The organism is Burkholderia sp. MSMB1588 (assembly GCF_001546925.1).
Lineage (GTDB): Bacteria > Pseudomonadota > Gammaproteobacteria > Burkholderiales > Burkholderiaceae > Burkholderia > Burkholderia humptydooensis.
Map to the genome: position 1 here is coordinate 1261385 of NZ_CM003770.1, position 57671 is coordinate 1319055.

42 protein-coding genes and 2 pseudogenes (1 of these 44 cut by a window edge) are annotated in these 57671 nt (G+C 67.5%); 25 read left to right on the top strand and 19 right to left on the bottom strand.

The features are described 5' to 3' along the window. Positions 1 to 405: 405 nt before the first annotated feature. From polX to WS92_RS05255, 3 genes and pseudogenes are all read left to right on the top strand, one after another. Positions 406 to 2256 carry a DNA polymerase/3'-5' exonuclease PolX gene (gene polX / locus WS92_RS05250; RefSeq protein ID WP_059934819.1) on the top strand — a complete coding sequence of 617 codons (1851 nt, stop codon included), beginning with the start codon at positions 406 to 408 and terminating at the stop codon, positions 2254 to 2256. Between the two features lie 53 nt (positions 2257 to 2309). After that, positions 2310 to 2465, top strand: a pseudogene (locus tag WS92_RS34275) (copper resistance protein CopD); the annotation flags it as partial. 302 nt (positions 2466 to 2767) lie between these two features. Then, a complete protein-coding gene (locus WS92_RS05255; protein ID WP_015603278.1) occupies positions 2768 to 4543 on the top strand; it encodes a methyl-accepting chemotaxis protein in 1776 nt (591 codons plus the stop codon). 87 nt (positions 4544 to 4630) lie between these two features. Here the strand turns inward: WS92_RS05255 and WS92_RS05260 are convergent, their stop codons facing one another. The 12 genes and pseudogenes from WS92_RS05260 to WS92_RS37110 all read right to left on the bottom strand — a co-directional run. Then, positions 4631 to 5923: an NAD(P)/FAD-dependent oxidoreductase gene (locus WS92_RS05260; RefSeq protein WP_059934818.1), complete on the bottom strand. Its 1293-nt coding sequence runs from the start codon at positions 5921 to 5923 to the stop codon at positions 4631 to 4633. 65 nt (positions 5924 to 5988) lie between these two features. Continuing rightward, positions 5989 to 7293: an NAD(P)/FAD-dependent oxidoreductase gene (locus WS92_RS05265; protein WP_059934817.1), complete on the bottom strand. Its 1305-nt coding sequence runs from the start codon at positions 7291 to 7293 to the stop codon at positions 5989 to 5991. Between the two features lie 114 nt (positions 7294 to 7407). Further along, complete coding sequence (locus WS92_RS05270; RefSeq protein ID WP_015603040.1) at positions 7408 to 8988, bottom strand: DUF3138 family protein; 1581 nt, start codon at positions 8986 to 8988, stop codon at positions 7408 to 7410. Between the two features lie 68 nt (positions 8989 to 9056). Beyond that, a complete protein-coding gene (locus WS92_RS05275; protein ID WP_015604027.1) occupies positions 9057 to 9986 on the bottom strand; it encodes an ABC transporter permease subunit in 930 nt (309 codons plus the stop codon). Next, entirely contained in the window at positions 9983 to 10963 is a 981-nt protein-coding gene (locus tag WS92_RS05280; RefSeq protein WP_015603585.1) for an ABC transporter permease subunit, read from the bottom strand. Before WS92_RS05280 ends, WS92_RS05275 begins: the two co-directional genes overlap by 4 nt. Further along, positions 10960 to 12114, bottom strand: coding sequence for an ABC transporter ATP-binding protein (gene potA / locus WS92_RS05285; RefSeq protein ID WP_006028525.1), 1155 nt, complete (start codon positions 12112 to 12114; stop codon positions 10960 to 10962). Before potA ends, WS92_RS05280 begins: the two co-directional genes overlap by 4 nt. A gap of 202 nt (positions 12115 to 12316) precedes the next feature. Continuing rightward, positions 12317 to 13438 (bottom strand): polyamine ABC transporter substrate-binding protein, encoded by a 1122-nt coding sequence (locus WS92_RS05290; protein WP_015603280.1) that lies wholly within the window; start codon positions 13436 to 13438, stop codon positions 12317 to 12319. 67 nt (positions 13439 to 13505) lie between these two features. After that, on the bottom strand, positions 13506 to 14945 hold the full coding sequence (locus WS92_RS05295; protein WP_061083811.1) for an aspartate aminotransferase family protein: 1440 nt from the start codon (positions 14943 to 14945) through the stop codon (positions 13506 to 13508). Between the two features lie 34 nt (positions 14946 to 14979). Continuing rightward, complete coding sequence (locus WS92_RS05300) at positions 14980 to 16314, bottom strand: glutamine synthetase family protein (protein ID WP_059931426.1); 1335 nt, start codon at positions 16312 to 16314, stop codon at positions 14980 to 14982. Positions 16315 to 16340: 26 nt separating this feature from the next. After that, on the bottom strand, positions 16341 to 17138 hold the full coding sequence (locus tag WS92_RS05305) for a gamma-glutamyl-gamma-aminobutyrate hydrolase family protein (protein ID WP_045554698.1): 798 nt from the start codon (positions 17136 to 17138) through the stop codon (positions 16341 to 16343). 306 nt (positions 17139 to 17444) lie between these two features. Continuing rightward, positions 17445 to 17648, bottom strand: coding sequence for a hypothetical protein (locus tag WS92_RS36370; RefSeq protein ID WP_230479360.1), 204 nt, complete (start codon positions 17646 to 17648; stop codon positions 17445 to 17447). A gap of 299 nt (positions 17649 to 17947) precedes the next feature. Further along, positions 17948 to 18031, bottom strand: a pseudogene (locus tag WS92_RS37110) (chemotaxis protein); the annotation flags it as partial. A gap of 48 nt (positions 18032 to 18079) precedes the next feature. Between WS92_RS37110 and WS92_RS05315 the strand changes: the two are divergent. The 11 genes from WS92_RS05315 to WS92_RS05365 all read left to right on the top strand — a co-directional run bounded on the left by WS92_RS05315 (position 18080) and on the right by WS92_RS05365 (position 29385). Next, a complete protein-coding gene (locus WS92_RS05315) occupies positions 18080 to 18631 on the top strand; it encodes a cupin domain-containing protein (protein WP_015603327.1) in 552 nt (183 codons plus the stop codon). Positions 18632 to 18745: 114 nt separating this feature from the next. Beyond that, a complete protein-coding gene (locus WS92_RS05320) occupies positions 18746 to 20236 on the top strand; it encodes an aldehyde dehydrogenase (RefSeq protein WP_059931424.1) in 1491 nt (496 codons plus the stop codon). A 133-nt stretch (positions 20237 to 20369) separates the two neighbouring features. Beyond that, positions 20370 to 21332 (top strand): agmatinase, encoded by a 963-nt coding sequence (speB, locus tag WS92_RS05325; protein ID WP_059931422.1) that lies wholly within the window; start codon positions 20370 to 20372, stop codon positions 21330 to 21332. A 212-nt stretch (positions 21333 to 21544) separates the two neighbouring features. Then, positions 21545 to 21835, top strand: coding sequence for a co-chaperone GroES (groES, locus tag WS92_RS05330; RefSeq protein ID WP_004525505.1), 291 nt, complete (start codon positions 21545 to 21547; stop codon positions 21833 to 21835). Positions 21836 to 21867: 32 nt separating this feature from the next. Beyond that, positions 21868 to 23508, top strand: a complete 1641-nt coding sequence (gene groL, locus WS92_RS05335) for a chaperonin GroEL (RefSeq protein WP_006028534.1) — start codon at positions 21868 to 21870, stop codon at positions 23506 to 23508. Between the two features lie 226 nt (positions 23509 to 23734). Further along, positions 23735 to 24724 (top strand): AraC family transcriptional regulator, encoded by a 990-nt coding sequence (locus tag WS92_RS05340; protein ID WP_059931421.1) that lies wholly within the window; start codon positions 23735 to 23737, stop codon positions 24722 to 24724. Positions 24725 to 24846: 122 nt separating this feature from the next. Next, positions 24847 to 25413 carry a carboxymuconolactone decarboxylase family protein gene (locus tag WS92_RS05345; RefSeq protein WP_015603753.1) on the top strand — a complete coding sequence of 189 codons (567 nt, stop codon included), beginning with the start codon at positions 24847 to 24849 and terminating at the stop codon, positions 25411 to 25413. Next, a complete protein-coding gene (locus WS92_RS05350; protein ID WP_059931419.1) occupies positions 25386 to 26501 on the top strand; it encodes an acyl-CoA dehydrogenase family protein in 1116 nt (371 codons plus the stop codon). Before WS92_RS05345 ends, WS92_RS05350 begins: the two co-directional genes overlap by 28 nt. Continuing rightward, on the top strand, positions 26498 to 27298 hold the full coding sequence (locus WS92_RS05355) for an ABC transporter ATP-binding protein (RefSeq protein ID WP_015603431.1): 801 nt from the start codon (positions 26498 to 26500) through the stop codon (positions 27296 to 27298). Before WS92_RS05350 ends, WS92_RS05355 begins: the two co-directional genes overlap by 4 nt. A 28-nt stretch (positions 27299 to 27326) precedes the next feature. Then, entirely contained in the window at positions 27327 to 28517 is a 1191-nt protein-coding gene (locus tag WS92_RS05360; protein WP_059931417.1) for an ABC transporter substrate-binding protein, read from the top strand. Beyond that, positions 28510 to 29385 (top strand): ABC transporter permease, encoded by an 876-nt coding sequence (locus WS92_RS05365; RefSeq protein ID WP_059931415.1) that lies wholly within the window; start codon positions 28510 to 28512, stop codon positions 29383 to 29385. The genes WS92_RS05360 and WS92_RS05365 overlap by 8 nt, the downstream gene beginning before the upstream one ends. A 168-nt stretch (positions 29386 to 29553) precedes the next feature. On the opposite strand, the gene WS92_RS05370 is transcribed toward WS92_RS05365, so the two are convergent. Continuing rightward, a complete protein-coding gene (locus WS92_RS05370; RefSeq protein WP_015603745.1) occupies positions 29554 to 30000 on the bottom strand; it encodes a PACE efflux transporter in 447 nt (148 codons plus the stop codon). A 418-nt stretch (positions 30001 to 30418) separates the two neighbouring features. On the opposite strand from WS92_RS05370, the gene WS92_RS05375 reads away from it, so the two are divergent. The 9 genes from WS92_RS05375 (at position 30419) to WS92_RS05415 (ending at position 46002) form a co-directional block, all read left to right on the top strand. Next, positions 30419 to 32950 (top strand): adenosylcobalamin-dependent ribonucleoside-diphosphate reductase, encoded by a 2532-nt coding sequence (locus WS92_RS05375; protein WP_059931413.1) that lies wholly within the window; start codon positions 30419 to 30421, stop codon positions 32948 to 32950. A 745-nt stretch (positions 32951 to 33695) separates the two neighbouring features. Next, positions 33696 to 35327: an AMP-binding protein gene (locus WS92_RS05380; protein WP_059931411.1), complete on the top strand. Its 1632-nt coding sequence runs from the start codon at positions 33696 to 33698 to the stop codon at positions 35325 to 35327. Positions 35328 to 35361: 34 nt separating this feature from the next. Continuing rightward, positions 35362 to 36243 carry a beta-ketoacyl-[acyl-carrier-protein] synthase family protein gene (locus WS92_RS05385; RefSeq protein WP_059931409.1) on the top strand — a complete coding sequence of 294 codons (882 nt, stop codon included), beginning with the start codon at positions 35362 to 35364 and terminating at the stop codon, positions 36241 to 36243. Next, positions 36243 to 37349 carry a 3-oxoacyl-ACP synthase III family protein gene (locus tag WS92_RS05390; RefSeq protein WP_015603120.1) on the top strand — a complete coding sequence of 369 codons (1107 nt, stop codon included), beginning with the start codon at positions 36243 to 36245 and terminating at the stop codon, positions 37347 to 37349. Before WS92_RS05385 ends, WS92_RS05390 begins: the two co-directional genes overlap by 1 nt. Continuing rightward, entirely contained in the window at positions 37339 to 38337 is a 999-nt protein-coding gene (locus tag WS92_RS05395) for a ketoacyl-ACP synthase III (protein ID WP_059931407.1), read from the top strand. Before WS92_RS05390 ends, WS92_RS05395 begins: the two co-directional genes overlap by 11 nt. Positions 38338 to 38351: 14 nt before the next feature. After that, complete coding sequence (locus tag WS92_RS05400; protein WP_059931431.1) at positions 38352 to 39248, top strand: MBL fold metallo-hydrolase; 897 nt, start codon at positions 38352 to 38354, stop codon at positions 39246 to 39248. A gap of 127 nt (positions 39249 to 39375) precedes the next feature. Then, a complete protein-coding gene (locus WS92_RS05405; protein WP_059931406.1) occupies positions 39376 to 43230 on the top strand; it encodes an AMP-binding protein in 3855 nt (1284 codons plus the stop codon). Between the two features lie 13 nt (positions 43231 to 43243). Further along, positions 43244 to 45379, top strand: coding sequence for an AprA-related methyltransferase (locus tag WS92_RS05410; RefSeq protein ID WP_059931404.1), 2136 nt, complete (start codon positions 43244 to 43246; stop codon positions 45377 to 45379). Between the two features lie 251 nt (positions 45380 to 45630). Beyond that, positions 45631 to 46002, top strand: a complete 372-nt coding sequence (locus tag WS92_RS05415; RefSeq protein WP_059931401.1) for an MAPEG family protein — start codon at positions 45631 to 45633, stop codon at positions 46000 to 46002. A gap of 51 nt (positions 46003 to 46053) precedes the next feature. Here WS92_RS05415 and WS92_RS05420 read toward each other — a convergent pair whose 3' ends face one another. The 6 genes from WS92_RS05420 to WS92_RS35565 all read right to left on the bottom strand — a co-directional run bounded on the left by WS92_RS05420 (position 46054) and on the right by WS92_RS35565 (position 53654). Continuing rightward, positions 46054 to 46503, bottom strand: a complete 450-nt coding sequence (locus tag WS92_RS05420) for a helix-turn-helix domain-containing protein (protein ID WP_231755917.1) — start codon at positions 46501 to 46503, stop codon at positions 46054 to 46056. A gap of 241 nt (positions 46504 to 46744) precedes the next feature. Beyond that, on the bottom strand, positions 46745 to 48352 hold the full coding sequence (ahpF, locus tag WS92_RS05425; RefSeq protein WP_059931400.1) for an alkyl hydroperoxide reductase subunit F: 1608 nt from the start codon (positions 48350 to 48352) through the stop codon (positions 46745 to 46747). 140 nt (positions 48353 to 48492) lie between these two features. After that, the gene (gene ahpC, locus WS92_RS05430) at positions 48493 to 49056 is read right to left on the bottom strand and encodes an alkyl hydroperoxide reductase subunit C (protein WP_006028553.1); all 564 of its coding nucleotides are present in this window, start codon (positions 49054 to 49056) and stop codon (positions 48493 to 48495) included. Positions 49057 to 49490: 434 nt separating this feature from the next. After that, on the bottom strand, positions 49491 to 50306 hold the full coding sequence (locus WS92_RS05435) for a helix-turn-helix transcriptional regulator (protein WP_059931428.1): 816 nt from the start codon (positions 50304 to 50306) through the stop codon (positions 49491 to 49493). A 1288-nt stretch (positions 50307 to 51594) separates the two neighbouring features. Then, positions 51595 to 52412, bottom strand: a protein-coding gene (locus tag WS92_RS31120) for an IS5 family transposase (protein WP_096746671.1) whose coding sequence is annotated in 2 segments (ribosomal slippage) — positions 51595 to 52064 and positions 52064 to 52412 — 819 coding nt in all. Because the reading frame shifts where the segments join, the coding sequence is not laid out codon by codon here. Between the two features lie 177 nt (positions 52413 to 52589). Next, a complete protein-coding gene (locus WS92_RS35565) occupies positions 52590 to 53654 on the bottom strand; it encodes a hypothetical protein (RefSeq protein ID WP_156442999.1) in 1065 nt (354 codons plus the stop codon). 170 nt (positions 53655 to 53824) lie between these two features. On the opposite strand from WS92_RS35565, the gene WS92_RS34295 reads away from it, so the two are divergent. Next, positions 53825 to 54139 (top strand): hypothetical protein, encoded by a 315-nt coding sequence (locus WS92_RS34295; RefSeq protein WP_141667966.1) that lies wholly within the window; start codon positions 53825 to 53827, stop codon positions 54137 to 54139. Between the two features lie 218 nt (positions 54140 to 54357). Further along, positions 54358 to 57671, top strand: partial view of an SDR family NAD(P)-dependent oxidoreductase gene (locus WS92_RS05440; RefSeq protein WP_059931878.1) — the beginning only. The gene runs 11638 nt beyond the window's last position; 3314 of the gene's 14952 nt are visible here — the first part of the coding sequence; it begins with the start codon at positions 54358 to 54360; the stop codon falls past the right edge of the window.

Consider the following 57671-nt stretch of genomic DNA (forward strand, 5'->3'; position numbering starts at 1 on the left):
TTTGAAACGATCGTTTTGCATTCCTGTCGGATGAGGAAATTCACGCCGCGGGAAGGTCGCGCGACGAAGCGCGCCGCGCCCCTGGCGCACTTCGTTCTGGAATCGATCCCGCCCGGCAGCCGGGATTCCCGCACCGTTTTCCCGGTCCTGTTTCCGATGCGCGCGTCGGCTGCGCGCGCACGAAATATGCGAGACGATGCCGATTGATCCAACGCAATGGCGGGTGCCGCGCGCGGCCTATGCTGGGCTTGTCGTGCCGGGCGTCGAGCGAGCGCAGCGCGATGCCGGGAGCCGGCGTGCGCGGCCGCCGGCGTCCGCGCACGGCCCAAGATGAAAGCGCGCGATGCACGCGCGGCCGCGCATCGCGCCGGTCCGCGCCGCCGTCCATGTGACGGGAGGTCGACCATGCCGATCCACAATGCCGATTTCGCGGCGGTCTTCGCGGAGATCGCCGACTTGCTCGAGATACAGGGCGCCAATCCGTTTCGCGTGCGCGCGTACCGCAACGCGTCGCGCACGGTCGGCGGGCTCGGCCGCGACATCGGCGCGATGATCGCCGACGGCAGGAGCCTCGACGACATCCCGACGATCGGCTCCGATCTCGCCAACAAGCTGCGCGAGATCGCGACGACCGGCACCTGCGAGCTGCAGCAGCAACTGCGCCGGGCGCTTTCGCCCGCGATCGTCGAACTGCTCGGCGTGCCTGGGCTCGGCGCGAAGCGCGTGCGCGCGCTGCACGACGCGCTGCATGTCGAGACGCTCGAGCAATTGAAGGACGCGGCCGAGAACGGCAAGATCCGCGGGCTGCCCGGCTTCGGCGAGAAAACCGAGGCGCACATCGCGGAGGCGATCGGCGCGCGGCTGCGGCGCAAGTCGCAGCGGTTCCTGCTGTCGTTCGCGACGCAATACCTGACGCCGCTCCTCACCTATCTGCGCGAGACGCCGTGCGTGTCCGAGGCGGTCGCGGCCGGCAGCTTCCGCAGGCGGCGCGAGACCGTCGGCGATCTCGACATCGTCGTTACGTCGAGCGATCCGGCGAAGGTGTCGGCGCGCTTCGTCGCGTACGACGAAGTCGCGCGCGTGCTCGCGAGCGGCGACACGCGCTCGAGCATCGTGCTTCGCTGCGGCATTCAGGTCGATCTGCGCGTCGTGTCGCCGGTGTCGCTCGGCGCGGCGCTCGTCTACTTCACCGGATCGAAGGCGCACAACATCGCGATGCGGCGCATCGCGCAGGCACGCGACCTGAAGATCAACGAATACGGCGTGTTCAACGGCGAGCGGCGCATCGCCGGCGCGACCGAGGAATCGGTCTACGCATCGATCGGCCTCGCCTGGGTGCCGCCCGAACTGCGCGAGAACCAGGGCGAGATCGAAGCCGCGCGCGAGGGCCGGCTGCCGACGCTCGTCGAGCGCAAGCATTTGCGCGGCGACCTGCATGCGCACACGAACGCGACCGACGGGCGCGACAGCCTGCACGACATGGCGCTCGAGGCGCGCAAGCGCGGCCTCGACTATCTGGCGATCACCGATCATTCGCGCCGGCTCGGCGTCGCGCACGGTCTCGACGCGGACCGTCTCGCCAGACAAATCGACGAGATCGACCGGTTGAACGAAACGCTCGACGGCATCGTGCTCCTGAAGGGGATCGAGGTCGACATCCTCGAGGACGGCCGCCTCGATCTGCCCGACGGCGTGCTCGCGCGGCTCGATCTCGTGGTCGGCGCGGTTCACAGCCATTTCGATCTGTCGCGCGCCGCGCAGACCGCGCGCGTGCTGCGCGCGATGGACCATCCGTATTTCACGATCCTCGCGCATCCGTCGGGGCGGCTGCTCGGCGAGCGCGACGCATACGACATCGATCTCGCCCGCGTGATCGAGCATGCGCGCGCACGCGGCTGCCATCTGGAGCTGAACGCGCAGCCGCAACGGCTGGATCTCGCCGACGTCTGGTGCCGGCAAGCGGCCGAGGCCGGCGTGCTCGTGTCGATCGATTCGGATGCGCACCGTCGCGAGGATCTGGGCCATCTCGGGATCGGCGTCGATCAGGCGCGGCGCGGCTGGCTGACGAAGGAGCAGGTGCTCAACACGCGCACGCTCGCGCAGTTGCGGCCGCTGCTCGCGCAGACGATGGGGGGCGGTGCGGCGTCGTCCGCGGGCGGTCCGGCCAAGCGTGCGCAGGCCAAGCGGACGGCCGTGCGCGGCACTGATGACGGCGGCGCGCGCCGCACGAAGAAGAACGCGCGCGGGGCGGCCTGAGCGCGCCGCCACGGCAGTCGCAAGTCAGCCGCCGGTTGATTCGCGCGCTGCGGCTCGCGGCGTTCAAGCCGCCATCGACGAATGCGGATGCATTCATCCGACCATTGCGGCGCTTCGGCGCCGTGTTGCGAATCGAATCGCTCGTGTTGCTCGGCGTGGTTGCGGCGGCTGCGGTGCTCGCGTCGAGCGCGCTGCCGGGCGCGCTCTGAAAGCCGGAAAACAGCAGACAGACAGCAGACAAACAGCAGACGAAACCGCGATTGCGGCATGCACGTTGTCATCGATCATCGATCGGCAATCGATCTGTCGAACAGCACTTCAGACGACGCCCATGCGTGCCGTATACCGGGCTAACGGTGACGGATGGCAATGCGAAGCGTGCGTTCCAACCATACAGATGCATGACGGGAGCACGATCAATTTTCATACGATTGGCTCGCGTCATCGAACGCGCCTTCGCGATGTCGTCAACCGAGCCGTTCACCTCCCCACTGTTACCTGCGTCTGCATCATGAAACTCTTCTACGACATGAAGATCGGCGCCCGGCTGATCGTGCTGATCCTTGCCGCGCTCACCGCGCTGTGCGCCATCACCGGCTTCGGCATCTACGAAAGCCGCCGCGTCTACACGGCCGCCAGCTATTCGACGGTCAACACCGTGCCGAGCTTCGTCGTGCTCGACGATGCGCAGCGCGCTTTCGATTCGATGCTGCTGCTCGTGAATCAGCACGCGTTCTCGACAAACGCCGATCAAACCAGGGATCTCGAACAGAAGATCGCGCAGGAGCGGCGCAATGTGGACAACCAGTTCTCGAAGTACGACGCGCTGCTATCCAACGACAAGGACAAGGAATTGCTCGCGGCGGATCGCGCGCTGATGAGCCAGTTCGACACGATGCGCGACAACGTGCTCGCGCTGTCGCGCGACGGCAAGAAACAGGAAGCGGGCGAGCTGATGGGCACGCGGATGACCGAACTCGCGCAGCAGGTGAACACGGCGCTCGCCGCGCACCGCGCGTTCAATGTCGATCTCGGACAGGCGGGATCGAACGAAGCGAAGGACATCATCGATCGCGCGGTGACGCTCGAGGCGTCGGCGGCCGCCGTCGTGCTCGCGGTCGTGCTATGGCTCGGCGTGCTGATCTCGCGTTCGATCACGAAGCCGATGGGCGACGCGGTGAAGTTCGCGCGCACCGTGGCCGACGGCGACCTGACGGCGCACATCGACGCGACGTCGAAGGACGAGACGGGGCAGTTGCTGAAGGCGCTCGGAGACATGAACGACAGCCTGAAGGGCATCGTCGAGCGCGTGCGGATGGGCAGCGACGCGGTGGCGACCGCGTCCGGGCAGATCGCGGCCGGCAACCTCGATCTGTCGTCGCGGACCGAGGAGCAGGCGGCGTCGCTGCAGGAGACCGCGTCGAGCATGGAAGAGCTCACGTCGACCGTCCGGCAGAACGCGGAAAACGCCCAGCAGGCGAGCGGGCTCGCGTCGAATGCATCGGACGTCGCGCTGCGCGGCAGCACGGTCGTCGGCCAGGTCGTCGATACGATGAGCGATATCAGCGAGCGTTCGTCGAAGATCGCGGAAATCATCGGCATCATCGAAGGCATCGCGTTCCAGACCAACATCCTCGCGCTGAACGCGGCCGTCGAGGCGGCGCGCGCGGGCGAGCAGGGCCGCGGCTTCGCGGTCGTCGCGGGCGAGGTGCGCGGGCTCGCGCAGCGTTCGTCGAGCGCGGCGAAGGAGATCAAGGAGCTCATCAGCGCATCGGTGCAGAAGATTCGCGACGGCTCCACGCTCGCCGGCGAAGCGGGCAGGACGATGACCGAGGTCACGCAGGCGGTGGCGCGCGTGACCGACATCATGGGCGAGATCGCGGCGGCGTCGGCCGAGCAGAGCCGCGGCATCGAACAGGTCAATCTCGCGATCACGCAGATGGACGAAGTCACGCAGCAGAACGCCGCGCTCGTCGAGGAGGCGGCGGCCGCTTCGCATTCGCTCGAGGAGCAGGGGCGCGAGCTGAAGCAGGCGGTCGCGTTCTTCCGGCTCGATGGCCTCGCGGCCGGCTCGCCGGCGGAGCCGGTGACACCGCCGCATCGGGCCGCGCCGCCGGCGCGCGCGGCGGCGAAGACGCCGGCGGCACGGGCCGCGCACGCGGCGCGCACGCTCGACGTCGCGAAGCCGGCCGCGTCCGCCGCCGTTGCCGCAGCGCCGGCGCCAGCCGCATCGGCTTCGCGCGCGACGGTGGCGGCGGATGCGAACGCGGACTGGGAAACGTTCTGAGCGCCGGATGACGGCGCGCGATCGCCGCGCAACGTCATCGGCCGCGGCATTCGTCAGGTTTCCCGAACGCCGGCGCGCCCCGCATCGTCACAGCAGATCGCGCAACCGGTACCACGCCATCGCGAGCACGAGCGCCGGCATCCTGAGCGCCGCGCCGCCCGGAAAATCGCGATGGCGGATCTTGCCGAACACGTCGAAGCGCGCGGCCTGTCCGTCGATCGCCTCGGCAATCAGCTTGCCCGCGAGCCCCGTCGTGTTCACGCCGTGCCCGGAGAAGCCCTGCGCGAAATAGACGGTCGGCGACAGCCGGCCGAAGTGCGGCGCACGGTTCATCGTGATGTCGACGAAGCCGCCCCACGCATGGTCGACCTTCGCGTCGGCGAGCTGCGGGAAGGTCTTCAGCATGTCGCGGCGCATCGCGTCGGCGAGGTCGCGCGGCTCGAGCGTCGAATAGCTGACCTTGCCGCCCCATAGCAGGCGTGTATCGGGCGTGGGGCGGAAGTAGTCGAGCGCGAAGCGGCTGTCGCAGATCGCGGCCTGCGCGGGCATCAACGCGTGCGCGCGCGCTTCGCCGAGCGGCTCGGTCGCGATCACGTAGGTGCCGACCGGCATGATCTTGCGCGACAGCGCGGGTGCGAGCGCACCGAGAAACGCGTTGCATGCGAGCACGACGAATTTCGCGCGGACCGCGCCGCGCGCGGTCGACACGACGTGCCCGCCGGCTTCGTTCGCGATGCGCGTGACGGCGCTGTCCTCGTAGATGCGCGCGCCGCTTTCGACGGCCGCGCGCGCGAGCCCGAGCGTGTAGTTGAGCGGATGCAGATGGCCGCTGTCCGGATCGAAGAGCCCGCCGAGATAGCGGCTCGACTGCACGTATTGCGCGAGCGCGTCGCGCTCGACGTAGCGCAAGCGCTTGTAGCCGAAGCGGCGCGCCGCTTCGTCGCGCGAGCGGCGCAGCGCATCGACGTCGCGCGGCTTGTTCGCGGCGGTCAGATAGCCGGGCATCAGCGCGCAGTCGATCGCATGCTTCGCAATCCTTTCCTTGACGATCGACAGCGTCTCGAGCCCCATGTCCCAGATCAGCCGGATTTCGTCGGCGTTCAGATACGGCTCGAAGGCGTCGATTCCGCATGCGAAGCCGCCGATCAACTGGCCACCGTTGCGCCCGCTCGCCGCCCATCCGACCTTCGACGCCTCGACGACCGCGACCGAATGGCCGCGCTCGGCGAGATTGAGCGCGGCCGACACGCCGGTCAGGCCCGCGCCGATCACGCAGACGTCGGCGTCGATCGTGCCTTCCAGCGGCGGATGACGGGTGGTGTCGTTGACGGTCGCCGCGTAGTACGACGGGGCGTGCGGTTGGTTGATGAACTCGAGCATGGCGTATGGATCGATGGGTTGGTGGGTGGGCCGGCGGTGCCGCGCTCGCGGGCGAGCCCGCGCGTTCAGAACAGCAGCTCGCGCGCGCGGTGATACAGCATGCCGAGCGCGAGCGCGGGCTGCCGCCACGCGGGGCCGCCGGGAAAGCGTCGGTGTCGCAGCCGCGCGAACAGATCGAACGCGCGCGCGTCGCCCGCGATCGCGTGCGCGACGATGCGGCCCGCGATGCCGGTCAGCGCGACGCCGTGGCCGCTGAAGCCCTGGAGATAGAAGTAGTTCGGATCGATCGCGCCGAAATCCGGCGCGCGGTTGCGGGTCACGTCGACGAAGCCGCCCCATGCGAATTCGATGCGCACGTCGGCGAGCTGCGGGAACGCGCCGATCATCCGGCTGCGTATCGCGCCGACGAGCGCGTCGGGCGACGCGCCCGCCGAGCTCGCGCGGCCGCCGAACAGCATCCGGTGGTCGGCGGACAGCCGGAAGTAATCGAGAAAGAAGTTGTTGTCGCAGACCGCGTCGCGCCGGGAGATCAGCGCGTTCGCGCGGTCGGCGCCGAGCGCCTCGGTCGCGACGATGTACGACGCGACGGGCGCGATGCGCGCGGCCGCCGCGGCGGGCAGCACGCCGCCCGGGCCCGCGTTGCAGCACGCGACGACGTAGCGGCAGCGCACCTCGCCCGACGGCGTGCGCACGACGGGCCGCGCGCCGCGCGCGACTTCGAGTGCGGGCGTGTGCGAGAACAGCCGCGCACCTTCGCGCCGCGCCGCGTCGGCGAGACCGATGCAGTATTTGAGCGGATGCAGATGCCCGGACAGCGGATCGTGGACGCCGGCGACATAGCGCGGCGACGCGATGCGCGCGCGAACCGCGTGCGCATCGAGCCATTCGAGCGACGGATGTCCCCAGCGCGACGTCGCGCTATCCATCCACTGCCGCAGCTCCGGCACGCGGCGCGGATGCGTCGCGACGGTCAGATAGCCGCGCGTGAGGTCGCAGTCGATGCCGTAGCGCGCGATGCGCTCGTCGACGAGCGCGAGCGCCTCGAGCGACAGCGCCCATGCTTCGCGCGCGCCTTCGATGCCGAGCTGGCGCTCGATTTCGCCGTCCTTCGCGAAGCCCGCGATCAACTGCCCGCCGTTGCGGCCGGACGCGCCCCAGCCAGGCCGGTATGCGTCGAGCACGGCGACCGACAGGCCGCGCGCGCGGCAGTCGAGCGCAGTCGACAGGCCGGCGAATCCGGCGCCGATCACGCAGACGTCGACGTCGAGCGCATCGTCGAGCACCGGGTCGTCGGCCGGGCGGCGGATGGTGGCTTCGTAGTATGAGCGGCGGGCGAGCGCGTCGGCGCGGCGGGCGAAGGTGTCGATCATGGGCAAAACGCGAAAGTCGTTCGGCATGCACGCGTCGCGACGTCGTGCAGTCGCGGCGCGTGATGCTTCAGAGAAAGGTTGTGGCGCAAACGCACGCGCGTCGCGCCATTGACGTCAGAACGAGTAGATGAACTGCGTCGCAAGCAGATCGTTGGACTTGCTGTACGAGCCGTCGTTCCGCAGGAACACCTTGTTGTTCGCCCAGTCGTGCCGGTATTCGACCTTCACGGTGATCTGCTGCGTCGGGTAGAACAGCAGGTCGAGCGCGACGTCCTGCCGGTTCGCGCCCTTGCACTCGAAGCCGAGGCCGCCGTTCGCCTTCGATGTCGCGAGGCAGTCCGCATCGATGCCGAAGCCGTCTGCGGTATCCATCCCGTTGCCGTTGAGCGCGACCCCGCCGCCGCCGCCCCCGTTCTTGCTGTTCGCGAGGAAGTCGTAGCGCAGCGTCGCGCCCATCCGGCCGAGCACCGGCACGTTGAACTTGCGGTGCGCGAGCAGCGACAAGCCGTACCACTGCGCGCGGCCGCCGTTGAACGCGGCGTGCTGCTGCTGGCCGTAGTCGATTTCCGCGTTGTACTGAATGTCGGCGAGCGTGTATGTCGCATCCGCTTCGGCGAAGAAGAACGTGCCGTACGGGCTCGACGACTGGCCGCCCGGACCGTAGACGACCGCGCCCGACTGCGTCGTCGCGCTGCCGAGCGTCTGCCGCCCGATGTTGAACGAGCCGCCGAGATCGAGCGCGCTCGACCACGTGTAGTCGACGCGCGCGGTGAACGTCGGCACCTTGTTGCTCGTCGTGATCGGGTCGCCGAGCGCATTCGTGCCCGTCTGCGTGACCGAGCCGTACGTGCGGTACTGCTCGTTGCCGAGCAGGAACTTCCACGCCCAGTTGCCCTTCGTGTAGTTCGCGCCGACGCCGATGTAGCTGCCCGGATCGGAGAAGTCGTACAGCAGGTTGTGCGTGAGCGTGAGCATCTGGTTCGACTGCTGCACCTCGTAGCCGCCGAAGCTCGGCATGAGGCCCGCGACGAGCGTCGTGGTCGCGCTGAGCGGCACGTTGACGACGGCGGTGTTGAGGATGTTGTTGCCGATGTTGCCGCGCGAGTTCTGCAGGAGCGTGATGCCGTTGCCGCGATTCGGCATCAGCGTGATCTCGGCCGACGGCGCCATCGGGCCGACGCCGAACGTCTTCTTGATGTCGAGGTAGAGGTCGCCGAATGTGCTGTTGAAGTAGTTGTAGTTGCTCTCGTGGTTCGCGAACAGGAACGACGACGTGCCCGCCGCGCGGTTGAACACGTAGGTCGGATCGATGTAGCCCGTCACCGAGAGGCCCGCGATCGGCCCGGTGTTCGCCGCGTCGGTCAGCGAATCGACCTTCAGTTGCTGATTCGCGATCTGCTGCTTCATCTGCGTGACGTCGTCGTTCGTCAGCGTCGCAGGCGCGCGGCCGTAGTCCGGCGACGATTCGTCGACGGGCGCCGCGGCGGCCGCCGCGGTTGCCGCCCCCGTGCCCGCAGCGGCGCCGCCGCCCGTCGCGCCGTGCTGCGAAGCGAGCGCGGCGCGCAGCTCCTTCATCTGCGCCTGCAGCGCGTTCAACTGCGCCTGCAGCGCCTTGATCTGCGCACTCGTCGACGCGGCGCCCGCGAAGCCGGGCAGCGACCCGGCCACGAGCAGACAGATTAACTTCTTCTTCATGCGATTCTCCTGGGTGTCGTATTGCGAGGGACTTCGATTCGATGCGCGTTCGGGCGAGCGGGGCGTCGTCAGGCCGTGCCGAGCGATTTGCGCGTCGCCGCGGTTTGCGGCGCGCGCGGCGCGCCGCCGGCCGCGTCGGATTCGGGCGAGTCGGACGGCGCGGGCTGCGCGAACGCCTGGCGCATGTCGCGCGCGCGTCGGCGCTCGCGGCTCAGCATCATCTGGTTGACGACGATCACGCCGATCGTTACCGCGGTGATGAAGAGCGTCGCGAGCGCGTTCATTTCGGGATTCAGGCCGAGACGCACGCGCGAGAACACGACGAGCGGCAGCGTCGTCGAGCCTGGGCCGGACAGGAACGCGGACAGCACGAGATCGTCGATCGACAGCGTGAACGACAGCAGCCAGCCGGACAGCAGCGCCTGCGAGATCAGCGGCAGCGTGATCACGAAGAACACCTTGAGCGGCGTCGCGCCGAGATCGAGCGCCGCTTCTTCGAGCGACTTGTTCAGCTCCTTGACGCGCGACTGCACGATGATCGCGACGTACGACACGCACAGCATCACGTGACCGATCCAGATCGTCACCATCCCGCGCCCCCTGGGCCAGCCGAGCATCTGCTCGAGCGCGACGAACAGCAGCAACAGCGAGATCCCCTGGATCACTTCGGGAATCACGAGCGGCGCGTTGATCATCCCGGTATACAGCGTGAAGCCGCGAAAGCGTCCGAAGCGCGCGAGCACGAAGCCCGCCCACGTGCCGATGAACACGGAGGCGAACGCGGTCAACAGGCCGATCTTCAGCGATAGCCACGCGCTCGTCAGCAGCTCGTCGTCCTGCCGGAGCGCCGCGTACCACTTCAGCGAGAAGCCGGACCAGACCGTGACGAGCTTCGATTCGTTAAACGAATAGACGACGAGGCTCACGATCGGGATGTAGAGGAACAGGAAGCCGAGCGTCAGCACGCCGGCGGAAAGCGGCTTGTTGGGCTTGATCATTTCGCGTCCTCCAGCTCCTTCACCTGGTAGTACTGGAACACGGCCATCGGCACGAGGAGCAGCAGCACCATCGCGACCGTCACCGCGGAGGCCATCGGCCAGTCCATGTTGTTGAAGAACTCGTCCCACATCACGCGGCCGATCATCAGCGTGTCGGCGCCGCCGAGCAGCTCCGGGATCACGTATTCGCCGACGGCGGGAATGAACACGAGCAGGCTGCCCGCGATGATTCCGTTCTTCGACAGCGGCAGCGTGATCCGCGTGAACGCGACCCAGGGCTTCGCGCCGAGGTCGTAGGCGGCCTCGAGCAGCGTGAGGTCCATCTTCACGAGGTGCGCGTAGAGCGGCATCACCATGAACGGCAGGTACGAATAGACCATCCCGATGTAGACGCCCGCATCGGTGTGATAGAGGCGCAGCGGCGAGTGGATCAGGCCGATCGCGATCAGCGCGTGATTCAGCAGGCCATCGTCCTTCAGGATGCCGATCCATGCGTAGACGCGGATCAGGAACGACGTCCAGAACGGCAGCATCACGCCCATCATCAGCAGGTTGCGCGTCGCGGGCGCGGAGCGCGCGATGTAGTACGCCATCGGATAGCCGATCAGCAGGCACAGGAGCGTCGAGACCGCGGCCATCTTCAGTGAGCTGACATAGGTCGCGACATAGAGGCTGTCCTGCAGCAGGAACGCGTAATGGCCGAGCTGCAGCGCGAATTGCACCGCGCCGTCCTTGACGCTCATCAGCGCCGTGTACGGCGGGATGCCCATCACCTGATCGGCGAAGCTGATCTTCAGCACGAGCACGAACGGCAATGCGAAGAACAGCGCGAGCCACAGGAACGGCACGCCGATCGCGACGCCGCGGCCAGACGGCGTGAAGCGCGCCGCGAGGCGCGCGACGCGCGCGCGCACGGGCGCCGCGCCGCGGGCGGCGGGCGTAGCCGCCGCGAGGGAGGAGGAGGGAGACGTTCTCATTGCGTGAGCACCACGCCGCTTGCGGGCGACCAGGAGACGAACACGTCGTCGTTGTACGCGGGCGCACCGTCCTGCATCAGGTGCGAGCTGGAAAGATTGGACATGACCGTCTTGCCGCTCGGCAGGCGCACGTGGTACAGCGAATAGCTGCCCATGTACGCGACGTCGGTGACGACGCCGCGCGCCCAGTTGTGCGGCTCGGCCGGCTTCTCGCGCGACACGCGCACGCGCTCCGGCCGCACCGAGATGCCGACCGGCATCCCGAGCGGGCCCGTGACGCCGTGGCTCACGTACATCCGCGCTTCGAGATCCTCGCTTTCGACGAAGATGTGATCGGGCTCGTCCTCGACGACGACGCCCTCGAACAGGTTCGTCGAGCCGATGAATTCGGCCGAGAAGCGGCTGTTCGGGAATTCGTAGACCTGGCTCGGCGTGCCGATCTGCACGATCCGGCCTTCGCTCATCACCGCGAGGCGGCTTGCCATCGTCATCGCCTCTTCCTGATCGTGCGTGACCATCACGCAGGTCACGTCGACCTTCTCGATGATGTTGACGAGCTCGAGCTGCGTCTTCTGGCGGATCTTCTTGTCGAGCGCGGACATCGGCTCGTCGAGCAGCAGCAGCTTCGGCCGCTTGACGAGCGAGCGCGCGAGCGCGACGCGCTGCTGCTGGCCGCCCGAGAGTTGATGCGGCTTGCGCTGCGCGTAGCGGCCCATCTGCACGAGGTTCAGCGCGTCGGCGACGCGCTCTCGGATCTCCTGCTTCGGCGTGCCTTCCTGCTTCAGGCCGAACGCGACGTTCGACTCGACGCTCATGTGCGGGAAGAGCGCGTACGACTGGAACATCATGTTGACGGGCCGCCGATACGGCGGCAGCGCCGCGAGATCCTCGCCGTCGACGAAGATGCGCCCGGACGTGGCCGTCTCGAGCCCGGCGAGCATCCGCAGCAGCGTGGACTTGCCGCAGCCGGAGCTGCCGAGCAGCGCGAACAGCTCGTTTTTCGCGATCGACAGATTGACGTTGTCGACGGCGGTGCTGTCTCCGAATTTTTTCACGACATTCTCGATGCGGACGAACTCGTTCGTTCCGGCCGGCGTGGCGACCGGGGGACGCGCCAGTTGCGCGGTGTCGATTGAAGGCGTCGATTTCATGAAGTAGCCATCCTTCGTTTGGGGATCGCAGGCATGAGCGCTCCCGCGCGACGCGCACAAGGCGAATCGCGGGGGGACTGCGACCGGGAATCGAGGCGCCGGGCGTTTCGGGCTGAACTTCAGGCCGAACGCGCCGCCGCCGGATTGCTTGCTTGGGGCGCGCGGCAATCGAGCGATTGCCGCGCGCCGGAATCGCTCGTGATCAGTGCCCCGTCTTCAGTTGCGCCCACAGACGGTTTTCGAGCCGCAGGATGTCGGCGGGCATCGGCCGCATCAGCGTCATCTTCTTCAGCACGTCTTCGGGCGGGTAGACGGTCGGGTCCTGCGCGACGGCGGGTGCGACGAACTGGCGCGCCGCGCGGTTCGCGGTCGGATAGAACACTTCGTTCGTGATTGCCGCGTTGACCTTCGGGTCCTCGATGTAGTTGATCCATTTCAGTGCGGCTTCCGCGTGCGGCGCATCCTTCGGGATCACCATCACGTCGAACCACAGCAGGCCGCCTTCCTTCGGATTCGAGAACTTGATGTCGTACGGGCGCTTCGCTTCGGCCGAGCGCCGATGCGCGATGCCGACGTCGCCCGACCAGCCGAGCGCGACGCACACGTCGTTGTTCGCGAGATCGTTGATGTAGCCGGACGAGTTGAACTGCGTGATGTACGGGCGGACTTTCTTCAGCACGTCGAACGCCGCCTGGTAGTCGGCCGGGTTCGTGCTGTTCGGATTCCTGCCCATGTATTGCAGCGTCGCGGCGAACACGTCGACCGCCTGATCGAGGAACGACACGCCGCAGCCCTTGAGCTTCGACACGTTCGCCGGATCGAGCACGAGCGCCCAACTGTCGACGGGCGCGTTCTCGCCGAGCGCCTTCTTCACCGCCTGCACGTTGTAGCCGACGCCGTCGGTGCCGAACGCCCACGGCACGCCGTACTGGTTGCCCGGATCTGCGTCGGCGATCATCTTCATCAGCGTCGGATCGAGGTTCGACAGGTTCGGCAGCTTCGATTTGTCGAGCTTCTGGTAGACGCCCGCCTGAATCTGCTTGGCCATGTAGTTCGACGTCGGCACGACGATGTCGTAGCCGGAGCTGCCCGCGAGCAGCTTCGCCTGCAGCGTGTCGTCGCTGTCGTAGTTGTCGTATTTGACGTGGATGCCCGATTGCTTCTCGAAGTTCGGGATCGTGTCCTTCGCGATGTAGTCTGACCAGTTGTAGACGTTCAGCTCGGCGCCGACCGCTTGCGCGGCCGGTGCGGCCAGCGCCGACGCGCCGGCGAGCGCGACGAGCGCAGCGCGCGCGACCGCATGACGAAGATGGCTCACACTCATGTTGTTCCCCTGATGATGAAGGTGGGCGCGCGGCGCCCGCGCGCCACCCGCCCGATTGGCAATGCCGTTAGGAAAGGCCCAGTTGCTGCGCGGTCGCGTCGATCGCTTTCTTCGCTTTCGACACGATCTCGTCGATTTCGGGCTTCGAGACCACGAGCGGCGGCGACAGCAGCATCCGGTCGCCCGTCGCGCGCATGATCAGGTTGCCGTTGAAGCAGTAGTCGCGGCAGATCGTGCCGACTTCGCCGCCGTTCTCGAAGCGCTTGCGCGCGCCCGGCTCGCGCGCGAGCTGGATGCCCGCGACGAGCCCCGCGCCCGCGATCTCGCCGACGATCGGATGGTTCGCGAACGTCTCGCGCAGCAACTGCTGGAAGTAGGGGCCGGTATCGGTCTTCACGCGCTCGACGATCCGTTCGTCGCGCAGCACCTTCAGATTCGCGACGGCCACCGCCGCCGCGACCGGATGCCCCGAGTACGTCATCCCGTGGTTGAACTCGCCGTGCGCGATCAGCGCGTCGGCGATCCGGTCCGACAGCGCGACGGCCCCCATCGGCACGTAGCCGCTCGTCAGGCCCTTGGCGAGCGTCATCAGATCCGGCTCGAAGCCGAAGTGCCGATGCGCGAACCATTCGCCGGTGCGCCCGAAGCCGCCGATCACTTCGTCCGCGATGAGCAGCACGTCGTACTGGCGGCAGATCCGCTCGATCTCGGGCCAGTACGTCGACGGCGGGAAGATCACGCCGCCCGCGCCCTGGAACGGCTCGCCGATGAACGCCGCGACGTTCTCCGCGCCGAGCTCGAGGATCTTCGCTTCGAGCTGCCGCGCGCGTTCGAGCCCGAACGCCTCGGGCGTCTGTCCCTCGCCCGCTTCGCCGAAGTAATAAGGCTGATCGATGTGGACGACGTGCTCGACCTTCGACGGCATCTGCTCGTGCATGTAGCTCATGCCGCCGAGCGTCGCGCCCGCGATCGTCGAGCCGTGATAGCCGTTGCTGCGCGAGATCACGAACTTCTTCTGCGGGCGGTTCTGCGTGCGCCAGTACTGATGCGCGATGCGCAGCACCGTGTCGTTGCCCTCGGAGCCGCTGTTGCAATAGAAGAAGCGGTTGAACGCCGGCGGCGCGATTTCCGCGAGCAGCGCGGACAGCTCGATGACGGGCGGATGCGTGGTCTTGAAGAACGTGTTGTAGAACGGCAGCTCGCGCAACTGGCGGCTGCCGGCCTCGATCAGTTCGTCGCGGCCGTAGCCGACGTTCACGCACCAGAGGCCGGCCATGCCGTCGATGATCCTGTTGCCGTCGGAATCCCACAGATAGACGCCTTCGGCCCTCACGATCACGCGGCTGCCCGCGCGATTGAGCGAGCCCATGTCCGAGAACGGGTGAATGTGGTGCGCGGCGTCGAGCGCGCGGTATTCGGCGCTCGTGCGGCGCTCGTGCGCGTGCGCGCTGGCGGCGGGCGCGGCGGGTTGGACCCATGCGGATTCGTTGTTCAGTCGGTAGCTCATCGTTTCCTCCTGGATGGATGGGCTGCGTGCGCGTTCAGACGTGCAGCAGCAGATGCTTGCGTTCCCACGAGCTGATCACGCGGAAGAACGCTTCGTATTCGGTTTCCTTCAACGCGAGATAGGCTTTCACGAACTTCTCGCCGAGGATCTCGGCAAGCGGCTCGCACGCGGCCATCAGCGTGAGCCCCTCCTCGAGATTGCGCGGTAGCTGATACGGCAGGCTGTAGCCGTCGCTCACGAGCGGCTCGGTCGGCACGAGGCGCCGCGTCATGCCGAGGTAGCCCGCCGCGAGCGTGCCCGCGATCGCGAGATACGGATTGCAGTCGACGCCCGGAATCCGGTTCTCGATCCGCCGCGCGGCGGGCGCCGAATGCGGAATCCGGAAGCCGACCGTGCGGTTGTCGTAGCCCCACTGCACGTTGATCGGCGCGGCCATGAAGCGCGAGAGCCGCCGATACGAGTTGATGTACGGCGCGAAGATCGGCATCAGCGCGGGCGTGTACTTCTGCAGGCCGGCGATGTACGCGTAGAACATGTCGGTCGGGCTGCCGTCGTCCGCGGTGAACAGGTTGCGCCCGGTCTGCTCGTCGACGATGCTCTGATGCACGTGCATCGCCGAGCCCGGCTCGTTCTCCATCGGCTTCGCCATGAACGTCGCGTACATGTGGTGCCGCAGCGCCGCCTCGCGCACGGTGCGCTTGAACAGGAACACGCGATCGGCGAGGTTCAGCGGATCGCCGTGCAGGAAGTTGATCTCCATCTGCGCGGCGCCGACTTCGTGAATCAGCGTGTCGACCTCGAGATCCTGCACTTCGCAGTATTCGTAGATGTCCTCGAAGAGCGGATCGAACTCGTTGACGGCTTCGATCGAATACGACTGGCGCCCGGTCTCCGGCCGCCCGGTGCGGCCGATGGGCGGCGCGAGCGGGATGTCCGGGTCCTTGTTCATGTCGACCAGATAGAACTCGAGCTCCGGTGCGATCACGGGTCTCCAGCCTTTCGCCTTGTAAAGCTCGAGCACGCGGCGCAGCACGCGGCGCGGCGAGATTTCGACGGGCGTGCCGTCGAAATGCACGCAATCGTGGATCACCTGCGCGGTCGGATCGATCGCCCACGGAATCAGGCGGATCGTCGACGCGTCGGGCAGGCAGACCATGTCGGGATCGGTGACGCCCGTCAGGCTGCCGTCCTCCGGGTAGTCGCCGGTGACGGTCTGGATCATCACCGCCTGCGGCAGGCGCATCGATTCGCCCGTTTCGAACTTGCTGCGCGGAATGATCTTGCCGCGCGCGATGCCCGCCATGTCAGGGATGATCGCTTCGATTTCGGTGATCCGGTGCTTCTTCAGGAATTCGTCGATGTCTTGCATGATCGTTCTCGTTGTAGTGGGTCGGGTCACGCGTCGATCGCGTGCGCCGGCGGCCGGGCGTCGTGCTGCATGCGGGCGCGCATCCGTTCGCGGCATGCATCGCCGAATGCGCGGAAGATCGCGGTGGAAAGCGGATCGTCCGCGTGCTTCCACTCCGGATGCCATTGCACGCCGAGCGCGAACGCGCGCGCGTGCGGCGCACGAACCGCTTCGATCAGCCCGTCGGGCGCGACCGCTTCGATCGCGAGGCCCGCGCCCAATTGCGCGATGCCCTGGCCGTGCAGCGAATTCACGTGAGCGTGCGTCGCGCCGCCGAGCAGACGTTGCAACAGCCCGTCCGCCGCGAGGCGGATCGCGTGCGCCGGCGCGTACTGCGCGTCGAGCGTGTCGCCCTTGTCCTCGCGGTGATCGTCGAATCCGTCCACCGCATGCACTTGCTGATGCAGCGTGCCGCCGAACACGACGTTCAACTCCTGGAAGCCGCGGCAGATCGCGAGCACCGGCACGCCGGCGTCGATCGCCGCGCGCACGAGCGGCAGCGTCGTCTCGTCGCGCGCGGGATCGTGCAGCGTGCCGGGCGCGCTCGGATCGCCGCCGTAGCGATGCGGCTCCACGTTCGAGTAGCTGCCGGTCAACAGCAGCCCGTCGACGGCGGCGAGCACGTCTCGCGCCGCCTGCCGCGCGCCGAGCGCCGGCACGAGCATCGCGAGCGCATCGGCGCCGTCGACGACGGCCGCGATGTATTTCTCGACGACCATATGCGATGGATGCGCGCCCATCATTTTTTTATCCGCAGTGATACCGACCAATGGTTTGCTTTGCATGAGTTTCACGTTTCGATGAATGCCCGGATTGCGAATCGCGCATCGAAAATCGCAATACGGCAGGCGTGAGCGGGCCCGTCGGCGTCGCGCAGTGCGTGAAGCCGATGAGGCGTGTGCGCGATGGGCGAGCGGCGGCCGCAAGCCGGCAATCGCCATGCGCGCGATGAAAAATGATTCCGCTTGCTCGAACACGAACGCGCGGCGCAGCGGGGATGGTCGAGCGCGCGCGCGACGATGCGGCAGGCCGCTGCGCCGGTCAGGCGTCAGCGCTGGCGTTCGGAGCGAACAGCGTCAGGAGGAGAGGCGCTACGGCAGCAGCGAGGCGACTTCGTCGATGTGCACGGCGATGTAGCCGCGTGCGGAGACGGCGTTGTGACGTCGCACGGAGCGACGGGACAGGATGGTGAATACGGACGGAAGCAGGCGAGGAACAAGCGCGCCGCTGCTGCCGTCGGAGAGGGCGACGTCATGCGGGATGCTCGCCGCATGTCTTCGATCCCACCTTACCAGAGGGCCACGGACTCTCACGATTACACTCGACTGGTGACGTTGAAAGTTTTGAACACCCCGGTTCATCGAACGCATCCGGCGTTTAATCAATCGGGGCATCGGTCCGGCGGCAGGATCGTCAACGCGATGTAAATTTCGGATACCGTCTGAAATGCACCGCAACATGACGATGACATGACGCCGACCTGTGGATCAGCATATACGAGCCAAAAACGGCGTCAAATATTTTTCAAAAATACGAAGCGATGCGTTTTTCCCGGTGAGGGGCTTTTATCCTGCGTAAACGGAAGCGTGCGGCGGCGTGCAATATTTCGAACGCCTTGCAGGGTTTTCCCGGGCAGAAAACGGCTGAAAGTGATTAGAATATTCGACACTCGTGCCACGCAATCGTCGGTCGTCGACGCTCAACAATCGTGTCGGAATCCCTATCGATGTCCACTGAAGTCGCCACTCGTCTGCGCCACGTGCGCATGAAGTACGGCCTGTCGCAACGCGAGCTCGCGAAGCGCGCGGGCGTCACGAACGGCACCATCTCGCTGATCGAGCAGAACCGCGTCAGTCCTTCTGTAGGATCGCTGAAGAAATTGCTCGAGTGCATTCCGATGAGCCTCGCGGAGTTCTTCACGTTCGAGGTCGGCGAGAATCGCTCCGTCGTCTCGCGGCGCGCCGGGATGCCGAATCTCGGCAACGAGACGATCGGCTTCTATCTGGCGGGCTCGGGCGTCAAGGACCGCAACATGTGCATCATGCGCGAGGTCTATCGGCCGCTTGCCGACACCGGGCCGGAAATGCTCACGCATGCGGGGCACGAGGGCGGCGTGGTCGTATCGGGGCAGATCGAGCTGACCGTCGACGGCACGACGTGGCTGCTCGACCCCGGAGACAGCTATTACTTCGAGAGCCGCTTGCCGCACCGTTTTCGCAATCCCAGCGCGGAACAGGTCTGCGAGGTCGTGTCGGCGAATTCGCCGCCCACCTTCTGACGACGCGCCAACGCGATTCGCCGCCGACCGCGCCGCGGGCACGCAGCGCCGCTATGTCACGCATGGCCCAGACGTCACGACGCGCGGCGAATCCCACTCCATGAGGCTATTCCGATGGACAAGACCACTTTGGCTTATTGGCAGGACAAGGCCGCGACGCTCGCGATCGAGGGGCGCGCATTCATCGACGGCGCGTATCGCGGCGCGCACGGCGGCAAGACGTTCGATTGCGTGAGCCCGATCGACGGCCGCGTGCTCGCGAAGGTCGCCGACTGCGGCGCGGCCGACGTCGACGCGGCGGTGGCCGCCGCCCGGCGCGCGTTCGACGAACAGGCGTGGGCGGGGCTGAACCCGCGCGAGCGCAAGGCGATCCTGCTGCGCTGGGCGGCGCTGATGCGCGCGCATCTCGACGAGTTGTCGCTGCTCGAGACGCTCGATGCGGGCAAGCCGATCGGCGACACGACGACGGTCGACGTGCCGGGCGCCGCGTACTGCGTCGAGTGGTTCGCGGAGGCGATCGACAAGGTCGGCGGCGAAGTGGTGCCGGCCGATCATCATCTCGTCGGCCTTGTCACGCGCGAGCCGCTCGGCGTGGTCGCCGCGGTCGTGCCGTGGAATTTCCCGATCCTGATGGCATCGTGGAAGTTCGGGCCGGCGCTCGCCGCGGGCAACAGCGTCGTGCTCAAGCCGTCGGAGAAATCGCCGCTCACGGCGATCAGGGTCGCGCAGCTCGCGCACGAGGCGGGGATTCCGGCCGGCGTGTTCAACGTCGTGCCGGGCGGCGGCGAGCCTGGCAAGCTGCTCGCGCTGCATCGCGACGTCGACTGTCTCGCGTTCACGGGCTCGACGGGCGTCGGCAAGCTGATCATGCAGTATGCGGGGCAATCGAACCTGAAGCGCGTGTGGCTGGAGCTCGGCGGGAAATCGCCGAACATCGTGCTGCCCGACTGCCCGGATCTCGACCGCGCGGCGAAGGCGGCGGCGGGCGCGATCTTCTACAACATGGGCGAGATGTGCACGGCGGGCTCGCGCCTGCTCGTGCATCGCGACATCAAGGACGCGTTTCTCGCAAAGCTCGTCGCCGCGGCGCGCGCATACAAGCCCGGCAATCCGCTCGATCCGGACGTATCGATGGGCGCGATCGTCGACGCGATCCAGCTCGAGCGCGTGCTCGGCTATATCGAGACGGGCCGCGCCGAAGCGAAGCTGTTGCTCGGCGGCGCGCGCGTGAACGAAGCGAGCGGCGGCTTCTACATCGAGCCGACCGTGTTCGACACGGGGCCCGACACGAAGATCGCGCGCGAGGAAATCTTCGGGCCGGTGCTGTCGGTGATCACATTCGATTCGGTCGACGAAGCGGTGAGGATCGCGAACGACAGCGAATACGGGCTCGGCGCGGCCGTGTGGACCGCGAACCTGACGACCGCGCACGACGTCGCGCGCCGGCTGCGCGCGGGCACCGTCTGGGTCAACTGCTACGACGAAGGGGGCGACATGAACTTCCCGTTCGGCGGCTACAAGCAATCGGGCAACGGCCGCGACAAGTCGTTGCACGCACTGGAGAAGTACACCGAGCTGAAGTCGACGCTCGTGCGGCTGCGCTAAAGGATTCGCAAGCCAGCGCGGCGGCGCGCGCGCAACGCGTCGCCGCGTTCCCAATGAATCCGGCCGCCGGCCTGCCCGCCTCTTTTTCGGGAGCCGCATCGCGAGCGGGCCGGTCCCTCCATCGGGTCATTCCATGAATGAAACGCTCCACGGCGACGGCGCGATCCGCCGTCCATCCGTCTACGGTTCCTCGATCGAAAACACTTACGCGGGCGTGCTGTCGTTCATGCGACGCAACTACACGCGCGATCTCGGCGGCATCGACGTCGTCGTGTCCGGCGTGCCGCTCGACCTCGCGACGACGTTCCGCTCCGGCGCGCGCCTGGGCCCCGCCGCGGTGCGCGCGGCGAGCGTGCAGCTTGCCGAACTGCATCCGTATCCCTGGGGATTCGATCCGTTCGACGATCTCGCGGTGATCGACTACGGCGACTGCTGGTTCGACGCGCACAATCCGCTCTCGATCAAGCCCGCGATCGTCGAGCACGCGCGGACGATCCTGCAATCGGGCGCGAAGATGCTGACGTTGGGCGGCGATCACTACATCACGTATCCGCTGCTGATCGCGCATGCGCGGAAGGTCGGCAAGCCGCTGTCGCTGATTCATTTCGATGCGCATTGCGACACATGGGCCGACGACGCGCCGGACAGCCTCAATCACGGCACGATGTTCTACAAGGCGGTCGACGAGGGGCTGATCGATCCGCGGACGTCGGTGCAGATCGGCATCCGCACGTGGAACGACGACTATCTCGGCATCGACGTGCTCGACGCCGCGTGGGTGCACGAGCACGGGCCGCGCGCGACGGCCGGGCGCATCGCGTCGATCGTCGGCGGCGGGCCCGCGTATCTGACGTTCGACATCGACTGCCTCGATCCCGCGTTCGCGCCGGGCACGGGCACGCCGGTCGCGGGCGGGCTGTCGTCCGCGCAGGCGCTCGCGATCGTGCGCGGTCTCGGCGGCGTGAACCTGATCGGCGCGGATGTCGTCGAGGTCGCGCCGGCTTACGACCACAGCGAGATCACCGCGATCGCGGCCGCGCATGTCGCGTGCGATCTGCTGTGCCTGTGGCGGCAGCGCAAGGTGGGCGCGCGCTGACGGGCCGTGTCGGCGGGCCCTTGCTTGCGCACGCGCGGCGAGGGCCGCGCCGGCGGCGGACCGGCCGAACCCGACGCCGCGGCTAATGCGTTTTCCCCGATAAGTTTGTGCGAATCCGTTATTGGAGCGTTTGGGCGCGCGTTTCTATACTCGACACCTGATTGGCACTCACCGAGCCCGAGTGCCAACGACTTCGATAAGGAAACGTGAGCATGAGCCTACGTCCGCTACACGATCGCGTCATCGTCAAGCGACTCGATCAGGAAACCAAGACCGCATCCGGCATCGTGATTCCCGACAGCGCGGCCGAAAAGCCCGATCAGGGCGAGATCGTCGCGGTCGGCCCCGGCCGGCGCGACGCCGACGGCAAGCGCGTCGAGCCCGACGTGAAGGTCGGCGAGCGCGTGCTGTTCGGCAAGTACGCCGGGCAGTCCGTGAAGGTCGACGGCAACGAACTGCTGGTGCTGCGCGAGGAAGACATCGTCGCAGTCGTTCATTCCTGATCCGATACCGATCCGATAAGGAGCGCCGAATCATGGCAGCGAAAGAAATCATTTTTCACGACGGCGCGCGCACGAAGCTCGTCGAAGGCGTCAATCTGCTCGCGAACGCAGTGAAGGTCACGCTCGGCCCGAAAGGCCGCAATGTCGTGCTCGAGCGCAGCTTCGGCTCGCCCGTCGTCACGAAGGACGGCGTGTCGGTCGCGAAGGAAATCGAGCTTGCGGACAAAGTGCAGAACATCGGCGCGCAACTCGTGAAGGAGGTCGCGTCGAAGACGAGCGACGCGGCGGGCGACGGCACGACGACCGCGACCGTGCTCGCGCAGGCGATCGTGCGCGAAGGACAGAAGTACGTCGCCGCGGGCCTGAATCCGCTCGATCTGAAGCGCGGCATCGACAAGGCGGTGGCCGCCGCGGTCGACGAGCTGAAGAAGATCAGCAAGCCGACGACGACGAGCAGGGAGATCGCGCAGGTCGCGACGATCTCGGCGAACGGCGAGGAATCGATCGGCCAGCGGATCGCCGAGGCGATCGACCGCGTCGGCAAGGAAGGCGTGATCACCGTCGAGGACGGCAAGTCGCTTGCCGACGAGCTCGACGTGGTCGAAGGGCTGCAGTTCGATCGCGGCTACCTGTCGCCGTACTTCATCAACAATCCCGACCGCCAGCTCGCGGTGCTCGACGAGCCGTTCATCCTGCTGCACGACAAGAAGATCTCGAACATTCGCGATCTGCTGCCGGTGCTCGAGCAGGTCGCGAAGGCGGGCCGGCCGCTTCTCATCATCGCGGAGGACGTCGAGGGCGAAGCGCTCGCGACGCTCGTCGTCAACAACATCCGCGGCATCCTGAAGACCGTCGCGGTCAAGGCGCCGGGCTTCGGCGACCGCCGCAAGGCGCTGCTCGAGGACATCGCGATCCTTGCGGGCGGCCAGGTGATCGCCGAGGAAACGGGCCTCACGCTCGAAAAGGCGACGCTGCAGGAGCTCGGCCGCGCGAAGCGCATCGAGGTCGGCAAGGAGAGCACGACGCTGATCGACGGCGCGGGCGACAAGGCGAACATCGAGGCGCGCGTGAAGCAGATCCGCGCGCAGATCGCCGATGCGACGTCCGACTACGATCGCGAGAAGCTGCAGGAGCGCGTCGCGAAGCTCGCGGGCGGCGTCGCGGTGATCAAGGTCGGCGGCGCGACCGAAGTCGAGGTCAAGGAGAAGAAGGACCGCGTGGACGACGCGCTGCACGCGACGCGCGCGGCTGTCGAGGAAGGCATCGTGCCGGGCGGCGGCGTCGCGCTGATTCGCGTGAAGCAGGCGATCGCGGAGCTCGCGGGCGCGAATGCCGATCAGAAGGCGGGCATCAGCATCGTGTTGCGCGCGCTCGAGGAGCCGCTGCGCCAGATCGTCGCGAACGCGGGCGAGGAGGCGAGCGTCGTCGTCGCGACGGTCGCGGCCGGCAAGGGCAACTACGGCTACAACGCGGCGACGGGCGAATACGGCGACCTCGTCGAATCGGGCGTGCTCGATCCGACGAAGGTCACGCGCACCGCGCTGCAGAACGCGGCGTCGATCGCGGGCCTGCTGCTGACGACCGATGCGACGGTTCACGAAGCGCCGAAGGACGCGCCGCCCGCCCCGCCGGCGGGCGTGCCGGGCGCGGGCGGTCCGGGCTTCGACTTCTGAGCGTGAGCGTGTAGCGCAGGCGTGGATGGCGAAGCGTCATACGACGAACCGAAGCGCCCTCGCGCGGCGGGCATCGAACGGTCCGTTCGACGCCCGCCGCGCCCCGTTTATTTCCATCGCTCATAAGCGTCCAACGAAACGTTGGTTCGTCTGCCGTCGCGAAGCCGTTACCGTAATGCGATTACCATCGCATTCGACCAACACGACACGACCGGGGACGCCGCGCATGCGCTCGCATACGGACAAGATCATTCACTGGCTGCTGTCGAGCCTCGAGCCCGTCAGCTCGATCTTCCACGTCGGCCAATATTGCGGCGACGGCTGGCGCGCGTCGACGGCCGGGCGCGCGAAGGCGAGCTTCCACGTCGTGCTGGACGGCCGCTGCTGGCTGCATTTCGGCGACGGCCGCGCGAGCGTGCCGCTCGCCGAAGGCGACGCGATATTCCTGATGCGCGACGTTCCGCACGCGCTGACTTCCGAGCCGGCGCCGCCCGCCCGCGCGCGCGACGCCGCGCGCGCGACGCCTTCGGCGATGCAACGCTTCGAGCCCGGCGTGCCGGGTGCGGTCGGCCTCGCGTGCGGCTTTCTCGCGTTCCGCAGCGGCGCGAGCGACTGGATCGCGTCGTATCTGCCCGATTGCCTCGTCGTGCGGCGCGGCAGCGCGGCGGCCGGGCAGATCCACGCGATCGTCGGCCTGATTCGCGCGGAGGCCGCGAAGCCCGGCTCGTTCGACGAGCCGTCGCCGTTGATCGCGCGTTTGACCGAGCTGCTGTTCTTCTACGCGGTGCGCGACGCGGTGGACGACGATTCGCTCGCGAGCGGCCTTGCGCCGCTGATGCGCCGCGCCGATTTCGCGAGCCTGATCGCGGCCGTCATCGATCGGCCCGGCGAGCCGTGGACGACCGATGCGATGGCGGCGTTCGCGCACATGTCGCGCGCGGCGTTCTACAAGCGCTTCGTCGACGCATGCGGGCAGCCGCCCGCGCAATTCGTCACGCTGATCCGGATGAGGATCGCGGCCGAGATGCTGCGGCAGGGCGAGGCGATCGCGCGCGTCGCGCAATGGGTCGGCTATCAGTCGGAATCGGCGTTCGCGCATGCGTTCAAGCGGATCGTCGGCCTGCAGCCGGGCGCGTACCGGCGCGGGCAGGCCGATGCCACGCTGCGCGGCGGCGCTGTCGCGCGCGCGCCGGGAGCGAACGCGGCGCTGCATTGAGCGCTTCGCCGCCGAGCTCGCCGCTTCGCATGCGTGGACGAATTCGCAGCACTCGCAGACTTTCGCGCATTGCCCGCCGATCGCGCGCTTCGGACAATGAGGCATTCCACCAGGAGCCTCAGATGAGCCGCCTTCCTCTTCTCACGCCGAGCGACGCGCCCGAAGCGAGCGTGCCGTATCTGACCCGGACGCTGAACCACAACGGCTTCCTGCCGAACCTCGTCGCATCGCTCGCGAATGCGCCCACGGCGCTCGAAACGTATCTGACCGTCGCCGAGATCAACGGCCGCAGCGGCCTTGCGCTCGCGGAGCGCGAGGCGGTGCAGATCACGGCTGCCGCGACGCACGGCTGCGGCTTTTGCGTCGCCGGGCATACCGCGGTCGCGCTGAAGAAGGCGCACGTGCCGCAGCGGGACGTCGACGCGCTGCGCGCGGGCGAGCCGCCCGCCGATGCGCGCCTCGCGGCCGTCGCGACGTTCACGCGCGCGGTGATCGCGACGCGCGGCGCGGTTGGCGACGCGCAGCTCGACGCGTTTATCGCGGCGGGCTTCACGCGCGCGAACGCGCTCGAGGTCGTGCTCGGCGTGAGTCTCGCGACGCTCTGCAATTTCGCGAACAACCTCGCGCAGAACGAACTGAATCCTGAACTGGCCGCCTACCGATGGGAACCTCGCACGCAAACCGCCTGACCCGGATCGCACTCGATCCGGCATTGACCGAATGGCTCGACGCGCACGCGGCGTCGCTCGACATATCGACCGAAACGAAGCAGCAGCTCATGCCGCGCCTGGCGGCCTCGGGCGCTTTCCGCGCGGGCGTGCCCGAGCGCGACGGCGCGGCGGGCGACGTCGTCGACGCGGTCGCGACGATCGCCGCGCTCGCGCGCCATTCGCTGACGGCCGCATTCGTGTGCTGGGCGCAGCGCACCTTCATCGAATATCTGCTGCGCAGCCCGAATGCCGAGCTGCGCGCGAGCTGGCTGCCGGCGCTGCTGAGCGGCGAAGCGGCGGGCGCGACCGGCCTGTCGAACGCGATGAAGCACCTTCAGGGGATCGAATCGCTGCAGCTCGACGCGACGCCCGATCCTTCGTCTTCCGAAGCATGGCGGCTGAACGGCGCGCTGCCGTGGGTGACGAACGTGCGCCCGGGCGGCACGCTCGTCGCGGTCGCGGCCGCGCACGAAGGGCGCGCCGCGTCGATCTTCGCGGTGCGCGACGATGCGCCCGGCGTCGCGAGAAGCGGCGACCTCGATCTGATCGCGCTGCGCGGCAGCAACACGGCGGCGCTGCGCTTCGACGACGTCGCGCTCGACGCGCGCTGGCGCATCCACGACGATGCGCACGCGTTCCTGCCCGCCGTGCGTCCCGCGTTCCTCGCGATGCAATGCGCGATGGCGATCGGGCTCGCGAGCCGCTCGCTCGACGAGGCGCGCTGCTCGGCGGGCGCCACGCGACGCATTCTCGACGCGGAAATCGCCGCCGCGAGCGACGCGCTCGACGCGAACGTCGAGCGGCTCGTCGCCGGCCTGCGCGACGGCGCGTTCGGCGCGCAGCGCGCACGGCTCTTCGAGATCCGGATCGCGCTTGCCGAGCTTGCGCAGACGGCCGTGCAGCTCGAGCTGCAGGCGAGCGGCGGCCGCGCCTACGTGCGGCGCGACGGCGCGGACAACGGCTTCGAGCGCCGCTGGCGCGAGGCCGCGTTCGTGCCGGTCGTCACGCCGAGCCTCGTGCAGTTGAAGAGCGAGCTCGCGAAACACGCGGCGCGAGACGCCGCATGAGCTCGCCACGCCTCGACGCTCGCGCGCTGACGTTCGGCTACGGCGCGGCGCGGCCGCCCGTGCTCGACCGCTTCGATCTCGCCGTGGGCGAGGGCGAGCGGGTCGCGGTGCTGGGCGCGAGCGGCGCGGGCAAATCGAGCCTGTTGCGCGTGCTGGCCGGTCTGCGCGAGCCCGCGTCCGGCTCGGTCGAGATCGCGGGCCGCCCTCTCGACGGGCCGCATCCGCACGTCGTGCTGATGTTCCAGGAAGCGAGCCTGCTGCCGTGGCTGTCGGTCGAGCGCAACGTCGCATTCGGGCTCGACTTCAAGCGGCAGCCGCGCCTGTCGCGCGACGAACGCGCGCGCCGCGTCGCGTGGGCGATCGACGAAGTCGGGCTCGCGCACGCGCGCGGCCACGCTCCGGCGCAACTGTCGGGCGGAATGGCGCAGCGGGTCGCGCTCGCGCGCGCGATCGCGCGGCAGCCGCAGGTGCTGCTGCTCGACGAGCCGTTCGGCGCGCTCGACGCCGCGACACGCATGGACATGCAGGACCTGCTGCTGCGCGTCGCCGCCGACACGCGCGCGGCGACCGTGCTCGTCACGCACGACATCGACGAAGCGCTGCGCGTCGCCGACCGGATCGTGCTGCTCGACGGGCGCGGCGGGACCGCGGGCGTGTGGTCGATTGCGCCGCGCGACGCGGCGCTCGAGCGCGTCGCTTCGCTGCGCACCGAGATCCACCGCACGTTGCGCGCGCTGCGCGACGCACCGGAAGCCGCGGGGCGCGCGCGTGCGAGCGATGCGCATTACGCCGCCTGATTTTTTTCATTCGAGGAACCAACCGACGATGTGCGAAGTACCGATCACCCGCCGCGAATGGCTGAAGCTCGCCGCGCTGTTCACGAGCGCGGCGGCGATGCCGCTGCTTGCGCAACGCGCGGCGCGCGCGGCGACGGAGCCCGACGCGCCGGTGCGCATCGGCTATCTGCCGATCACCGACGCCGCACCGCTCCTCGTCGCGCATCACAACGGCTATTTCGACGCGGCGGGCGTCGCGGCCGAGAAGCCGCGGCTGTTGCGAAGCTGGGCGCAGCTCGTCGAGGCGTTCCTGTCCGGGCAGGTCAACGTCGTGCATCTGCTGTCGCCGATGACGGTGTGGGCGCGCTACGGCAGCGGCGTGCCGGCGAAGGTCGTCGCGTGGAATCACGTGAACGGCTCGGCGCTGACGGTCGCGCCCGCGATCGACGAGGTCCGCGGGCTCGGCGGCAAGACCGTCGCGGTGCCGTTCTGGTATTCGATCCACAACGTCGTGCTGCAGCATCTGCTGCGCGAGAACGGGCTCGCGCCGGCGCTCAAGCGCACGGGCAACGTAGCGGCGAACGAAGTGAACCTCGTCGTGATGGCGCCCGCCGACATGCCGCCCGCGCTCGCGGCCGGACAGATCGCGGGCTACATCGTCGCGGAGCCGTTCAACGCGGCGGTCGAGCTGATGAAGATCGGCAAGATCCTGCGCTTCACCGGCGACGTATGGAAGAACCATGCATGTTGCGTCGTGTTCATGCATGAGCAGGATCTGAACGCGCGGCCGCAGTGGTCGCAGAAGGTCGTCGACGCGATCGTGAAGGCGCAGCTCTGGGCGCGCACGCATCCGGACGAAACCGCGCGGCTGCTGTCGAAGGAGGGCGCGCAGCATTACACGCCGCATCCGGTGCAGACGCTGTCGCGCGTGCTCGCGCCGTCGGCGGCGCTCGACTCCGATTACCGCGCGCGCGGCGCGATCCGGCATGCGGACTGGCGCGAGAAGCGGATCGATTTCCAGCCGTATCCGTTCCCGAGCTACACCGAAGAGCTCGTGCGGCGCCTGAAGCGCACCGTAATGGACGGCGATGCGCGCTTCCTCGAGCGGCTCGATCCGGTGCGCGCCGCGAGCGAGCTCGTCGATGCGCGGTTTGTCAGAAAGAGCATCGCGGCCGTCGGCGGCCTGGCGGCGTTCGGGCTGCCCGAATCGTTCACGCGCGAGGAGACGATCGTTGTCTGACGCATCGATTCGGCGCGCGCCGGCGCGCGGCGGCGCGCTCGCTCATCGCGAGCACGGCGCGGCGCCGCAGGTTGCCGCGGTCTCCGCCGATGCCCGCGGCCCATCGCTCGCGCGCGGGCTGCGCGATGCGGCGATCGGGGCCGCGGGCATCGCCGGCGCGCTCGCGCTCTGGTGGGCGGCGACGCACTGGCTCGCCGGCCCGCAATCGCCCGCCCGGCTGTTCGCGCCGGAGCGCGCGCTCGACAGCGTGCCCGCGCTGCTGCGCGACGAGCGCCTCGGCATGCACGTGCGCGTGAGCGTCATGCGCGTCGCGACGGGCCTTGGCATCGCGCTCGCGCTCGGCGTGCCGCTCGGGCTGCTGATCGGGCGCGTGAAATGGCTCGACGCGCTGCTGTCACCGACGTTCCAGTTGCTGCGGATGATCTCGCCGCTGTCGTGGATGCCGGTCGCGGTGATGTCGTTCGGCATCGGCGAGCGCTCGATCTGCTTTTTGCTCGCGTTCGCCGCGCTCTGGCCGATCCTGATGAGCACGGCGTCCGGCGTTGCGCAGATCGACCGGCGCTGGCTCGAACTCGGCGAGAGCCTCGCCGCGACGCGCGCCGAGCTCGCGTGGCACGTCGTGCTGCCGGCGATCACCGCGTCGGTGCTGGGCGGCATGCGGCTCGCGATCGGCGTGCTGTGGATCGTGCTCGTGCCGGCCGAGATGCTCGGCGTGAGCGCGGGGCTCGGCTATCTGGTGCTCGATACGCGCGACCGGCTCGCGTATCCGGAACTCGCGGCGGTGATCGTCGTGATCGGCGCGATCGGGCTCGCGCTCGATGCGCTCGCGCGGGCCGCGCTCGCCCGCTGGACGAGCGCGAGCGGTTGATGCGGAGCAATACGCGGCGTGGCGGCTCGGCGGGACGCGTGATCGCGGACCGCTTCCAGGGGCCGCGCTGTCTGGCGCATTGATGTGCCGCAGCGCCGATGCGCCGGCGCATTAACCGTCGTGCCGGCCGCGCATGGCGCGCGCCCATCGTGTGCGGCCGGTTCCGCGTCAGCCCGACGAAGCCTCCGAAGGCGCGGGCTGCGCCGACGCCGGCAGCCCGAACAGGCGATCGAATGCGAGATTGAACGCGAACGTGTACGCGAGGAAGAAGGCGATCAGGCCCAGATCCAGCACGAACGCCTGCCACAGCGAAACGTCGAGCCACCACGCGAACAGCGGCACCAGCATGACGACCAGCCCGGCCTCGAAACCGGCCGCGTGCGCGACGCGGCGCAGCAAGCCACGGCCCCGCCGGGTCTGGCGGGCTTCCCACCATTCGAACGCGGTGTTGTAGGCCAGATTCCAGACCACCGCGATCGCCGAAGAAGCGACCGCCGCGATGCTCGCGTGCGTCGGGGCCTGGCCGGTGAGCAGCGAAAATCCGGTCGTGGTGATCGCGATGGCGATCAGCTCGAAGCATGTGACGTAGACGATTTTTCTCTTGAACCCTTGCATGGCGGAGTGTGGAACCGGGGATGTCGGATAGGCCGTGTTCGACGTGGAGTCGAGGGCGACGCGAATGATCTGACGAAGCGATCGAGACAGAGGATACCGAATTCGGCGCGCGATTGCCTTCCGGCCGTGCGCCGCACGCATGTTGCGCAGCGGCAAGCATCTTGCTTCCCTGGTTGTCCGGTTGCTCCTTGCGCGGCAGCGCCCGCCGGGCCGCCGGCCCGATCTTCCCTCTCTGACCGGCCTTCCGTTTCATTGACCCGGCCGTAGTTTCATGTGATCGCCGCGCGCCGCCGATTGCGGCGAAATGGCCGCTGCGGTATGGTCGTCGCATGCGGCGACGCGCCGCTCTCGGCCGCCACATCCGCGGCTATAGTGTCGAGCCCGATCATCCACGCGCATTGCCGTAGAGAGGCTGTTCATGGCGACCATCTCAACCGAGTTCCATCTCGCTCCCCAACAATTCTCGATCGACGTGCTGCTGGAAAAATATGCGAAGGGCGACGAGCAGACGGTCGACGACATCTACCGTCGCGTCGCGCGCGGCATCGCGCAGGCGGAGCCGCCCGAATTGCGCGACGAGATCGAGGCGCGCTTCGTCGAGCATCTGCAGCGCGGCGCGCTCGGCGCGGGCCGGATCATGAGTGCGGCGGGCAGCCCGATCGCGGCGACGCTGATCAACTGCTTCGTGCAGCCGGTCGGCGACTGCATCCAGGGCGTCGACGAGCGCGGGCTGCCCGGCATCTACGTCGCGCTGCTGCAGGCGGCGGAGACGATGCGGCGCGGCGGCGGGGTCGGCTACAACTTCTCGGCGATCCGGCCGCGCGGCGCATACGTGCATTCGACGGGCTCGAGCGCGTCCGGGCCGTGCAGCTACATCGATGTGTTCGACGCGTCGTGCCGCACGGTCGAGAGCGCGGGCGCGCGGCGCGGCGCGCAGATGGCGGTGCTCGATTGCGATCATCCGGACCTGCTCGAATTCATCGAGGCGAAGCATTCGAAGGGGCGCTGGAACAACTTCAACATCTCGGTCGCGGTGACCGACGCGTTCATGAACGCGGTCGAGCAGGACCTGCCGTGGCAGCTCGTGCATCGCGCGGAGCCGTCCCCCGCGCTGCGCGCGGCGGGCGATCTGCATCGGCGCGACGACGGAATGTGGGTCTACGCGGAAAGGCGCGCGCGTGCGATCTGGGACAAGATCATGCGCTCGACATACGATGTCGCCGAGCCGGGCGTCGTGTTCATCTCGAAGATGAACGACGACAACAACCTGCGCGCGATCGAGTCGATTCGTGCGACGAATCCGTGCGGCGAGCAGCCGCTGCCCGCGTATGGCTGCTGCAATCTCGGGCCGCTGAACCTCACGCGCTTCGTGAGCGATCCGTTCGCGCAGTTGGACGGCGGCGCAAGCGCGTTCGACTGGGACGCGCTCGCCGAGCGCACGCGCACGCAGGTTCGCTTTCTCGACGACGTGCTCGACGTGACGCTCTGGCCGCTGCCGGAGCAGCGCCGCGAAGCGGAGCAGAAGCGGCGGATCGGCATCGGCTTCACGGGCCTCGGCGACGCGCTCGTGATGCTCGGCCTGCGTTACGACACGCAGGAAGGGCGCGATTTCGCCGCGCGCGTCGGGCGCGAGATGCGCGACGCCGCGTATCGCGCGTCGGTCGAGCTCGCGCGCGAGCGCGGCGCGTTTGCCCTCTTCGACGCGAGCCGGTATCTGGAGGAAGGCACGTTCGCGTCGCGGCTGCCGGACGACATTCAGGAGGCGATTCGCCGCGACGGCATCCGCAACAGCCATCTGCTGTCGATCGCGCCGACGGGCACCGTGAGCCTTGCGTTCGCGGACAACGCGTCGAACGGCATCGAGCCCGCGTTCTCGTGGACGTATCAGCGCACGAAGATCATGGCGGACGGCAGCCGGCAGACGTTCGCGGTGGAGGATTACGCGTACCGGCTGTATCGCGAGCTGGGCGGCGACGTCGACGCGCTGCCCGACTGTTTCGTCAGCGCGCTGCAGATGTCCGCGCACGACCACCTCGCGATGATGGCGGCCGTGCAGCCGTACATTGACACGTCGATCTCGAAGACGGTCAACGTGCCCGCCGACTATCCGTTCGACGATTTCGAGAGCCTTTACTTCGACGCATGGAAGAGCGGGCTGAAGGGGCTCGCGACGTATCGCCCGAACGAGACGCTCGGCGCGGTGCTCCACACGTCCGAGCCCGACGACACGCTCGAGGAGGCGGATCTCGATCCGCTGCGCATCGCGATCGACCACCGGCCGAAGGGGGAGCTGCCGGCGGTGATCGAGAAGGTCGAATACCTGACGCAGCTCGGCAAGAAGTCGCTGTATGTCGCGGTGTCGTTCATGGAGGTGACGGGGCGCATCGGCGGCGACGAAGTGACGATCGAGCGGCCGATCGAGTTCTTCATTCCGGTCGGCCAGCGCGACGAATCGCAGCAATGGATCACGGCGACGATGCGCTCGCTGTCGCTCGCCGCGCGCGGCGGCTTCGTCGCGCGCAATCTGCAGGATCTGCGCAAGGTGTCGTGGGACCGCGGGCAGGTGCGGCTCGGCGAGACGCAGCGGCTCGACGGCCGGCGCATTCCGCTGTGGCACGATTCCGAAGTCGCCGCGCTCAGCTATGCGATCCAGCAGATCCTGCATCGCCGTGGCTTTCTCGACGCGGAGGGCAACCAGGTGCCGTCGCGGCTGCTCGCGAAACTGCCGCGCGGCGGCGCGGATTTGCATGCGGTTGCCGCAATGCTCGCGGCCGAGACCGGGGCGGCGAGCGGCGAAAGCGATGACGAGACGGCCGCGGCGTCGCACAGCGCCGGCGAGTTGCGCACGATGTTCGGCCGCAAATGCAATTCGTGCGGCGCGAACGCAGTGATTCGCAAGGACGGCTGCGATTTCTGCACCGCGTGCGGCGAGATCGGCGCGTGCGGTTGAGCGGTTGAGCGGTCGTCCGCTCGTGCGCGCGCCGGCGACGAAGCCGGCGGCGCGCGCCCATCAGCCTTTCCAATCCCGCATTCTTTCCTTCCGCTCGATTCCTCGCATCCATACGGGCCATGCCCGCTTGCGCCACCGTGCACGCCGGGCGACGGATGGCGTGACGCTGCCGCGCGCGACTCGCCGATCCGGCGATATACATCGCGGCATGCCGAACAGAGTCCGAATCACGCCGCCGTCGCATATGGCCGAAATCCGATTCAATGCGGGAAATTGAAAATGGCGGTTTAAAAATATGGCTGGATTTATTTTCATATCTGAAATGTCAAGGGGTCCGCGAGAATCAGGCTGAAAATATTTATGCCGCATAAAACGATGTTGCCGATCCTTTTGATTGGGCAGAGAAAATCATGGAAAGGCGGAGGGGTCGGGGCTCAGATGGAGTTGGGTTGAATAACCAACTGTTTATGGCGGGGTATTCAGAAAGCGCTTTATTTTTTTGAAATTTGTTTTTAACATTGCGCGCTCAGCATGAGCCGGAAATTGTTTTTAATGAAAGCCGATTCATTGGACATGGTTCAATGAATTGAAACGATGCATTCCGGAGCGGTAACGATCTGAATCAGACGGGCCCGACATTCCCATTCGGGCGCTCTCGGCGAATCGCGGTTCCGGCGCGCGTCGTCCGACTTGCGCTGCGCCGAATCATCCTGGTTTCTCAGTCAACCTCTCGCGAGCACTGACGATGGACAACTTTTGCCGCACGAATCTGCCTGCAACGACCGATCTGCCGGAGTTCGTCTTCGAGTTGCCGGGCCTGCAGTATCCGGAGCGCATCAACTGCGCGGCGGCGCTGCTCGACGACGCCGTGACCCGGCGAGGCTGGGGCGAGCGCGTCGCGATTCGCACCGAGTGTGGCGCCGCGTGGTCGTATCGCGAACTGTTCGAGCTGAGCAACCGGATCGCGAACCTGCTCGTGCGCGACGGCGGGCTCGTGCCGGGCAACCGGGTGCTGCTGCACGGAACCAATCACCCGTTCCTTGCCGCCGCGTGGTTCGCGGTTGTCAAGGCGGGCGGCGTCGCGGTGACGACGATGCCGCTGCTGCGCGCGGGCGAGCTGTCGAAAGTCATCGCGCAGGCGAAGGTCTCGCACGCGCTCTGCGAAGCGTCGGTGTCCGCCGAATTGCGCGCCGCGATGGCGGCGGTGCCCGGCGTGGGGTTCATCCGGTGCTACGGCACGGACGAGGAAGACGCGGCCGCGTTCGAGCGGCTGATGCGCGAATACCCGGCGACGTTCGACCCGGTCGACGCGCGCGCCGACGATCCTTGCATCGTCGCGTTCACGTCGGGCACGACCGGGCGTCCGAAGGCGACCGTGCATTTCCATCGCGACGTGATGGCGATCTGCCATTGCTTCCCGCAGCACGTGCTGAAGCCGAACGCCGACGACGTGTTCTGCGGCTCGCCGCCGCTCGCGTTCACGTTCGGGCTCGGCGCGCTGCTGCTGTTTCCGCTGAGCGTCGGCGCGAGCGTCGTGCTGTTGCAGCGGGCGAAGCCGGAGCGGCTGCTCGCCGCGATCGGCGCGCATCGCGTGAGCATCCTGTTCACCGCGCCGGCCGCGTATCGGGCGATGCTCGACGACATCGGCGATCACGACATCTCCAGCCTGCGCAAATGCGTGTGCGCGGGCGAGGCGCTGCCGGTGCCGACGCGCAACGCGTGGCTCGCGCGCACGGGCATTCGCATCATCGACGGCATCGGCGCGACCGAAATGCTGCACATCTTCGCGTCCGCGGACGACATGCAGGCGAAGGAAGGCGCGATCGGCAAGGCGGTGCCCGGCTACCGGCTCGCGATCCTCGACGAGCGCGGCGAGCGCCTGCCGCCCTATCACGTCGGCCGTCTCGCGGTGCAGGGGCCGACCGGCTGCCGCTACCTGAGCGACGCGCGCCAGCGCGACTACGTGCGGCACGGGTGGAACCTGACGGGCGACGCCGCCTATCTCGACGAGGACGGCTACCTGTTCTATCAGTCGCGCGCCGACGATCTGATCATCAGCCTCGGCTACACCATTTCGCCCGCCGAGGTGGAGGAGGCGGTGCTGAGCCACGCGGACGTGCTCGAGTGCGGCGTCGTCGGCGCGCCCGATGGGCGCGGCGGCACGCTCGTATGCGCGCACGTCGTGCTGCGGCCCGGCGTGTGCGGCTCAGACGCGCTGACGGCGGCGTTGCAGCAGCACGTGAAGGCGCGGATCGCGCCGTACAAGTATCCGCGGCGCATCGAGTATCGCGCGGCCGGTCTGCCGCGCAACGAAGCCGGCAAGTTGCAGCGCTTCAAGCTGCGGCAGGCGGCCGCCGACGACGTACAGGCGGCCTGACGGCATCGCCCAACCCATTCGACATCGAGGCGACATGAAAATACTGGGAGCGGGTATTGCAATACCGGACGGCGCGGCGCACGCGCTGGCATTTGCGAACGACTATGCGCTCAAGGCGGCGCGGCAGGCGCTTTCGAAAGCGCGCTGCCTGCCTTCGGAGCTCGATCTGATCGTCAGCCTGTCGGTTTCGCCGAACCGGATGGCGGACGCGGCGGGCATCGCGGGGCCGCGGCTCGCGCATCCGGTGCAGCGCGATCTGCGCGCGGCCAACGCAGCCGTGTTCGATCTGCTCGACGCCGACTGGACGCTCGCGCTCGATCTCGTGCAGAGCCATTGCCGGCAGCTCGGCTACCGCCGCGCGCTCGTCGTGAAGGCCGAGGCGCTCGCCGACGTCGACGGCGCCGAATCGGGCGGCCATGCGGACGGCGCGGGCGCGATCGTGCTCTCGCCCGGCCGCGGCGACCGCTACCACGCGAGCTACGCGGATCTCGACGCGCCGAGCCTCGCGACGCTGGCCGGCGTGTCCGCGCGGCATGCGCACGAGACGGGCGTCGTCGCGCGCTTCGACGGCGGCTTCGATCCGGCGGCGGGGCGCTTTCGCGCCGTGCCGCGCAATGCGGACGCGGCCGTGCGCGAGGTCGTCGGCGACGTGCGAAGCAGGATCGACGCGCCGGTATCCGAACTGTTCCGTGAATCCTGGGTGTGCGGCTGGCTCGCGGGCGACGCAGGCCTCGCGAGCGGGGCGCAAGCCGACGTGATCGACTTGATCGATGGCGACGCCGGCGTTCCCGCCGCGTTCCAGCTTCCCGCGTGGCTCGCGACCCGCGCGGGCGCGCGCGGCGACGCGCGGGTCGTCGCCGCGCTGACGCTCAACGCGTTCAAGCCCCGCATCGCATGCATCGCAATGGAGGTCTGATGTCCTACAACGTTCGCATGGCCAGTCTCGCGTGCAATCTGCCGTCGCGCCTGCTGCGCAACGACGATGCCGCCTTCGATGAAGTCGAGCCGATCCCGTCCGAGTGGTGGCAGTTCTGGGGCATCGAGTCGCGCTACGTGATCGATCCGCACGCGGGCGAATCCGAGTTCGCGATGGCCGAGCGCACCGCGCGCCAGGCGCTCGCGCGCGCGGGCGTCGACGCGGCCGAACTCGATCTCGTGCTGTTCAACATCACGTCGCCGTTCGTCACCGCCGCCGACGGCGCGAGGCGTTTCGCGCCGCGGCTGTCGCGCGCGCTGCGCGATCGGCTCGGCGCGCGCCGCGCGCTCGATGCCGACGTCGAAATGGAGTGCGCGAGCTTCGTGCTGCAAATGCAGCTCGCGACGAACCTGATCAAGCAGGGGCGCGTGAAGCGCGCGCTCGTGTGCTCGTCCGAGCGGATGTCGGCGGTCGTCGATTACGCGAGCAAATCGTCGACGACGTTCGGCGACGGCGCGGCGGCGGCCGTGCTCGTCGCCGACGCGCACGATCCGCACGGCGCCGACTGGCTGAACGCCGTCTACCGCAGCGACGCGACGCACTACGCTCTCGCGACGATGCAATGGCGCTACCCGAAGCCCGCAGCGGATCGCGACGACGCCGAGCGCCAGGCCGAGCGCTTCGGCGCGTATTTCACGCTGAAGCCCGAGGCGCAGGAGCAGATCGCGCGCTTCATGCCCGAGGCGATTCCCGACATCGTCGAGCGTCTGCTGCGCAAGACCGGCTTGCGCACGGACGATATCGACGCGATGGTGTTCCATCAGCCGTCGGAGATTCTCGTGCGCGCGTGGGCGCAGCGCCTCGGCCTCGCGCCGGATCAATACGTGATTCGCCTGGCCGATTGCGCGTGCCTCGTGTCGGCCGCGGTGCCGCTCGCGCTTTACGAATCGATTCGCCGCGGCGTCGTGAAGCCGGGCTCGCAGGTGGTGATCGCGGGCGCGGGCGCCGGCTGGGGCTTCGGCGCGCAGCTATGGCGCTGGGGCGAGACGGCCGTGACCGACGCGGGCTCGACGCTCGATGCGACGGAGCGCGAACATGCGGCATAACCTGGAGATCGCCGGGCTCGGCCACGCGCTGCCGGAGCGGATCGTCGGCAACGACGAAGTCGCGCGCGTCATCGATACGAGCGACGCGTTCATCCGCACGCGCACCGGCGTGCGGCATCGCCGCTACCTCGCGCCCGGCCGGCAGCTCGCGGATCTCGCGTGCCCGGCCGCCGAGCGCGCGATGGCCGACGCGGGCGTTGCACCCGTCGACATCGATCTGCTGATCGTCAACACGCTGTCGCCCGATCATCACGATCCGTCGCAGGCGTGCTACATGCAGCCGCGGCTCGGGCTGCGCGAGATTCCGTGCTTCGACATCCGCGCGCAATGCAGCGGCGCGCTGTACGGGCTCGAGATCGCGCGGCACTTCGTTGCGAGCGGCCTGTATCGCAACGTGCTGCTGATCTGCGCGGAAGCGCTGTCGCGGCGGATCGACACGAGCAACGCGGGCCGCAACCTGTCGATCCTGCTGAGCGACGGCGCGGCCGCGATGGTGCTGCGCGCGCAGCCCGACGCGACGCGCGGCCTCATCGATCTGTCGCTCGGCGCGGACGGCACGCAGTTCGATCTGCTGCAGACGGAAGCGCCGGGCGCGAAGCGGCCGAACTTCATCGACGCCGACGACATCGCGGCGGGCCGCCACTGCTTCCGGATGCGCGGCGCCGAGATGTTCGAGGACGCGACGCGCCGCATCGTCGGCGCGTGCCGGCAGATGCTGGACAAGCACCGGCTCGCGCTCGGCGACATCGGGCTCGTCGTGCCGCATCAGCCGAACCTGCGGATCATCGACGCGGTGGTCGAGCAACTCGGCCTGCCGCGCGAGCGCTGCATGATTTCCGTCGAGGATCTCGGCAACATGGCGAGCGCCGCGTTTCCGGTCGCGCTCGCGCTCGCGCGCGAGCAGGGGCGGATGCCGGCCGGCCAACTGAACCTGCTCGTGACCTACGGCGCGGGCTCGACCTGGGCGTGCGCGCTCTATCGGAGTTGAAGGAGCCGAACGACATGCAGCACAGCACTCCAGGCTGGATCGACTCGCAGCTCGCCATCGTCGGCACCGCGGACGTGCCGCTGTACGTGGTCGTCAACGACGAAGCCGCGACGCTCGTCGAAGGCGGGCTGAGCGGCATGACCGAGCTCGTGTGGCGGCAGCTTCACGCCCTGCTGAGCGACTACGGCGGCATCCGGCATCTGCGCTACTGGCTGATCACGCATTCGCACTACGACCATTGCAGCCTGCTCGGCACGCTCGCGCCGCGCATGCCGTGGCTGCACATCGTCGGCTCGCCCGATACGGCCGACGCGCTGCAGAGCCCGTCCGCGTGCCGAACGATCAGGATGCTCGACGCTCAGGCGTCCGTCGCGTGGGAGCCGGTCGCCGAGGCTGAGCTCGCCGACCTGTCGGACATTCCGCTGTATCCGCTCAATCCGGGCAGGGCGCTCGACATCGGCGAAGGGATGCGGATGCGCGCGATCGCGCTGCCGGGCCACAGCGTATGCCTGCTCGGCTATCACTGCCCGCAGCTCGATCTGCTGTTCGTGTCGGACGCCCTCGGCGAATACCACGCGCCGACGCAATGGCTGCCGCTCGTGTTCCAGGATCTGCCCGCCTACCGGCGGTCGCTCGACGCGATCGAGCAGCAGCACGCGTCGCGGATCGCGCTCGGCCATTACGGCGTCGTCGGCGGCGGCGTCGCGCGGCACGCGGTCCGGCATGCGCGCGACGGTCTTGCCGCGCGCAACGACGAAGCGCGCGCCGCGCGCGGCGACACGAATGCGACGCGCGCGCTCGCGCGGCAATGGACCGAGCGCTACGCGGCGCGCAGCGCGAAAGTGGTGCCGCGCGCGCTGCATCTGAAGAGCATGGAGCGAATGATCGACCTGTTCCAGCGCGCCGCGTAGGCGCCCGCGCCGGCGCGGGCGACGCCCGCGCCGAACGCCCCACCGGCCGGCTCACGTCGGATCGTCGGCGCCGGCCGCCGAACGCAACCACCACGACCGTGGGTTTCATTTCCTGTCGGATGACGCCATGACCACCACCAATCTGCCGAAGACGATCAACGAGCTGCTGCGCGCGCGCGCGGCGACGAGAGGCGAGAAAGTCGCGTATCTGTTCCTGAGCGGTCAGCCCGACGACGAGCAGCAGCAATCGATCACGTTCGCGGAACTCGAGCTGGCCGCACGCCGCGTCGCGCTGCTGCTGCAACGGCAGTCGGTCGGCGTCGGCGAGCGCGTGCTGATGCTGTGCCGGCCGGGGCTCGACTACGTCGCAGGCTTCCTCGGCTGCCTGTACGCGGGCGCGGTCGCCGTGCCCGCGTATCCGCCGCGCAACCGGCAGCACGCGAGCCGCATCGTCGGCATCGTCGAGAGCGCGGGCGCGAAGGCGATCCTGTCCACCGGCGACGATTTCACGCGCTGCGCGAAGCTGCTGGAGGATACGGCGGCGTCGCACGTCGCGCTGCTCGACCTCGACGCCGCGAAGCCGCTCGACGCGACGCTCGAGCCGGCCGACGTCGCGCCTTCGCACGTCGCGTTCCTGCAGTACACGTCGGGCACGACCGGCAAGCCGAAGGGCGTGATGGTCACGCACGGCAACCTGATCCACAACCTTTCGCTGATCGGCGAATGGATGGGGTATCACGACGAGAGCACGATGGTCAGTTGGCTGCCGCCGTATCACGACATGGGGTTGATCGGCGGGGTCCTGACGTCGCTGTTCGGCGGCTTTCGCTGCGTGCTGATGGCGCCGGAGCGCTTCATTCAGCATCCGTTCCTGTGGTTGCGCGCGATCAGCGACCATCGCGCGGACGTGACGGGCGCGCCCGACTTCGCCTACCGGATGTGCAGCCGCCGCGTGCCCGATGAAGCGCTCGCGACGCTCGACCTGAGCTGCCTGAAGACCGCGTACAGCGGCGCGGAATCGGTCCGCTACGGCACGCTCGCGGAGTTCGCGCAGCGCTTCGCGCCGACGGGCTTCGATCCGGAGCGCTTCAAGCCGTGCTACGGCCTCGCCGAATGCACGCTGCTCGTCGCGGGGCGCAGCGCGCCGCGGCCGCTTCGCACGGTGTGCGTCGACCAGGCGGCGCTGCAGCAGCAGAAGGTCGCGATCCGGCGCGAGTTCGAGGGCCTCGCGCCGCAGATGGACGAGCGCGACGGCGAGCGCGTGCTCGTCAGCGTCGGCGTGCCGATCGGCGGGCAGCGGGTCGTCGTGCGCGATCTGAATACGAACGAGCGCTGCGCGGACGACGAAATCGGCGAGATCTGCGTCGCGGGCGCGAGCGTCGCGCCCGGCTACTGGCAGCAGTACGAACAGACGCTCGCGGCGTTCCAGCGCGGCATCGGCGGCGAGGCCGGGCAGGATTTCGCCGCCACGGGCGACCTTGGCTTCCATCATCGCGGCGATCTGTACGTCACCGGCCGCCTGAAGGACATGATCATCATCGCCGGGCGCAACTACTACTCGGAAGACATCGAGTACGCGGTGATCGGCAGCCGGCCCGAGCTGGTGCCGAACGGCTGCGCGGCGTTCACGGTCGACGCGGGCGACGAGGAGCGGCTCGTCGTCGTCGCGGAGATCGAGCGCACGCATCGCAAGGGCGATCTCGACGCGCTGCTCAAGGGCATGCGCGAGGCGATCTGGCTGCGCCACGACATCAGCCCGGGCGCGGTGCTGCTGGTGTCGCCTGGCAGCGTGCCGAAGACATCGAGCGGCAAGGTGCGGCGCAGCGAATGCCGCAAGCGGTTGCGCGACGGCGAGCTGACGGTGCTCGCGCGCTGGGACGCGGACGACTGCGTGGCCGAAGCCACGCAGGGCGCCGCCGCCGCGTCCGCGTCGTCGGCTTCGCCGGCCGCGCAGGCGCCTTGCGCCGCGCCGGCCGCGCAAGCCCATGCAACCGATGCGGCCGCCGCGGGCAGCGCCGCCTCGCCGAACGCCGCGAAGGTCGAGCAGCTCAAGGACTGGCTGCGCCACTACGCGCGCACGCGAATCGATTCGCGAACCATCGACGAGCGCCGGACCATACCGCCGCACATCGTGCTCGACTTCGGCAACGCGGGGCTCCTCGGCATGCAGATCGACCGCGAATACGGCGGCCTCGGTCTCACGCATCGCGAGATGCTGGCGCTGGTGTCGCAACTGGCGACGATCGACACGACGCTCGCATTCTTCGTGGGCCTGAACAATACGCTCGGCATCCGGCCGATCATGCTGCACGCGCAGCCCGCGCTGCGCGACGAGCTGCTGCCGCTGCTCGCGACGGGGCGCACGCTCGCCGCGTTCGCGCTGACCGAGCCGGATGCGGGCTCGAACGCGCGCGCGATCGTGTCGACCGCGCAGCGCATCGACGGCGATCACTGGCTCGTCAGCGGCCGCAAGAGCTGGAGCGGATCGTCGGCGTGGGCGGGGGTGATCAACGTGTTCGCGAAGCAGGCGGACGGCGCCGGCATGGTCGGGCTCGCGGTCCGGCAGGGCACGCCCGGCCTGCGGATCGGCGCGGAAGACCTGACGATGGGCGTGCGCGGGATGATCCAGAACACGCTCCACCTCGATCGCGCGCGCGTGAGCGACGCGTGCCGGCTCGGCGCGCCCGGGCAGGGGATGGCGGTCGCGCAGCAGACGATGAACTTCGCGCGCCTCGGCATCGGCGCGGTCTGCGTCGGCGCGATGAAGCGCTGCGCGCAGTTGATGCATCGCTATGCGGCGCGCCGCCGGATCGGCACCGGCCTGCTGCTCGACCATCCGCTCGCCCGTCAGCGTCTTGGCGACCTGCGGCATCGGATCGACGGACTGAGCGCGCTGATCGAGCAACTGGCGGCCGATTTCGACGCGGGGCGCGACGCGCCCGAAGACGGCCTGCTGATCGCGAAGATTCTCGGCTCGGAGTGCCTGTCGCAAACGTCCGACGAACTGATGCAGATGCTGGGCGGGCGCGGCTACATCGAAACGAATGTCGCGCCGCAGATCTTCCGCGATGCGCGGCTGCCGCGCATCTTCGAGGGGCCGACCGAGACGCTGCTCGCGCATCTGGGCAGCCGTCTGCTGAACGGCGGCGACGATCTGCTCGGCTATCTGGGCGAGCGCACGGGCGCGGGCGCGCTGGCCGCCGAGCTGCGCGGGCTCGGCGAGCAACTGCTCGAAGAGGGGCTCGCGAACGCGGAAGCGCTCGGCGGCGCCGCGCACGCGACGAACTGGGTCAACTACTGGCTCGGCAGCGTCGCGCAATGGGCGCTGCTGCTGGCCGCCGTCGAGCAGGCCGCGAAGCGGCGCGGCGCCGACGGCGCGACGCTCGATTGGGCGCAGAGCCAATACGAGCTCGCGGTCGAGGCGGCGCAGCGCCAGGTGGGCCGCCGGCGCGTGCTGTCGAGCGCCGCGCAGCTCGCCGAGTGGGCGCAGCGCGACGAGCGCGAGATCGGTCCGATCGAGCAGACGGTGCCGGGCGCGACGCAACGGATCGATCCGCTGCTGCGCGCCGACTACGACACGCGTGCGGAGCCCGCCGGCATCGGCGCGGCGCTCGCCGTCGACGAGCCGCCGCCGGCCGCCGACGTCTCGCCCGAGCCTGCGTCCGCGTCGGCCGGGCAGGCCGCCCCCGGGCTGAAGCGCGAGGTCGAGCGCTGGCTGCTGACGTGGCTCGGCGAGCGTCTGCGCAATCGCCGGATCGCGCTGACGGCCGAGACGACCTTCGCCGACATCGGCCTCGATTCGATCCTCGCGGTCGAGCTGACGATGGCGTTCGGCGACGCGTTTCGCACGACCGTCGATGCGTCCGCCGTCTGGGATCACGCGTCGATCGACGCATTGGCGACGCATCTCGCCGCCCGAATGGGCCAGCACGCGCCCGCGCAAGCGGACGCGGCTTCGTCCGCCATTTCTTCTTCCTTGTGAGGCGCATCCGATCATGCAGTCGCTTTGTGAACTTGCCACGTCTGCCGGCACCCTGACCGCGCAGCTCGAAAACTACCTCCGCTCGCATGCCGACGACAGTTGCAAGCTGCTCGGCGTGCCGCTCGGCACGCCGCTGCGCGTCGAGATCGCCGACGCCGGCGCGCCGATCGAAACCCGCCGCGGCGACCGCGAGGCGACGCTGCGCATCGGCAGCGACGACGCGCAGCGCGTGATGGCCTACACGCGCAGTTGCAACTGGGCGAACGGCATCGTGCTCGTGCCGACGCTCACGCGCCTCGTGCTCGCGGGCGCGTTCGACGGCCTGAAGGCCGGCGAGCCGCGCGCGATGCGCGCGTTCGCGGTCACGCGCAAGGCCGATCCGACGCGCAACCTCGGGCTGCTGTGGGGCGCGCTGAACCTGCTCGGCCTCGCCGGCTGGGTGACGCTCGGCAGCGGCGATGAGCACGCCGGCTATGCGTTGACGCCCGCCGGCGCGCGCGTCGTCGAGTGCGTGAACGCGCAGCGGCCGCTTTTCACGCGCCTGGCCGATGCGGCTTCGCTGCTGCAGCATCTGCATGCGCTGTGTCATCGCCGGCGCGAGCACGCCGGCCAGAGCGCGGAATACGCGGCGCTCGTGCGAGTCTGCATCGACGGATGGCCGTTGCCGGAAGCGCGCGACGATGTCGAACGGCACGCCGACGCGCAACTGCGCACCGCGATGGACGGGCTGTTGCTCGGCCCGACGTGGGTCGCGCTCGACATGCCGGTGTTCGAGAAGCAGGGCGCGCAGCAGGGCAAGGTCGCGGCGAGCTTCTTCGAGGCGTTCGACGCGCGGCGCGACGGCGTCGCGATCGGCGACGCGTGGCCGCACGCGGACCGCGTCGCGCTGGACGCCGCATGGGCGCTGCTGCGCCACGCGGGCGTGGCCGACATCGAGGCCGACGGCGCGCGCGTGCGGCTCAACGAGGCGGGACGCATCCATCGGCCGATCGCCGCGCCGTATGCGGGGCTCGCCGCATCGTACCTGCGCTCGTATGCGCTGCTCGACGAATTGCTGTTCGGCGACCCCGATCCGCTCGACGTCGATCGCGACGGGCACATCGATCGCGTGATGAACGTGTATGCGTCGAGCGGCGCGGGCTCGGGCCCGGCGTCGAAGGAGATCACGGCGAAGATCATCCGGCGCCTGTTCGACGAGACGCCGCTCGATCAGCAGCCGGCCGGCATTTCCGACATGGGCTGCGGCGACGGCAGCGCGCTCAGGCGGCTCGCGCAGTACGTGATCGAATCGACGCGGCGCGGCCGGCATCTCGCCGACTATCCGCTCATCGTGATCGGCGCGGACTACAACGAATCGGCGCGCAGCCGCGCGGCGGATACGCTCGCCGCGCTGAGCGGCGTGCCGGGCGTGCACGTGCGCGTGATCGACGCCGACATTTCGCAGCCCGATCGTTACGACGAAGCGGTGGCCGCGAGCGGCCTGACCGTGAAGGGCCCGGACGGCAGTCATCGTGCGGCGCGCCTGAGCGATCTGCTGCACACGTTCATGTTCCTCGTGCACAACCGCCGCCTCGGCGTGCGCCGCGGCGATGCCGCCGATGCGGTTCTCGAGCGCCATTTGCGGCAGGTCGATCGCGCGCATCTGCGCAGCGTCGCCGAACGTTACTATCCGGGACAACTGACGGTTTCGGACGATGCGGCGCTGCCGGTTCCGCTCGACGCGATCAGGCGCGTGTTCCGCGTCGCGTACAGCGATGCCGAAGGGCTTGTGCCCGGCTACGTCGCGGCCGCCGACCTGATCGACTTCGTCGCGCGCTGGAAGCCGCACGCGAAGCACGGCTTCCTCGTCGTCGAAGGGCATAGCCCGTGGGCCGCGAGCCTGCTCGACGACGCGGCGGCCGAGCCGGGCCGCTGGACGCGGACCGAGCAGTTGCCGTCGGTGTTCAACTGGGGGATGCATTTCCTGTCGCGGCAGTTCATGGCGCCGTTCGACGAGTTCATGCTCGCGATGTGCCTCGCGGGGTTGAGCCCGCGCGACGCGATCCACGGACGCATCCACCCCGAGGGCTTCCCCGGCCCGGATCTGCTGAACGAATACCGGTTCTTCAGCATCGCCGATTATGTCGCCTACGACGCTGCGCATGCGTGATGCCGTCCGCCCGCCGGCCCGGCGGGCGCGCGGCGCGCTTGAGCGGCGCGCGCCCGCGCGACATCTGGACTTCGTACTCGACATCGGTTCGGGCGTCATCTCCCCGCACGGCTTGCCGATCCCGCTTCCGCACCGATGCAATGCCGTATAGTGCGGCTGGCGCGGCGGCGGCGTTCGCCGCGCGTCGATCGTGACAATCGAGCCAGTTCGCAAGCGAACCGGTTCGTCAAAATCCACAAGGGAGGGGAAGCATGACCGTGTCGCAAACTTGCCTGCTGATCACCGCATTGATGCCGTTCGTCTGGACGATGTGCGCGAAGTCGGGCAGCCGGTACGACAACCGCGAGCCGCGCCGCTATCTCGCGCAGCTCGAAGGCTGGCGAGCGCGCGCGTTCGGCGCGCATCAGAATTCGTGGGAGGCGCTTGCGCTGTTCACCGCGGCGCTCGTCGTCGCGTGGCACAACGGCGCGAACGTGCAGCGCGTCGATCAGCTCGCGATCGTCTTCGTCGCATCGCGTGCGCTGTATGGCGTGCTCTATCTGCTGAACTGGGCGACGCTGCGCTCGCTCATGTGGACGGTCGGCCTCGTTTGCGTGGTCTGGCTGTTCTTCGCCGCGCCGTGAGCACGCGCCCCGTGCCCGACGCCGCGTCGGCGTGCCTTGGTTGCAACCCGTTCATGCGGTTGCGCGCACTTCCAGATGCCGGGTCGGCGCTTCACCGAGAACGCGACGGAACGCGGACGTGAACGCGCTAGGGCTTGCGTAGCCGAGATCCAGCGCGACGCGGGGCACGGCCTGTCCTTCGCTCAGGCGCTCGATGGCCGCGAGCAGGCAGACCTGCTCGCGCCACTCGGCGAAACTCACGCCGGTCTGCATGCGGAAAAGGCGGGTCATGGTTCGCCAGCTCATGCCGGCTTCGGCCGCCATCGCGTCGAGCCCGATCGCAATCGACGGCGCATCGAACAAGCGCCGGCACGCGCGAGCGAGACGAGGATCGCTCGGCAGTGGCGCGTGAAGTGACAGACGCCGCATCGACGCCATTTCCGCGACGAGCAGGTCCATCAGTTTGCCGTCGCGTCCGCCGATGTCGTACATCGCCGGCACGTCGACGGCCTCGTCGAGCAACTGCTTCAGGAGCGACGAAAGCGACGAAACGCCGTACACGCAGCAGCGATCGGGCATGCGCGCCGCATCGGCTGCGTTCGGCGACACGAACGCATTGAGCATCGTGACGGGCCCCCTCATCGTCATTTCCGCGCCGCTTTTCCGCGGAACCGGTGAAGAATCAAAAAAAATGCCCTCGCCACGATGCTCTTCACATCGCGACGAGGGCCAACGGTAGACGATTGAAAGGTTTTGGGGCGGATCAGACGGCGATCATCTCGGCGCTCGCCGAGGCTTCGGCATCCGCCGCCTGCGCCGCATCCGCTTCGCTTCGAATCAGATAGTCGAACGCGCCGAGCGATGCCTTCGCGCCTTCGCCGACCGCGATCACGATCTGCTTGTACGGCACGGTCGTCACGTCGCCGGCGGCGAACACGCCGGGCACCGACGTCGCGCCGCGCGCGTCGACGACGATCTCGCCGTGCTTCGACAGCTCGACCGTTCCCTTCAGCCATTCGGCGTTCGGCACGAGGCCGATCTGCACGAACACGCCTTCGAGCGCGATGCGCTTCGCTTCGCCGGTGCGCATGTCCTCGTAGACGAGCCCGTTCAGCCGCGCGCCGTCGCCCGTGAGTTCGGTCGTGCGGGCACGCGTGAGCACCGTCACGTTCGCGAGGCTGTGCAGCTTGCGCTGCAGCACGTCGTCCGCGCGCAGTTGCGCGCCGTATTCGATCAGCGTCACTTCGCTCACGATGCCGGCGAGATCGATCGCGGCCTCGACGCCCGAGTTGCCGCCGCCGACCACCGCGACGCGCTTGCCCTTGAAAAGCGGGCCGTCGCAATGCGGGCAGTACGCGACGCCGCGGTTGCGATACTCGCGCTCGCCGGGCACGCCGATTTCGCGCCAGCGCGCGCCGGTGGCGAGCACGACGGCTTTCGCCTTCAGCACCGCGCCGCTCGCGAGGCGGATTTCGTGGATGCGGCCCGGCACGAGCCGGTCGGCGCGCTGCACGTCGATCACGTCGACTTCGTATTGCTTCACGTGCTGCTCGAGCGCGGTCGCGAACTTCGGCCCTTCGGTTTCCTTGACCGACACGAAGTTCTCGATCGCCATCGTGTCGAGCACTTGCCCGCCGAAGCGCTCGGCGACGACGCCCGTCGAGATGCCCTTGCGCGCCGCGTAGATCGCGGCCGCCGCGCCGGCGGGGCCGCCGCCGACGATCAGCATGTCGAACACGGGCTTTTCCGCGAGCGCCTGCGCCGCGCGCCGGCTCGCGCCGCGGTCGAGCTTCGCGAGGATTTCCTTCACGCTGCTGCGGCCCTGGCCGAACGTCTCGCCGTTCAGGAAGATCGTCGGCACGGCCATGATCCGGCGCGCCTCGACTTCGTCCTGGAACAGCGCGCCGTCGATCATCACGTGGCGGATGCGCGGGTTGACGAGCGCCATCACGTTGAGCGCCTGCACGACTTCCGGGCAGTTCTGGCAGGTGAGCGAGATGTACGTCTCGAACGCGTAATCGCCGTCGAGCGCGCGGATCTGTTCGATCGTCGCGTCGTCGAGCTTGATCGGATGGCCGCCCGTCTGCAGCAGCGCGAGCACGAGCGACGTGAACTCATGGCCCATCGGCATCCCGGCGAAGCGGATGCCCGCGGCCTTGCCCGGCTCGCCGACCGAGAACGACGGCGTGCGCTCCGCCCCGTCGCGGCGCTCGACGATCGAGACTTGCGGCGAAAGCGACGCGATCTCGTCGAGCAGCGCACGCAGCTCGCGCGACTGGCCGCCGTCGTCGAGCGATGCGACGAGCTCGACGGGACGCGTGATCCGTTCGAGGTACGATTTCAACTGAGTCTTGAGATTGGCGTCCAGCATGACGATTCGGATTCCGTAGCGAAAGAGGGGCTTGCTCGCCGTATGCGGGCGAGGCGGCGATGGGGCGGGCGGTGCCGGGAGCGGGCCGCGAAAAACGCGGCGGCGCATGGCGCGCACGGCGGCGATGCCGCCGTGCGGCTTCAGATCTTGCCGATCAGATCGAGCGACGGCGTGAGCGTGTCGGCGCCCGGCGTCCACTTCGCGGGGCAGACTTCGCCCGGATGCGCGGCGATGTATTGCGCGGCCTGGACTTTGCGCAGCAGCTCGCCCGCGTCGCGGCCGATGCCGTTGTCGTGGATCTCGCACAGCTTGATCTCGCCTTCCGGGTTGATCACGAACGTGCCGCGCAGCGCGAGGCCTTCCTCTTCGATCAGCACGTCGAAGTTGCGCGAGATCGCGAGCGTCGGATCGCCGATCATCGGATACTGGATCTTCGAGATCGTGTCCGACGTATCGTGCCATGCCTTGTGCGTGAAGTGCGTGTCGGTCGACACCGCGTAGATTTCGACGCCGAGCTTCTGGAATTCGGCGTAGCGGTCGGCCAGATCGCCGAGCTCGGTCGGGCACACGAACGTGAAGTCGGCGGGGTAGAACACGACGACGGACCACTTGCCCTTCAGGGTCTCGTCGCTGACCTGCACGAAGTCGCCGTTGTGGTATGCGGTGGCCTTGAACGGTTTGATCTGGCTGTTGATGATCGGCATTTGCGCTTCCTCTTGAATCGGTGTGTGATCAGGAAGCGCCAGTATGGCGATGGGGGCCGGTTCTGTGAAATTGCATGTTTCAATGGACGGAATCGGTATTGCCTATCTCGCCGCCCAGCCGGGCCGCGGGCGAAAATTTTTCCTCTATTGAGCGCTGCTGCGCTCCACCGAAATCCACTGGAATTTGGGGGCAATCCTAGAGCTAGCCTCAGGCAACAGCCGGTCGGACTTCGGCGCGGTAGTGGGCGCGGGCCGTCAGTTCTAAGGGAAGCCGCGCCGGCGAGGTGGCTTGGCCAGAGCGGGTTTTCGCGCCGTGAGCGACGCGCCCGCGCAGGGCGTGTCGCTTCGAGTCTTCTTGGCCGGAGCGCTGGAGCCTTTGGGCGAGATGCCACGACCACCGCACCTCCCGGCGTGATGGCGCGCCGACGGCCAGATCAGGCTTCGTCGAGCACCCACTTTATGAGACCGTGTCGTCCCTTGAAGCCAAGTTTTGCCGCCGCGCGTTTGATGTAAGTCTCGACAGTGCTGCTTTTCACCCCGAGTTCAGTTGCCATTTCGCGAAACGTGTTGCCGGTCAGCAAGCCAACACACACTTCGATCTCGCGATCGGACAGCATAATGGCCGCATCCTTGAGCCTATGCTCGAACCCCTGACGCACGGACTCGACGCCGGTCGAGCACACCGTATGGCCCGGAATTTTCGCTGGACGGTCCGACATCGCACATCGTCGATGCGACGAGTGCATCTCGACGAGCGGCATGAGCGTTTCGGCGTAGCTTTTCAGAAGCGACATTTCCTGAATGGTAAAGTCGCGCGCTTGCGGGGAGCGGCACAACGAAATCACATAGCGGCGGTTCGTCTTGCATGACACCAGGTGGCACTGGAATCCTCGGTCGTGATAGGGCGAGGATGTCAACCCGAACTCGTCTTGGTTCGGTTGGAGCACGTTCATGTGGATCAACTGCGTATCGCGCGCAGCCAGTACTTTCTTCGACAGCGGATGCTCAACCGACTTTTTTTCCAGATCGACATTCAGAATATCGGCCCATAGGTCTTGATGTTGTGACGTGAATGCCCCCAACAGATGCACGTCGACAACTTCCCTTTTCATGTCATTGGTGGACCATGCAGTAATCTTGGTGGCTTCTACGTTCATAGATGCGACAAACAACGAATGTAGATCAGTGGCAAAGCGCTCGGCGCCAATGCTGGATATGACTTTTCCCAGCTTGCAAAAGATGTCGACCAATCCCGTTTCCTCCATCTGCCAGTTTGTTCACGATAGCGCGCCTCGCTACTCGTTTTTCCTCAGTTCCTCTGGCCGCGATGGTGCGTCCGCCGGTCGATGACCGCTGCACGCGTACCGCTCCGACCGAAACCACCCGCCGCGAGTTCGTCGTTCTCGTCGTGGCGCAATATGACGAGGCATCGATAACGCGCAGCGCCCTGACTGCGCCAGGCCAATGGACCCAAGCGCTGTTTCGATACGCCGCGCGACAGCATATGGCGCCGATCCTGCGCAATTGAGCATCGATGCCGCGACAACCAATCCGTTGCCGAAACGAGGTTCGGCACACAATCTGCGCACGATGCAAAGACGAAAGTGAGCGCGGCCGCGACAACGGCAATGCGCGAGCTGTTCCCGGACGCATCAGCAGGCTATGCCGTCGCAGCGCGTCTGCGACCACGGAAATGACGAGCGTCGCTCGCTGTCATTCATGCCTATCCGCAATACTCCAGAAAACGCTTTGTGTGCTTCCGGCGTTGTTCGGCCCGTGGCCGGGCATACGCAAGCGGCATGTCGTTCAATGTGTCGATCGAGGTGAACGCGGGCAAATGCTCGGCCGTGGCCCGCATACTACGGCTCCGGTTAGACAGCGAATATTGAATGCACAAGGGGAAGGCATCCGAAATGCGATATTTTTCTCGGTCGTGCTCATTTTTCATAAATCACGCTGTTCCATCTCGCGTTTCCGCAAAGTTTAGCTCACAAGGTGCAGCATTTGTATGCGACTAACGGGTCGTATTTTCGCCATTGATCAGCCGGACGCGTATGTTGAATATTTGCAGGCGACATTCGAGAGGAGTACCGGAAAGTACTCGGTCTCTACGCTGAATTTCATAACGCCAGGCTGCCTATTCCTCTCCTCTCGAAAGGGGGGTTAACATCCACATTCCTTCGTATCGGGAATCAATGAATTGAATTTCTCGAGATATCAGGCGTGCCGCGGGCTATCGATTGGACGATATAAAAATGACAGAAATTTCATGACATTTTTGTCATTTTTATAAAAAGCATGGAAAGTATACATTTTCACATCTAGTCATATCGGGTTGTGAAATTTGTATCTCATTGTTCAGGGGATGTAAAGAAAATTTACATGTATTTTTTGTGATTTAATAAATATTGAGAATGCGATAAATTTCCATCATGTACGTAGTCGCTTAATAAGCCATGTGACGGACCGTAAATGCCGCTTCATGAGGGAACATCTGTAACGATCCGGTGACTTCCTGATCACGTCTTAGAGACGGTTTCATAAAGACTGCTGGGCTCGCCGCAGGGTATTCCAGCAGATCAGGCAGCAGCCGAGTTTGAGGAACGCTTCGTGAATGTCGGCGCGACGTTCAAAGCGAATACGTAGACGGCGGAAATGATGCAGCCAAGCATGAGTACGTTCGACGACCCAACGGACTTTTCCAAGGCCACTACCGTGCGGCTGACCGCGCCGCGCGATGCTGGTGGGGATGTTGCGCTCGTGAAGGATGCGTCGGTATTTGTCGTGGTCGTAACCACGGTCGGCGTAGACGCGGGCAGGACGGCTCAGAGGCCGTCCACGCACGCCGCCGATCGGCACAATGGCCTCGATCAGCGGAACCAGTTGGGTGACGTCGTTACGATTGGCGCCGGTCAGGATTGCCGCGATCGGCGTTCCGTTGGCGTCGGTGGCGATGTGGTGCTTCGACCCGGGTCGAGCTCGATCGGTGGGGTTCGGGCCAGTTTTTCGCCCGCCCCAACCGCACGAATCAACGATGAGTCGACGACCACACGGGAGAAGTCGATCTTCTCGGCTGCTCGCAGTTTCGCCAGCAGCACCGCGTGCAGTCGATCCCACACACCGGCTTGCTGCCAATCGCGCAGCCTGCGCCAACAACTTACGCCTGAGCCGCATCCCATTTCGGACGGTAAGTCGCGCCAACGAATGCCCGTCTTCAGCACAAAAAGGATGCCCGTCAAAGCCGCACGGTCCGCTACCGGCTTGCGACCGGGGTACTTGAAGCGGCGCGGCTTTGGCGGAGGTAGCAGTGCTTCGATCAGTGCCCACAGTTCGTCATCAATGATTGGCTTACCCATCTCCTTGGCCCGTCTGTCACGACGGCCAAGGTTAACAGGATGCTGAAAAAGTTAACAGCCCCTTGGACTCTTTTTGAAACCGTCTCTTAATGGACGGAGGGGCGATGAGCGCGAAGATGGCGAAGACATCGGTCGATGGGCGGCGATGCGTAAAGGCGCACTGGTATTGAACATCATTCAGGGCAATGGGCAGTCGCCGAGGTCGGGCCTACGATCGGTCGTCCGCTGTAATTGAGAACTGAGCCGGCGCGGCTTGGAGAATGCCCGGCGCACGAACCGGCAGGGCATGAAGGAGCCGTGCGAGTGCCGGATCAAGGGGGCGGGAACGTATGGCGAAGCGATGGTTGTACGGCGTTGCGCGAAAAAGTTCCATTCCCTGTCGGGCGAGGGCGACAAGTGATCGAGGCGCTGATTGCGGCGCCGCCGTCGTTCGGCCACCGGATGTCGGCGCATCTTCCGGGGTTTAATGAGAACGCGGTGCGGCGGATTTTCCGGTTGGAGGGCCGGCAGGTTCGTCAACGGCCGCTTGGCTTTCGACCTTTCGCTCAAGCCGTCGGTCGCGGCCGCGTCGATCGAACGCTGTCCGGCGCGATATGGGGCGTGTCGGGGCCGGATGTGATGATTGGGCGCGGATCGACTGCCATATCCGGGAACGGCTCGACCGAAGCGTTCCGTCGCAGAACAAGCGCGCTCGCCCTTGTCGGCCATCGGCGGAAGCGGTTGCGTCGCGATCGCGGGCAGCGGTCGACTGTGCGCCGGTGGCGGCACCCTCGGGGTGCGCGTGAACGGGGCTGCGTTCTCCGCCGGGCGCGGGAACGACTCCGGGAATGTTTGCGATGCGACGGGCGGCCGGTTTTGACCGAGCGCCATGTCGGCACGGCCGATGGGAATGTCCGGCGAATCCGAAGCCCGGCCCTGCGGCGTGATCGCAGACCCGCTGCGCGACCGGCGGGTGGGCCAACCTGCCGCATTTCCGTAACTGCTTGCGAACGCGCGCCCGGAGCGGGATGTGTACTGGCCATCTCTCGTCGGCAACGGCAAGCGAGCCTCGATCGGCATGGTGACGATCGTTGTCAGGGCGCCGCGCTCGCGGCAGCGTCCTGACGGATCATCGAACAGATGGTCGTGCGGCGGCTGTGTCCGAAAGGCGCTGCGTTTCGATTCGACGCGAGCGCCGACGATTTGCCGCTTGTTCCGGGCTGAAGCTGAATGGTATGTGCGGGCATCCGCCTTGTCTGTCATGAAAATTCCGGACATTCAATGAAGAAGGTGATGATAGTCTTTTCCGTTTCATGGAATTTATGTTAATTGGTGCGAAATTATGAAATCCGAGAAATGTCCCGGTAATTAGGTGCAGACGGAGTGGGCGATCCTGCTTAATCTTGGGGGTGCGAAGTCTGAATAAGACATTAATGGCATTCGACGGAATTCGGCGAATCGATGTCCGGCGTGATCCGGTCCGCGGATATGGATCGCTGCTCGATCGAACCGGCGTCGAGTCTGCCGGCGAGGCGCGAAAGCCATCCATGCGCGGGCCGGACGAGGATGATGAATCGCGATTCATCGCCAAGTCGAACGCATTGATGGAATTCGCGGATTTTAATTGCCGTGTTTATAGGGATTTTTTTTGTTTATTTGATTGCGTCGATTTATTTTCGATGTCGAGGCGGGATGATTCAGTGATTTTCAAGAATGGAATTGTGTCAATTTTATTTCGTTATTCATGATTCGCGCTCCCCGATTTTCGATTTATCGCCCAGCCGGCGTCGCTGCGTAAGGGTGTGCCGATGACCGATCGGCTGTCACGTGTCCATTTCGCCGTTACGCCGTTTCGCCGTTCCAATTTTTTCCTCTTCCTGGACGGCGGGCGCGTCGCCTGCCGTGCCGACGCCGCTTGCCCCGCCCGTTCGTCGACGATTGTCAATCTCACGTGAAAGACTCCGCCATGGAAAATGCCGCTCCGGTCCCTTTCGACGTGCTGTTCGAGCCGGCGGATGTCGAGACCTTCGCTCGCCTCAGCCGCGACCGCAATCCGCTGCACGTCGATCCGGACTACGGACGGCGGTCGTCGTTCGGCACCTGCATCGTGCACGGCGCGATCGGGGCGCTGGCCGCGCTCGAGCGGATCGCGCCGGCCGGGCCGGTACGCGTGACGCGCCTGTCGGCCAGCTTCCGCGGCCCGATGCTCGTCGGACGGCGCTACGGCTGCCGGATCGATTCGCACGACGAAGACAGCCACACCGTCACCTTGTGCGACGGCGCGGTGGCGCTCATGCAGATCGCCGTGTCGTGGGCGCCGGCCGACGCGCTCGCCGACGCCGTTGACACTGTTGACGCCGTTGAGGCTGTTGACGCCGCCGAAGTCGACGACCACGACGACGATGCGTTGGCGGCCGGCATCGAGCGAATCGGCGAGTACCGGCCGACGGGGCTCGGCGCGCGCTATCCGCGTGCACTGCGCGCGTTCGGTGCGGCCGTGCTCGATACGATCGCGCTGTGTAGCTTCCTGACCGGCATGAAGCTGCCCGGCCGGCGAGCGCTGTTTTCGGCGCTACGCCTGACGTTCGGGCGTCGCGCCGCCGCCGGCGCGCTGGCCTATCGGCATGCCGTGGCGTCGTTCAATCGCGACTTCGGGCTGCTCGACACGCGCCTGGAGGTGCGCGATGCGCATGCGGCGCTCGCGCATGGCGAACTGCGTTCGTTCGTCCGCAAGTCGCTCATCGACCGTCCTGTCGCCCACTATCTCGAGGCGCGCTCCGACGTGGGCGCGACGCGTCTAGCGGGCAAGGTCGCCTTCGTGACGGGCGGCTCGCGAGGACTCGGCGCGGCGTTGGTGCGCAGCCTCGCCGCGCTCGGCTGCCGCGTCTATCTGAACTACCTCGGCAGCACCGCGCAGGCGAGCGCCGTCGTCGGCGATCTCGAGGCACACGGCCTTGCGGTTACGCTGGTGCGGGGCGACGCCGGCGATCGCGCCTGGCTCGACACGGTGGCCGCCGAGCTGCGCGCGCGGCACGCTCGCCTGGACGTGCTCGTCTGCAACGCCTGCGAACCGCCGCTGCGGATGGAGGACGAAGCGTCGTCCGCGGCGCGCCGCGACGACTATCTTGCGCGCAACCTGAGGCTCGTCGAGGCGCCGCTCGAGGCGTTCGCCGATCTGCTCGCGGCGAGCGAGGGCATCGGCGTCGCGATTTCGTCGGAGATGGTCGATACCGCGCCGGCCGGTTATGCGCACTACGTCGAACTGAAACGGCGGACCGAGGCGTGCATGCGGCGGCTCGCCGATGCGCAGCCGTCGATCCGGACGCTGATCGCGCGGCCGTCGAACCTGTTGACCGAGATGAGCAACACGCCGACGCGGATTCTCAACGCGCAGGCGCCGGATGAGGTCGCGATGCGCATCGTCAATACGTTGACGGCGGGCGGCGAGCGTCACCGCCTGCTCGCGCGCTTCACCGATGACGCGGCGCCGCGCGCGACGGCGACGCTAATGGTGAGCGCCAGCTTCACGCTTGATGCCATGCTCGGCGAATTCGATGCCTGGCTCGCCTGCCTGCCGGGCGAGCATGCGGTGCGGCAGACCGGATACAACCGAATGATGCAGGACCTGCTCAGTCCGGATAGCGCGCTCAATACCGCGGAGGGCGCGGTCAATCTGCTGTACCTGCGCGTCTCGGACTGGCTGCACGAACGCGAGGCGTGCTGGCATGACGACGGGCTGCGGCTGTCGGACGAGACGGATTTCGTGCGGCGGGTCGCAGACGATTTCGTCGCCGCGCTGCGCGGTTTCGCGCAACGCAGCCGCGCCTGGCAATTGCTGATCGTCTGCCCCGATCCGCGCCTCGACCCGGCCGATGCGCAGGGCGCCGCACTGCTCGACGCGGTGCATGCGCGGCTGCGCGCGCTGCCCGGCGAACTGCCGAACCTCGCCACCGTGTTCGCGTGCGACTACCACGCGACGCACCGGATCGACGCGACGCGCATCGACGATGCGTCGCGCAACCGCATCGCGCACATTCCCTATGTGCAGGGCTATTTCGGCTTCCTTGCGGCGCTCGCCGTTCGTATGCTGAACGCCAAGCGGCAGCCGCCCGCGAAGGTGGTGGTGCTCGATTGCGACAACACGCTGTGGCGCGGCGTGTGCGGCGAGGAGGCCGACGTTCGCCAGCTTGTGATCGACGACGAACTGCGCGCGTTCCAGCAGTCGATGAAGGCGCTGCTCGCGCGTGGCTTCATCCTGTGTCTGTGCAGCAAGAACCGGGAGGAGGACGTCTGGGACGTGTTCGACCGGCATCCCGGCATGGTGCTGACGCGCGAGGACATCGCCGCCGCGAAGATCAACTGGCTGCCGAAGTCCGAGAACCTGCGCGCGCTCGCCGAGGAGCTCGATCTCGGCATGAGCAGCTTCGTGTTCTTCGACGACAACCCGCTCGAATGCGCGGAGGTCCGCGCCGGCGCGCCCGAGGTGCTGACGGTATGCACGACGCAAGGCGGGCTCCGTCCGTCGGAATGGGCGGATCGGCTCTGGGTGTTCGACCAGTTGGCGCACACCCGCGAGGACGGCGCGCGCACGCGGATGTATCGCGAACAGTCCGAGCGCGAACGGTTCCGCAAGTCGGCCGAATCGTTCCGCGCCTTCATCGAAGGGTTGAACCTCGATGTCGCGATCGAGCCGGTCACGGCGGCGCGCGTCGATCGCGCGTCGCAGATGACGCTGCGAACGAACCAGTTCAACAACACAACGATCCGGCGCGACCGGGCCGAGATCGTCGCGATGATGCACGACGACGCATGGCGACTGCTCACGATCGACGTCGTCGACCGGTTCGGCGACTATGGCACGACCGGGCTCGTCGCGTACCGGATCGAACCGTCCTGCCTCTACGTCGATGCGTTCCTGCTCAGTTGCCGCGTGCTCGGACGCACGGTCGAGGATCGCGTGATGCAGCGGCTCGTCGCGGTCGCGCAGCAGCACGGCGTCGCGCAGATACATGTCGCGTTCGCGCCGACTCGCAGAAACACGCCGTTCCGGCAGTTCCTCGACAAGCTCGCGCCGTCCGCGATCTTGGTCGACTCCGCGGCGCTCGGCGAGACGAGCCGTTACGTGTTCGAGCGCGAGGCGTTGCGCGAGACGCTCGATCGGCAGGCTTATCTCGAACACTCGCCGCGGCCCGGCGCCGACGACGCGCCCGCGGCGCCGCCTTTCGTCGTGAGTGCGGACACTCGCGCGCAGGGCGCCGACTACGTGGGCATCGCGCAGCG

Coding starts and splice junctions, on each gene's coding strand:
- potA (WP_006028525.1), bottom strand. CDS start 12,114: ATGAAATCGACGCCTTCAATCGACACCGCGCAACTGGCGCGTCCCCCG.
- WS92_RS05355 (WP_015603431.1), top strand. CDS start 26,498: ATGAGCTCGCCACGCCTCGACGCTCGCGCGCTGACGTTCGGCTACGGC.
- WS92_RS34295 (WP_141667966.1), top strand. CDS start 53,825: ATGGCATTCGACGGAATTCGGCGAATCGATGTCCGGCGTGATCCGGTC.
- WS92_RS05385 (WP_059931409.1), top strand. CDS start 35,362: ATGAAAATACTGGGAGCGGGTATTGCAATACCGGACGGCGCGGCGCAC.
- groES (WP_004525505.1), top strand. CDS start 21,545: ATGAGCCTACGTCCGCTACACGATCGCGTCATCGTCAAGCGACTCGAT.
- WS92_RS35565 (WP_156442999.1), bottom strand. CDS start 53,654: ATGACAGACAAGGCGGATGCCCGCACATACCATTCAGCTTCAGCCCGG.
- WS92_RS05375 (WP_059931413.1), top strand. CDS start 30,419: ATGGCGACCATCTCAACCGAGTTCCATCTCGCTCCCCAACAATTCTCG.
- WS92_RS05275 (WP_015604027.1), bottom strand. CDS start 9,986: ATGATCAAGCCCAACAAGCCGCTTTCCGCCGGCGTGCTGACGCTCGGC.
- WS92_RS05400 (WP_059931431.1), top strand. CDS start 38,352: ATGCAGCACAGCACTCCAGGCTGGATCGACTCGCAGCTCGCCATCGTC.
- WS92_RS05295 (WP_061083811.1), bottom strand. CDS start 14,945: ATGAGCTACCGACTGAACAACGAATCCGCATGGGTCCAACCCGCCGCG.
- WS92_RS05300 (WP_059931426.1), bottom strand. CDS start 16,314: ATGCAAGACATCGACGAATTCCTGAAGAAGCACCGGATCACCGAAATC.
- WS92_RS05315 (WP_015603327.1), top strand. CDS start 18,080: ATGTCCACTGAAGTCGCCACTCGTCTGCGCCACGTGCGCATGAAGTAC.
- WS92_RS05360 (WP_059931417.1), top strand. CDS start 27,327: ATGTGCGAAGTACCGATCACCCGCCGCGAATGGCTGAAGCTCGCCGCG.
- WS92_RS05280 (WP_015603585.1), bottom strand. CDS start 10,963: ATGAGAACGTCTCCCTCCTCCTCCCTCGCGGCGGCTACGCCCGCCGCC.
- WS92_RS05305 (WP_045554698.1), bottom strand. CDS start 17,138: ATGCAAAGCAAACCATTGGTCGGTATCACTGCGGATAAAAAAATGATG.
- WS92_RS05390 (WP_015603120.1), top strand. CDS start 36,243: ATGTCCTACAACGTTCGCATGGCCAGTCTCGCGTGCAATCTGCCGTCG.
- WS92_RS05255 (WP_015603278.1), top strand. CDS start 2,768: ATGAAACTCTTCTACGACATGAAGATCGGCGCCCGGCTGATCGTGCTG.
- WS92_RS05265 (WP_059934817.1), bottom strand. CDS start 7,293: ATGATCGACACCTTCGCCCGCCGCGCCGACGCGCTCGCCCGCCGCTCA.
- WS92_RS05320 (WP_059931424.1), top strand. CDS start 18,746: ATGGACAAGACCACTTTGGCTTATTGGCAGGACAAGGCCGCGACGCTC.
- WS92_RS05405 (WP_059931406.1), top strand. CDS start 39,376: ATGACCACCACCAATCTGCCGAAGACGATCAACGAGCTGCTGCGCGCG.
- WS92_RS05290 (WP_015603280.1), bottom strand. CDS start 13,438: ATGAGTGTGAGCCATCTTCGTCATGCGGTCGCGCGCGCTGCGCTCGTC.
- WS92_RS05270 (WP_015603040.1), bottom strand. CDS start 8,988: ATGAAGAAGAAGTTAATCTGTCTGCTCGTGGCCGGGTCGCTGCCCGGC.
- WS92_RS05370 (WP_015603745.1), bottom strand. CDS start 30,000: ATGCAAGGGTTCAAGAGAAAAATCGTCTACGTCACATGCTTCGAGCTG.
- WS92_RS05260 (WP_059934818.1), bottom strand. CDS start 5,923: ATGCTCGAGTTCATCAACCAACCGCACGCCCCGTCGTACTACGCGGCG.
- WS92_RS05415 (WP_059931401.1), top strand. CDS start 45,631: ATGACCGTGTCGCAAACTTGCCTGCTGATCACCGCATTGATGCCGTTC.
- polX (WP_059934819.1), top strand. CDS start 406: ATGCCGATCCACAATGCCGATTTCGCGGCGGTCTTCGCGGAGATCGCC.
- WS92_RS05345 (WP_015603753.1), top strand. CDS start 24,847: ATGAGCCGCCTTCCTCTTCTCACGCCGAGCGACGCGCCCGAAGCGAGC.
- WS92_RS05395 (WP_059931407.1), top strand. CDS start 37,339: ATGCGGCATAACCTGGAGATCGCCGGGCTCGGCCACGCGCTGCCGGAG.
- ahpF (WP_059931400.1), bottom strand. CDS start 48,352: ATGCTGGACGCCAATCTCAAGACTCAGTTGAAATCGTACCTCGAACGG.
- WS92_RS05410 (WP_059931404.1), top strand. CDS start 43,244: ATGCAGTCGCTTTGTGAACTTGCCACGTCTGCCGGCACCCTGACCGCG.
- speB (WP_059931422.1), top strand. CDS start 20,370: ATGAATGAAACGCTCCACGGCGACGGCGCGATCCGCCGTCCATCCGTC.
- WS92_RS05380 (WP_059931411.1), top strand. CDS start 33,696: ATGGACAACTTTTGCCGCACGAATCTGCCTGCAACGACCGATCTGCCG.
- WS92_RS05340 (WP_059931421.1), top strand. CDS start 23,735: ATGCGCTCGCATACGGACAAGATCATTCACTGGCTGCTGTCGAGCCTC.
- WS92_RS05350 (WP_059931419.1), top strand. CDS start 25,386: ATGGGAACCTCGCACGCAAACCGCCTGACCCGGATCGCACTCGATCCG.
- ahpC (WP_006028553.1), bottom strand. CDS start 49,056: ATGCCGATCATCAACAGCCAGATCAAACCGTTCAAGGCCACCGCATAC.
- groL (WP_006028534.1), top strand. CDS start 21,868: ATGGCAGCGAAAGAAATCATTTTTCACGACGGCGCGCGCACGAAGCTC.